General features: G+C 39.4%; 40 protein-coding genes and 1 other annotated feature. Of the genes, 9 read left to right on the forward strand and 31 right to left on the reverse strand.

What is annotated here, in order from left to right:
- Positions 1 to 224 precede the first annotated feature (224 nt).
- The 4 genes from ADH51_RS05400 to pepV form a co-directional block, all read right to left on the reverse strand.
- On the reverse strand, positions 225 to 3,338 hold the full coding sequence (locus ADH51_RS05400) for a GbpC/Spa domain-containing protein (RefSeq protein WP_048675029.1): 3,114 nt from the start codon (positions 3,336 to 3,338) through the stop codon (positions 225 to 227).
- A gap of 461 nt (positions 3,339 to 3,799) precedes the next feature.
- Positions 3,800 to 7,588 carry a YSIRK signal domain/LPXTG anchor domain surface protein gene (locus tag ADH51_RS05405; protein WP_048675032.1) on the reverse strand — a complete coding sequence of 1,263 codons (3,789 nt, stop codon included), beginning with the start codon at positions 7,586 to 7,588 and terminating at the stop codon, positions 3,800 to 3,802.
- Positions 7,589 to 7,961: 373 nt separating this feature from the next.
- Positions 7,962 to 8,546, reverse strand: a complete 585-nt coding sequence (locus tag ADH51_RS05410; protein WP_021144234.1) for a uracil-DNA glycosylase family protein — start codon at positions 8,544 to 8,546, stop codon at positions 7,962 to 7,964.
- A gap of 40 nt (positions 8,547 to 8,586) precedes the next feature.
- On the reverse strand, positions 8,587 to 9,993 hold the full coding sequence (gene pepV, locus ADH51_RS05415) for a dipeptidase PepV (RefSeq protein WP_048675035.1): 1,407 nt from the start codon (positions 9,991 to 9,993) through the stop codon (positions 8,587 to 8,589).
- 361 nt (positions 9,994 to 10,354) lie between these two features.
- On the opposite strand from pepV, the gene ADH51_RS05420 reads away from it, so the two are divergent.
- Positions 10,355 to 10,540, forward strand: a complete 186-nt coding sequence (locus tag ADH51_RS05420; RefSeq protein ID WP_002885057.1) for a 4-oxalocrotonate tautomerase — start codon at positions 10,355 to 10,357, stop codon at positions 10,538 to 10,540.
- A gap of 72 nt (positions 10,541 to 10,612) precedes the next feature.
- Here ADH51_RS05420 and ADH51_RS10055 read toward each other — a convergent pair whose 3' ends face one another.
- From ADH51_RS10055 to ADH51_RS05460, 8 genes are all read right to left on the reverse strand, one after another.
- Entirely contained in the window at positions 10,613 to 10,828 is a 216-nt protein-coding gene (locus ADH51_RS10055) for a hypothetical protein (protein WP_048675085.1), read from the reverse strand.
- Between the two features lie 51 nt (positions 10,829 to 10,879).
- Positions 10,880 to 11,134, reverse strand: coding sequence for a hypothetical protein (locus ADH51_RS10060; RefSeq protein ID WP_048675038.1), 255 nt, complete (start codon positions 11,132 to 11,134; stop codon positions 10,880 to 10,882).
- 85 nt (positions 11,135 to 11,219) lie between these two features.
- Positions 11,220 to 11,693, reverse strand: a complete 474-nt coding sequence (locus ADH51_RS05435; protein WP_048675041.1) for a GNAT family N-acetyltransferase — start codon at positions 11,691 to 11,693, stop codon at positions 11,220 to 11,222.
- 43 nt (positions 11,694 to 11,736) lie between these two features.
- Positions 11,737 to 12,096 (reverse strand): 50S ribosomal protein L20, encoded by a 360-nt coding sequence (gene rplT, locus ADH51_RS05440; protein WP_002885090.1) that lies wholly within the window; start codon positions 12,094 to 12,096, stop codon positions 11,737 to 11,739.
- Between the two features lie 56 nt (positions 12,097 to 12,152).
- Positions 12,153 to 12,353: a 50S ribosomal protein L35 gene (rpmI, locus tag ADH51_RS05445; RefSeq protein WP_002885093.1), complete on the reverse strand. Its 201-nt coding sequence runs from the start codon at positions 12,351 to 12,353 to the stop codon at positions 12,153 to 12,155.
- Positions 12,354 to 12,391: 38 nt separating this feature from the next.
- Positions 12,392 to 12,922 (reverse strand): translation initiation factor IF-3, encoded by a 531-nt coding sequence (infC, locus tag ADH51_RS05450; RefSeq protein WP_002885108.1) that lies wholly within the window; start codon positions 12,920 to 12,922, stop codon positions 12,392 to 12,394.
- Between the two features lie 13 nt (positions 12,923 to 12,935).
- Positions 12,936 to 13,058 (reverse strand) — a sequence feature (ribosomal protein L20 leader region).
- Between the two features lie 23 nt (positions 13,059 to 13,081).
- A complete protein-coding gene (cmk, locus tag ADH51_RS05455; protein WP_002885119.1) occupies positions 13,082 to 13,762 on the reverse strand; it encodes a (d)CMP kinase in 681 nt (226 codons plus the stop codon).
- Between the two features lie 21 nt (positions 13,763 to 13,783).
- Complete coding sequence (locus tag ADH51_RS05460) at positions 13,784 to 14,434, reverse strand: SAG1386/EF1546 family surface-associated protein (protein ID WP_002885112.1); 651 nt, start codon at positions 14,432 to 14,434, stop codon at positions 13,784 to 13,786.
- Between the two features lie 45 nt (positions 14,435 to 14,479).
- Here ADH51_RS05460 and ADH51_RS09850 point away from each other — a divergent pair, with 45 nt between their 5' ends.
- Positions 14,480 to 14,677 carry a ferredoxin gene (locus tag ADH51_RS09850; protein ID WP_002884882.1) on the forward strand — a complete coding sequence of 66 codons (198 nt, stop codon included), beginning with the start codon at positions 14,480 to 14,482 and terminating at the stop codon, positions 14,675 to 14,677.
- Here the strand turns inward: ADH51_RS09850 and ADH51_RS05465 are convergent.
- From ADH51_RS05465 to queG, 11 genes are all read right to left on the reverse strand, one after another.
- Entirely contained in the window at positions 14,661 to 15,161 is a 501-nt protein-coding gene (locus ADH51_RS05465) for an EbsA family protein (protein ID WP_002884906.1), read from the reverse strand. The genes ADH51_RS09850 and ADH51_RS05465 overlap by 17 nt on opposite strands.
- A gap of 56 nt (positions 15,162 to 15,217) precedes the next feature.
- On the reverse strand, positions 15,218 to 16,441 hold the full coding sequence (pepT, locus tag ADH51_RS05470; protein WP_048675043.1) for a peptidase T: 1,224 nt from the start codon (positions 16,439 to 16,441) through the stop codon (positions 15,218 to 15,220).
- A 79-nt stretch (positions 16,442 to 16,520) separates the two neighbouring features.
- Positions 16,521 to 18,647, reverse strand: coding sequence for a GBS Bsp-like repeat-containing protein (locus ADH51_RS05475; protein WP_048675049.1), 2,127 nt, complete (start codon positions 18,645 to 18,647; stop codon positions 16,521 to 16,523).
- Positions 18,648 to 18,804: 157 nt separating this feature from the next.
- Complete coding sequence (gene lepB, locus ADH51_RS05480) at positions 18,805 to 19,362, reverse strand: signal peptidase I (RefSeq protein WP_048675051.1); 558 nt, start codon at positions 19,360 to 19,362, stop codon at positions 18,805 to 18,807.
- A 121-nt stretch (positions 19,363 to 19,483) separates the two neighbouring features.
- Positions 19,484 to 20,713 carry a tetratricopeptide repeat protein gene (locus ADH51_RS05485; protein WP_048675054.1) on the reverse strand — a complete coding sequence of 410 codons (1,230 nt, stop codon included), beginning with the start codon at positions 20,711 to 20,713 and terminating at the stop codon, positions 19,484 to 19,486.
- Positions 20,703 to 21,881, reverse strand: coding sequence for an AI-2E family transporter (locus ADH51_RS05490; RefSeq protein ID WP_048675057.1), 1,179 nt, complete (start codon positions 21,879 to 21,881; stop codon positions 20,703 to 20,705). Before ADH51_RS05490 ends, ADH51_RS05485 begins: the two co-directional genes overlap by 11 nt.
- 9 nt (positions 21,882 to 21,890) lie before the next feature.
- On the reverse strand, positions 21,891 to 22,373 hold the full coding sequence (locus tag ADH51_RS05495) for an NUDIX hydrolase (RefSeq protein WP_037597740.1): 483 nt from the start codon (positions 22,371 to 22,373) through the stop codon (positions 21,891 to 21,893).
- 154 nt (positions 22,374 to 22,527) lie between these two features.
- Complete coding sequence (gene ftsX / locus ADH51_RS05500; RefSeq protein WP_003092823.1) at positions 22,528 to 23,457, reverse strand: permease-like cell division protein FtsX; 930 nt, start codon at positions 23,455 to 23,457, stop codon at positions 22,528 to 22,530.
- A complete protein-coding gene (gene ftsE / locus ADH51_RS05505; RefSeq protein WP_002885005.1) occupies positions 23,450 to 24,142 on the reverse strand; it encodes a cell division ATP-binding protein FtsE in 693 nt (230 codons plus the stop codon). The genes ftsX and ftsE overlap by 8 nt, the downstream gene beginning before the upstream one ends.
- An 87-nt stretch (positions 24,143 to 24,229) precedes the next feature.
- A protein-coding gene (prfB, locus tag ADH51_RS05510; protein ID WP_096833329.1) for a peptide chain release factor 2 occupies positions 24,230 to 25,328 on the reverse strand; the annotation gives its coding sequence in 2 pieces (ribosomal slippage) (positions 24,230 to 25,255 and positions 25,257 to 25,328; 1,098 coding nt in all).
- A 52-nt stretch (positions 25,329 to 25,380) separates the two neighbouring features.
- Complete coding sequence (queG, locus tag ADH51_RS05515) at positions 25,381 to 26,499, reverse strand: tRNA epoxyqueuosine(34) reductase QueG (RefSeq protein ID WP_002885122.1); 1,119 nt, start codon at positions 26,497 to 26,499, stop codon at positions 25,381 to 25,383.
- A 93-nt stretch (positions 26,500 to 26,592) separates the two neighbouring features.
- Between queG and ADH51_RS05520 the strand changes: the two genes are divergently transcribed.
- On the forward strand, positions 26,593 to 27,450 hold the full coding sequence (locus ADH51_RS05520) for a metallophosphoesterase (protein WP_048675060.1): 858 nt from the start codon (positions 26,593 to 26,595) through the stop codon (positions 27,448 to 27,450).
- Between the two features lie 25 nt (positions 27,451 to 27,475).
- Here the strand turns inward: ADH51_RS05520 and ADH51_RS05525 are convergent, their stop codons facing one another.
- The 4 genes from ADH51_RS05525 to ADH51_RS05540 all read right to left on the reverse strand — a co-directional run bounded on the left by ADH51_RS05525 (position 27,476) and on the right by ADH51_RS05540 (position 32,615).
- Positions 27,476 to 28,222, reverse strand: coding sequence for an NADPH-dependent oxidoreductase (locus tag ADH51_RS05525; protein WP_048675063.1), 747 nt, complete (start codon positions 28,220 to 28,222; stop codon positions 27,476 to 27,478).
- A 109-nt stretch (positions 28,223 to 28,331) separates the two neighbouring features.
- Positions 28,332 to 31,016 carry a cation-translocating P-type ATPase gene (locus ADH51_RS05530; protein ID WP_048675066.1) on the reverse strand — a complete coding sequence of 895 codons (2,685 nt, stop codon included), beginning with the start codon at positions 31,014 to 31,016 and terminating at the stop codon, positions 28,332 to 28,334.
- A gap of 264 nt (positions 31,017 to 31,280) precedes the next feature.
- Positions 31,281 to 31,667, reverse strand: a complete 387-nt coding sequence (locus ADH51_RS05535; RefSeq protein ID WP_037600507.1) for a DUF1934 domain-containing protein — start codon at positions 31,665 to 31,667, stop codon at positions 31,281 to 31,283.
- Between the two features lie 81 nt (positions 31,668 to 31,748).
- On the reverse strand, positions 31,749 to 32,615 hold the full coding sequence (locus tag ADH51_RS05540) for a GNAT family N-acetyltransferase (RefSeq protein ID WP_048675068.1): 867 nt from the start codon (positions 32,613 to 32,615) through the stop codon (positions 31,749 to 31,751).
- Positions 32,616 to 32,791: 176 nt separating this feature from the next.
- On the opposite strand from ADH51_RS05540, the gene yidA reads away from it, so the two are divergent.
- Together yidA and ADH51_RS05550 are read left to right on the forward strand one after the other, a co-directional pair.
- Positions 32,792 to 33,601, forward strand: coding sequence for a sugar-phosphatase (gene yidA / locus ADH51_RS05545; RefSeq protein ID WP_048675070.1), 810 nt, complete (start codon positions 32,792 to 32,794; stop codon positions 33,599 to 33,601).
- A 1-nt stretch (position 33,602) separates the two neighbouring features.
- Positions 33,603 to 34,817: an aminoacyltransferase gene (locus ADH51_RS05550; RefSeq protein WP_048675073.1), complete on the forward strand. Its 1,215-nt coding sequence runs from the start codon at positions 33,603 to 33,605 to the stop codon at positions 34,815 to 34,817.
- 51 nt (positions 34,818 to 34,868) lie between these two features.
- On the opposite strand, the gene ADH51_RS05555 is transcribed toward ADH51_RS05550, so the two are convergent.
- Genes ADH51_RS05555 through yycF form a run of 4 tightly spaced genes read right to left on the reverse strand, consistent with a single transcriptional unit; the run spans position 34,869 to position 38,145 of the window.
- Positions 34,869 to 35,228 carry a YbaN family protein gene (locus ADH51_RS05555; RefSeq protein ID WP_037611660.1) on the reverse strand — a complete coding sequence of 120 codons (360 nt, stop codon included), beginning with the start codon at positions 35,226 to 35,228 and terminating at the stop codon, positions 34,869 to 34,871.
- A gap of 58 nt (positions 35,229 to 35,286) precedes the next feature.
- A complete protein-coding gene (locus ADH51_RS05560) occupies positions 35,287 to 36,099 on the reverse strand; it encodes an MBL fold metallo-hydrolase (protein WP_048675076.1) in 813 nt (270 codons plus the stop codon).
- A 2-nt stretch (positions 36,100 to 36,101) separates the two neighbouring features.
- Positions 36,102 to 37,445 (reverse strand): cell wall metabolism sensor histidine kinase VicK, encoded by a 1,344-nt coding sequence (gene vicK / locus ADH51_RS05565; RefSeq protein WP_048675079.1) that lies wholly within the window; start codon positions 37,443 to 37,445, stop codon positions 36,102 to 36,104.
- A complete protein-coding gene (gene yycF, locus ADH51_RS05570) occupies positions 37,438 to 38,145 on the reverse strand; it encodes a response regulator YycF (protein ID WP_002884978.1) in 708 nt (235 codons plus the stop codon). The genes vicK and yycF overlap by 8 nt, the downstream gene beginning before the upstream one ends.
- Before the next feature lie 285 nt (positions 38,146 to 38,430).
- On the opposite strand from yycF, the gene ADH51_RS05575 reads away from it, so the two are divergent.
- The 4 genes from ADH51_RS05575 to ADH51_RS05590 are packed head-to-tail and all read left to right on the forward strand — an operon-like array spanning position 38,431 to position 41,419.
- Positions 38,431 to 39,198, forward strand: a complete 768-nt coding sequence (locus ADH51_RS05575) for an amino acid ABC transporter ATP-binding protein (protein WP_048675082.1) — start codon at positions 38,431 to 38,433, stop codon at positions 39,196 to 39,198.
- Positions 39,199 to 39,207: 9 nt separating this feature from the next.
- On the forward strand, positions 39,208 to 40,041 hold the full coding sequence (locus ADH51_RS05580) for a transporter substrate-binding domain-containing protein (RefSeq protein ID WP_037611665.1): 834 nt from the start codon (positions 39,208 to 39,210) through the stop codon (positions 40,039 to 40,041).
- Between the two features lie 17 nt (positions 40,042 to 40,058).
- Positions 40,059 to 40,757: an amino acid ABC transporter permease gene (locus tag ADH51_RS05585; RefSeq protein WP_048674071.1), complete on the forward strand. Its 699-nt coding sequence runs from the start codon at positions 40,059 to 40,061 to the stop codon at positions 40,755 to 40,757.
- 11 nt (positions 40,758 to 40,768) lie between these two features.
- Positions 40,769 to 41,419 carry an amino acid ABC transporter permease gene (locus tag ADH51_RS05590; protein WP_002886253.1) on the forward strand — a complete coding sequence of 217 codons (651 nt, stop codon included), beginning with the start codon at positions 40,769 to 40,771 and terminating at the stop codon, positions 41,417 to 41,419.
- Positions 41,420 to 41,435 lie beyond the last annotated feature (16 nt).

Raw genomic sequence — 41,435 nt, forward strand, 5'->3', positions numbered from 1 at the left:
TATGTGCTAAACTATTATTATCCTGTCTCATCAGGGGTCCTCCTTTTGTATATTAGTTAGTGGTCGGGAAACCTTATCTAATATAACACTTTAGGGGGACTTTTTTGATACATCGCTAAAAGCTTTTCGGAACCACTAGCACAGCTAGTGGTTTTCGTGAGACAATAAAAACTAGATTCTAAATAGAATCTAGTTTTGATGGGGAACTAATTTAATAGCACCACTTAATCTTCTTTACGACGTTTGAAGAATCCTACAAAGGCTGCAAAAATCATTGAAAGAAGTCCAATAAATCCAGCATTGCTAGTGTGCTCACCAGTTTGTGGCAACTCAGCTTGAGGTACTACAGGAACTTCAGTATCTGGAGTTGGTGTAGTTGGTGGTGTCACTGGAGTTGGAGGAGTAACAGGTGTTGGAGGTGTTTGTGGAGTAGTCGGTGGTGTTGGTGGTACCACGTGAGACTCTCTCTCAACGACATAGTTCTTGTGCCATACAACACTTGGTTTTTCAGGAGTTTTAGGTTCTACTGGTTTAGCAGGAACTTCAACTACTTTTGGTGTTGGTGGCGTTGGTGCCGTTGGACCTGTTGGTGGTGTTGGTTCAACCGGTTTTTCTGGAACTTCAACCACTTTTGGTGTTGGTGGCGTTGGTGCCGTTGGACCTGTTGGTGGTGTTGGTTCTTGAGGTTTACCAGGAACTTCAACTACCTCTGGAGTTGGCGGCGTTGGTGCCACTGGCTCTTTTGGAGGTGTTGGTGGTGTTGGTTCTTGTGGATTGATACCAACTGTTTTAACGACTGGTTTAACCGGTGCTGTTGGTGGTGTTGGTGCCTTAGGTTCTTCAGGTTTTTCACCTGGATTCTTAGGCAAACCAAGGTTAGAGTTGATTGCGAACCAGTAAACTGTTGGTGCGCCATCAGCATTTGCACCTTCAGCAGTAAATACCAAGTGACCATTAGTCATCTTGATACCTGCACCTCCATAGTAGAGGTAAGGTGAATCAGCGTTATCCCAACCTGTCAATTCTGATGTTGTCTCACCATTAAAGACTGCACCATGGTCAATGTATTGGTTATCATTGACAGATGTTACTTCTTTAGTAGCAGCATCATAAGTAACTGATGATTTTGGAATAGCGATGAATTGGTTATCACCAATATTTACATATTCTTGGTGGCGTGTTGATTGGTATTTTTTCTTAGGTGTGAATGTAATCAAACCAGTTTCAGCAGAAACACTGTATGAACCAATAACATCATCTTTATCACCAAACGTATAATCTTGGTTACCAAGAGCGTGTCCATTACCGCTACCTGAAGCATTAAGAGTTGTGACATCAGATGGAATTTCACGTGAGACAACCCATTCTGAACCATTCCAGTCAGTGATAGGAACCACTACCTTAAGTGGGTTCTCATCTGAAATGTTAACTGTAGCTCCACCAAAATCTGCGTAACCAGATTTTGTAACAACTTCACCGTTTTGGATTGCCAAAGTAGAACCATCTGCGTAAGGATTGTAAGTACCGCGAACAGTATTACCATTAACGTCTTTCGCTTCTACTGTAAGTGGACGTGGGCGCTCAGATGTTTCAACATAAGCTGCACCGTTCCAGTGGTTAAGTGAGTTAAGTGCTACGATAGCATTACGCTCACTAAGGTTGAACATTTTACCATCTTTATCGTAAAACTCAACATCTACAGCTACTTTAACTGGTTTATCTTGATCAGTTGATGCTCCAACTGTCATAGTTACTGTTGGATCCTTACTGATTTTCGCGATACCTTTTCCGTCGTTTGATGGAAGGCTAACGATTTCGTAACGGTATACAACACGTTTGATTGCTGATGCTTCATTCTCAACAAGCATGCTTGATTGGTTCAAGCCATCGTAAGTAACAACAAATTTGTCACCTTCTTTAACTTGAATCCACTCGTCTTCAGTGTTTGTCCAAGGACTGTTTGAAACAATGTCAGATGCTTGTAACTTGTTAGAATCATATTGGAAAACATTACTTGTGTTAAGACGCTCTTGTGCTTCTTTTGTCAAGTAGTTGCTTACACCTTCAACTTTGTGTGTCGCATCGTTTTCACGTTGGAAGGTCAATTCTTGAACAACTTCAGCATCTTTAAGGTTACGATATACAGGATCATTCATGTATTTATCGTAAGCTGTTTTAGCATCTTGATATTGTTTAAGTGCTGTTTGGTAGACAGCTAATTTGTTTTGATACTCAAGGTACTCTTGGTCATATTTAGCTTTTTGCTCATTGTAGACAACCAAGGCAGCTTCGTATTTAGCTTTTGCATCTGCATTGTATTTTTCAATAGCTTGTTTTGTTTCAAGATCTGCTTCATAAGCTGTTTTCTTAGCGTTATAAAGTTCAAGATTCTTGTCATATGCTGCTTTTTCTACATCATATTTAGCTTTTGCTTCATTGTATGCTGCTAGCTCAGTTTGATATTTAGCTTCAGCTTCAGCGTTACGTTTTTCAGTAACAACTTTTTCAGCTACTTTATTATCATAGTTAGCTTTTTCAGCATTGTATTTAGCTTTATCGCTATTGTACTGAGCAAGGGCTGCTTCATAATCAGCTTTTGCTTGGTTATATGTTGCCAATTCTGCTTGGTATTTAGCTGCAGAAAGCGCATTTTCTTTATCAGCGGCTTCTTTTTCTGCTACCTTAGCATCATAAGTAACTTTCTTAGTCTTGTACTCTGAAAGAGCTGAGTCATAAGCTTGCTTAGCAATTTGGTATTGCTCTGAAGCTTTATCATAAGCTGTTTTTTCAGTATCATATTTAGCCTGAGCTTCAGCATTTGTTTTATCAGCAAGTGCTTTCTCAGCTAATTTGGCATCATAGTTTGCTTTTGCTTTATCATAGTCAGCTTTATCTGACTTGTATTGTTCTTTAGCCGCTTTATAATCAGAAACGACTGTATTGATTTTCTCTGCTTGTGCTTTATTATCTGCAGCAGCTGCTTCAACAGTTTCTTTGGTTTGAGCAGGTTCTTCCCTAACCTCAACCCCTTCGTTAGTTGCAGCTGTTTTTGCAGCTTCTAAGCTTGTATTTGTTACTTCACTCGTTGTAACAGTTGTGTTGCCTTCTTCAGTAACGTTAACAACTTTCTTTTCAGTTGAATCTGCTACGGCTGAAGTGTTTTCTTCAACAGCATCTGTTGCTTCAACTGCTGGTGTTGCTGAATCTGTAGTTGTTGCTACCTCATCAGCGCTTGCATTTGAAGCTCCTACTGCAAGAACTGCAGTCCCCAAAAGAACAGAAGCCGCACCAAGGCTAGACTTTCTGAGTGAATAACGTTGTAATTCCTTTTTCCCCATTTAAATTACGTCCTTCTATATTTAGTTATGTTCATATTCTAACAAAAGAAAGAACCATGTCAATTTGAGATATCTCATAAAAACACGCATTCCTTTAAATTCGATTAGATTCTTAAATTCAAATACTTTTTAATATCAAAATATTTGATAGACAAAACCCTATTATTAATAGCGTTTTCGATACAAAAAGGAGGTTTAATTTTATAATATCTAGTCCAATTCGCTTTAATGTTTTTTTATTGAAAAGATTATGAAAAACAATCAACTATAAGCTTTCATTTTACTTTTCATAGTGATATTTAGCTTTTGGATAGCTATTTCACCTAAATCATGTCCTCTCGTTTGCCCTATTAGTTTTAACATTCAAACTTATTTATGCCGATAATATGCAAAGAATAAGTAACAAAAAAAAGACTAGACTGTCTTGCACAGCAAAACAAACTAATCTTTCATATTTCCTATTAATGTTTACGTTTGCGAACTGACCATAGACCTGAAAGGGCCATTGAAAGCAGGCCTAGACCTGTTACAGATGCTAATTTTTGGTTAGAGTCACCTGTTTCTGGCAATACGGCGCTATTAGTTCTTTCTGTTTCTTGCTTAGCAACTATAGAAGAAGTTGGTGTAACGCTTGGTCCTGTAGGTGTTCCAGGAGTTTTTGGTTTTTGAGGAGTTGGTGGCGTCGTTGGTACTGGACGTGTTACGCGCTCAACAAGATAATTTTTATGCCATTTTACCTTAGGAGCTACAAGTTCTTTAGGTGAAACAGGTTTATTAGGAACATTAACTGTGACCATAGTTGGTGGTGTTGGAGCTGTTGGCTCTGTTGGTGGAGTTGGTTTTGTTGGCTCACCAGGTACCTCTACAACTACAGGTGTAGGTGGAGTCGGAGCCTTAGGTTCTACTGGAGCCGTAATCTTACGTGGCTTTACTGGCACTTCAACTAAAGCTGGAGTTGGTGGCGTTGGAGCTTTTGGTTCTGTTGGTGCCTTAGGTTCCTCTGCATCAACTGTAACCACAGTGTAGTTAGGTTCTGTCGGTGGTGTTGGCGCTTTAGGTTCTTCTGGTTTGCTTGGTTCCGCAGGAACTTCAACAACTGTCGGAGTTGGTGGCGTTGGTGCTTTTGGTTCTGTTGGTGCCTTAGGTTCCTCTGAATCAACTGTAACAACTGTATAGTTAGGTTCTGTTGGTGCCGTAGGGGCAGTAGGTGGTGTTGGTTCTGTTGGTACCGCTGGAAGAACTTCCAATGTAATCGTTGGTGGTGTTGGAGCCTTTGGTTCTTCAGGAGCTGTTGGCTCTTTTGGCGCTTCACCTGGATTTTTTGGAATACCAACATTTGAGTTAATCGCAAACCAATATACTGTCGGTTGACCAGCAGCATTAGCTCCATTGGCCGTAAATACCAAGTGACCATCAGACATCTTCAAGCCTGCTCCACCATAATAGAGGTATGGAGAAGATGGATTATCCCAACCTTCAAGAGTCGCTGAAGATTCACCATTAAAGATTGAGCCATGTTCAATATATTGGTTGTCTTTAAACGACGTTACTTCTTTAGTAGCGGCATCATAAGAAACACTAGAATTTGGAATTGGAATATATCTATTATTGCCAATATTTACAGACTCTTGGTGCTCCACATTTTCAAATTTCTTCTTAGGAGTAAAGATGATACGTCCTGAAGTTGGATCAATCGTATAAGAACCGATAACATCATCTTTACCATCTAATGTGAACTCATCTGTTCCAATAGAGTGACCGTTCCCAGCACCTGAAACATTGACTGAAGTTGCGTCAATAACAGTTTCTTCACTAACTGTAAATTCACTACCATTCCACGTTGCTTTTTGTGCCACAATCTTGATTGGGTTTTCAGCAGAGATAGTGACATCAGCAGTACCAAAGTCAGCTGTTCCATTTTTAACAACAACCGCATTGTTTTCAATGCTCATTGATGAACCATCTGCATACGGATTCCAAGATCCTCGAACAGTGTTACCATCTTTATCCTTGGCTTCTACTGTAAGGGCACGAGGTTTATCCCCACTATCTACATAAGAAGCACCTGTCCAGTGGTTAAGAGAGTTCAAAGCAACAATCGCATTATGTTGTGTCAAATCAAACTTATTGCCATTACCATCATAGAATTCAACATCTACAGCAACCTTAACGGGTTTATTTTGGTCTGTTGAAGCACCGACTGTTAGTGTTACAGTTGGGTCTGAGCTAACGGCTGCAATTCCTTTACCGTCATTTGATGGAAGACTCAAAATTTCATAGCGATAAATCACGCGCTTGATCGGATGCATATCCGTATTTTCACGCATGCTTGACTGATTCAAGTTATCATAAGTAACAACAAATTTATCGCCTTCCTTAATTTGAATAAATTCAGTTTCATTATTGGCCCAAGGACTAGTTGCTACAATATCTGAAGCTTCCAATTTATTGGAATCATACTGATGTACATTGCTTGTATTCAAACGAGCTTGAGCATCACGAGTGAGATAAGCACTGATGCCATCGATGGTATGAATGGCTCCACCTTCACGTTGGAAGGTCAAATCTTGAACAGTTTCTACATCTTTTAGATCTTGGAAACCATTATCATTCATGTACTTATCATAGGCTGCTTTAGCATCTTTGTACTGTGCCAAAGCTGTATGATATTCAGCAAGTTTTGTTTGGTATGTAGCAAAATCTTTGCCGTATTGCTCTAAATCTACATTGTATTTTGCAAGCTCAACTTCATACTTAGCTTTTGCAGCATCTTCTTCTGCTTTAATAGCAACAAGTTGATCATAGGCTGCTTTATCTTTATCGTATTGCGCTTTCTTAGCTTGGTATTCTTGTAAATCTTTATCGTATTGTGCTTTAGCTGTATTATAAACAGCCATTTCTGCATCATACTTGGCTTTAGCTTCCGCATTTGCCTTATCAGCAGTTGCTTTTTCGGCTACTTTGGCATCGTAGGCTGCTTTAGCAGTCTTGTAGGCAGCTAAATCAGTTTGATATTTTTCGTAAGCCGTATTGTAAGCAGCAAGATCTTTCTCATATTGCTCTTGAGCTGCCTTATCAGTAATTTCTGCTTGTGTTTTCTCAGCTACTTTAGCATCATAGGCAGCTTTTTTCGTATTGTATTCAGCTATAGCGGCATCATACGAAGCCTTATTTGTCTTATATTCAGACAAGGCTGCTTCGTAAGTGACCATTTCTGCGTCATACTTAGCTTTAGCTTCTGCATTAGCTGCATCAGCTGCTGCTTTTTCGGCTACTTTAGCATCGTAGGCGGCTTTGGCAGTCTTGTAGGCAGCTAAATCGGTTTGATATTTTTCGTAAGTGGCATTATAAGTAGCTAAATCTTTCTCATACTGCTCTTGAGCAACCTTGTTTTCGATTTCTGTACGAACTTTTTCAGCTACTTTAGCATCATAAGCTTCTTTCTCAGCATCATATTTTGCCTTGTCTTTGGTATACTGAGCCATAGCAGCTTCATAGTTCTTCTTAGCAGTTTCATAAACAGCCAACTGTACCTTATAATCAGCTTCTGACTTAGCATTAGCTGCATCGGCAGCTGCTTTTTCTGCTACTTTAGAATCATAAGTTAATTTTTGAGCATTATACTCTTTCAATGCTACATCATAGGCTTTATTATCAGCTTGGTATTTAGCTAACCCTTTTTCATAAGCAGCTTGATCAGTATCATACTGTGCTTTAGAAGCAGCGTTTGCTTTATCAGCTGCTGCTTTTTCGGCCACTTTAGCATCGTACTCAGCCTTAGCTTTATCATACTCAGCTACATCTTTTTTGTGGTTTTCTTTTGCTTTCTGATAATCCGAAACAACCGTGTTAATCTCTTTTGATTGAGCTTGATTGTCAGCAATAGCACCCTCTAGGGATGTATGTGTTTGAGGTGCAGTTTCTTCGACTTCTACCCCTTCTTTTACCGCAGAAGTTTTAGCATCCTCAAGACTATCAGTTGTAACAACACTTGTTGTTACAGTGGTATTTCCTTCTTCTTTGACAGAAACAACTTGCTTCTCTGAATGATCAACAGTCGTTGCCGGATCAGCAGCAGTGTCTGTTAGTACAGAAGCACTAAGTGGTGTATCAGTAGCAGCTGAAGTTGAAACCTCATCTGCATGTACACCAGTTGCCCCCATCGCAAGAATGGTTGTACCCAAAAGAACAGAAGCAGCCCCAAAGCTATACTTCCTGATTGAAAAACGTTGTGAATCTTTTCTTCCCATATCACAAATTTCCTTCTAAATTTTCTTAACACCTAAAGTCTATCACTTTTAAACTTTCTGTCAATGGAATTGTCTTAATATTTTTAAAAAATTACACTCATTTTCAATTTGTAAGTATTATTTAATTGATTCTTTAGTTTAAAAGGATAGCTACCTTAATTTTATATGTTACTTCTTCTGAAAATTAGAATTAAATTGCACTGTATAAGCTAAGTATTAAAATTTTGTTAATTATTTTTGCAACTATTTTTGTTATAGCATCAAAAAAAGCCCCAAGGGGCTCAAATTTTTATACCATTTGGACATGTTCTGAATGTTGCTTCATTAATTTGATAACAATACCTAATGACAATCCAAGTTTATATATCAGAAATCATTGACTTAAGATTTTTTTGACCAAGGCCTTCAAATCTGGAACTACTTCTTCCATAAACCATGGATTTTTGGCTTGCCAAATATTATTTCGTGGAGAGGGATGAACGAGAGGGAAAAACTCAGGAAGGTAATCTTTGTAATGCTTAACTGTATCCGTTAATTTTGCCGACGATTTTTGATGTAAATAGTAACGCTGTGCATAGTTACCTACTAAAATCGTCAATTGAATATCAGGAGCTAAAGCAAGAACTTTCTCATGCCACTTATCTGCAAATCCTTTGCGAGGAGGTAAATCACCTGATTTCCCATGACCTGGGAAATAAAAATCCATTGGCACAATAGCAAACATGCCAGATTCATAAAATTCTTCGCGTGAAACACCCATCCAATCCCTGAGATTATCACCGCTAGGATCATTCCAGTAAAGGCCGGACTCTTGGGCACGAATACCAGGAGCTTGTCCTACGATATTAATTCGTGCCGTTTTTGGAATGGTAAACAAGGGTTTTATACCTTTTTCCGTAAAAGCTTTATTTTGTTCATCGGACATGATTGCTTGTGTTAATTCTTCAAGTGTTTCCATATTTTCCTCCTCAAAAAAGAGACAAAACTGTCTCTCTTTTTTATTTGATTAACTCATAGATAGCTTCTGCATAAATGGCAGCAGCACGGTACAAGTCTTCAACCTCAGTAAACTCATTTGCTTGGTGCATCGTGTTGACATAACCAGGGAACATAGCTCCATAGGCAACACCACGTTTGAGGAGACGTCCAAATGTTCCGCCACCAATAATTTGTTCATGACCTTTAAGACCTGTTTGTTTCTCATAGACTGAAAGAAGAGTCTCTACCATAGGATCATCAACTGGTACATAGTGTGGCACATGACCGTGTTCTGAGAGACTAACCGCCTTAGGACCTTCGAGTTTTTCAAGATCAGCCTTAATAGAGTCCGTATCAACCCCTTGAGGATAGCGGAAATTCAGAGCAATCGTATTATCTTCTGATTCCTTAGAGAAGTTAAATACACCTGCATTCATGGTCAATTCACCCATCTTAGGATCTGTAAATGCAAGACCTGTCTTTTCAGCAAAGAAATCTTTATGAAGTGTTTCAGCAATTATATCCAAATACGTTTTAGCATTGCCTTGGAAATCAAATTGACTAAGGAAGAGTGCCAAGTAGGTTGCCCCATTAATACCATTTTGAGGCATCATACCATGAGCTGATTTCCCATGAATAGTCACATGGAAAACACCTGCTTCTTCGGTCACTTGACCAGTTACTTCTTGTTCCGAAACAAAGTCAGCTAATTTGGCCTCAAGTTCTTTCAAAGTGATAGGTCCAGTAAAATCTGCACTTGCTGATTCAGGAACCATATTTTCACGCAAACCACCATTAAAGGACACAAGACTAAAGTCCCCATCATTTTGACCTTCAAAATGGAGATAGGCTGTAATATTACCTTTTTCACCATTGATAATTGGGAATTCTGCATCAGGTGAAAAACCAAAATCAGGATCTTTCAATCCATTATGAGCGAAGTAATATTCCATATCGCCCCAACCAGATTCTTCATCAGTACCAACAATGAAGCGAACACGCTTAGATACTGGAAGCTCGAGTTCTTTAATAATTTTCAAGGCATAGTAACAAGCCATTGTTGGGCCTTTATCATCTGATGACCCACGGGCATAAAGTTTACCGTCTTTGATTACAGGTTCGTAAGGATCTGTATCCCAACCGCTACCAGCTGGAACCACATCCAAGTGGGCAAAGATACCCAAAACTTCATCACCTTGACCAAATTCAAAGTCACCAGCATAATTATCAATATTACGAGTTTTATAGCCATCACGTTCTGCTAAAGCAAGAAAATGTTCCAAAGCTTTTACTGGTCCAGGACCAAATGGGTGCTTATCATCAACCTTACTATCATCACGTTCTGAGTTAATACGCAAAAGACCAAAAAGGTCCTCCATCAAAGCATCTTTGCGCTTATCAACTTCGGCACGAAAATCAATTGTCATAATTTACTCCTTACTGTCTCTAGTTAGCATTATTTTACCATTTTTAGTAAGAGTTTTCATCCTTTATAAATAAAGCCAATAAAAAATGCTATCTCTTACCTATCATCACAAGACGCCTTACTATTTCGAATAGCATGTGAAACATTTCTTAAATCAGTAATGATCGAATCAAAAGTAATACTATTGCTTTCAACTAGTAACACTTTCTCTTAGCTACCGGCCTCTTTTTACTTTAGGCTTTACTATTGAAATCATTCGCATTTTAGCATTACGATAATATCATTACAAGAATTTCCAAAAACTTTAGAATATTCTCTTAATTAATGCTATAATAGGACTATCAAAACTAAGGAGATGCATTATGCCATTTGTAAAAATTGATCTCTTTGAAGGTCGCACTGAAGAACAAAAAATCGAACTTGCTCGTGAAGTTACTGAGGTTGTATCACGTGTTGCGAAAGCACCTAAAGAAGCTATTCATGTTTTCATTAACGATATGCCAGAGGGAACTTACTACCCACATGGTGAAATGAAAAAGAAAAACTAATCATCATTAAGCAGTCACATCCGTGGCTGCTTTTAATATTAAAAGAACTGGAGAGAAACTCCAGTTCTATACTTAGATTATAGTTGGTAATTCTTCATCGTCTTCAAAATTCTCTACGACTTCTTCACCAGGCAATGGTTTTTGCAGTTTTCCCAAGATAAAGCGTGAGATGGGACCAACTACTAGAAAATTAAGTGGTAAGGCCATGATAACATTTGTCAACCAAGCACGGCCATAGGATGAGAGCGTCACCGACTGACCGTTGTACACTAAGCCATAGAGCGACATAAAGGTTACCATGAATAGCGCCATGGTTCCAGAAATCACCAAAATCTTCGCTCATCGTTTATCATGGGCTTTTACTTTATGTAAAATAGCAAATGCAATTGTCTTGGCTAGTGGTCCCACCAAAAGCATATCCAGTAAGAAAGCAACTACAAATCCAGGAAGATAACCTTGGAAAAAGTGACCCCAAGCAAAGGGAACTACTCCAGTCCAATCAAGGATGAGAAGATTCCAGAGACTCATCCCACAGACCATCATTCCACACATTAAAATCGTAAAAAGCAAAGCTTCTTTAAAATTACGAGGCATTAAAATTCTCCATTTCTAAAAGTTCTCTTTCAGCATATCAAAATTTTTTATTCCTAGTAAGTTAAATTTCTCTCATGAAAACGTATTATTTTAGGATAGTTTCCATTTCTGTATATCTCGGTTTCATACCTAAACGTTCGTAAAAACGTAGAGCACCCGCATTATCATTCCATACGTGAAGTGTCAGATTATAACAATCTAGCTCCTTAGCATAGTCCAAGGCAAATTGATAAAGCTTCTCCCCCAATTTTTGACCTCGAGCCTCCTTATCAACGCATAAATCATCAATAAAAAGAGTCTTAACAGCCTTTAGTGGACCATTATTATCAGATACTTCTTTAATCATTAAGAATAGATGACCTAAGATACGGCCTTCTTCATCCTCATATACAAAAATAGGTTTATTTGGATCATTAATCACTGCTTCTAAGTCTGCATCTGTAAATTTACTGCCCTCTGACTTAAAAACATCAGGACGTGCATAATGATGCACTAGAAGAATCTGCCCCAATAACTCCTGTAATCTTGGAATATCTTCTGCTCTTGCTAAACGAATCATTATTACCTCCATAAAAAAAGATGGGTAAAACCCATCTTAATTCTTATTTACCAAGTTTTGCTTTAGCTGCATCTGCAAGAGCTGTGAAAGCTGCTGCATCGTTAACTGCCAAATCAGCAAGCATTTTACGGTTAACTTCGATTTCAGCCAATTTCAAACCGTGCATCAATTGTGAGTATGACAAACCGTTCAAACGAGCTGCCGCATTGATACGTGTGATCCAAAGTTTACGGAAATCACGTTTCTTTTGACGACGGTCACGGTATGCATAGTAGTAAGAGTTCATTACTTGTTCTTTTGCAGTACGGAACAAGATGTGTTTTGCACCATAGTAACCTTTAGCAAGTTTCAATACACGTTTACGACGTTTGCGTGATACAACGCCACCTTTAACACGAGCCATTTATATATTCCTCCGAATTAATTCTAGTTTAGTTAATTTGTAATGCTTGTAGCGAATTAACGCATTTGTGAAAGCATTGATTTGATACGTTTAAAGTCACCTGAATGTACCATTGACGCTTTACGAAGGTGACGACGTTGTTTTTTAGTTTTACCATGGAAACGGTGAGATGTGAAGGCACGGAAGCGTTTCAATCCACCTGAACCTGTACGTTTGAAACGTTTAGCTGATGCGCGGTGTGTTTTTTGTTTTGGCATTTTAAAATTCTCCTCTTAAAATAGTGTTAGTTTGACAATTATTTTTTGTCAGGAATTGGTGCAAGTTGCATGAACATTTGACGTCCATCCATCTTCGCTCTTTGCTCAATAATCGCAATATCTTGCGTTTTTTCAGCAAATTCCGCCAAGACCTTAGCTCCGATTTCTTTGTGAGTAATCATACGACCTTTGAATCGGATAGAAACTTTAACCTTGTTTCCTTTTTCAAGGAACTTACGGCCGTTACGAAGTTTAGTTTCAAAGTCACCTTTATCAATAACTGGACTCAAGCGAACTTCCTTAACGGTAACAACGCTTTGTTTCTTACGTTGTTCTTTTTGTTTCTTTTGATACTCAAATTTGAACTTACCATAGTCCATAATCTTCGCAACAGGTGGCGTAGCTTGTGGTTGGATGAGAACCAAGTCAACATTTGCATCATCTGCAATAGCTTGCGCTTCTGACAATGGTTTAATTCCCAATTGTTCACCATCAAGACCAACAAGACGAACTTCACGAACGCGAATTTCATCGTTAATGAATAGATCTTTCTTAGCTATGATCTTCACCTCTTTATTTTTTTAGAGAAAAACAAAGCGGACTTGATATACAAGCCCGCACACATAATACCCCTATAGGGATTTGACATGTTGGGCCAGACAACCTAAGTCGCAAGGCGAGAAGTTCTCACTTCTGCTTTTCTCATTGTTAATAGTATAACAAGTGAGTCATCCTTTGTCAATAATTTTTTTTGCTTTTTCTTGAATAAATTCCACAACACCATCAATAGATACACCTGTAGTGTCAAAAGTGATGGCATCTTCCGCTGGTTTAAGAGGTGAAACTTTACGATGACTATCTTTATAGTCACGTTCAGCAATTTCTTTTTTTAGAGTCTCAAGGTCAGCAGGAATACCTTTTTCGATATTTTCCTTATAACGGCGTTCCGCACGTTCATCAACTGAAGCAATCAAGAAGATTTTGAGTTCTGCATCAGGCAAAACCACGGTCCCAATATCACGACCATCCATGATAATAGCACCATCTTGAGCAATACGTTGTTGTTGGGCAACGAGTTCTTGTCGCACTTCAGGAATGGCTGCTACCCAAGAAACATTATTTGTGACTTGGTTATCACGAATTGGGTGTGTAATATCAACATCACCTACATAAACTTGCTGACTACCATCTGCAGCTTTTCCGAATGAAATCGGATGTTGAGATAGTTGCTCCAAAATTTCTGGTACATTTTCCTCAGTCAAACCATTCTGCAAGGCCAAATAAGTTGCAGATCGGTACATAGCACCTGTGTCAAGATAAGTATAGCCAAGATTTTTTGCAATAATCTTGGCTACTGTACTTTTTCCACTTGACGCAGGACCATCAATAGCAATTCTAATATCTTTCATGATGTTCCTTTGCTTTTAAAATTATTGAACGTTAACGACGTCACCTGGGTTAGCATACCAGTAACCACTTGTCATGTGATCAGGGTTAAGACGTTCCAACTCATCTACAGAGATACCTGCACGTGCAGCGATAGAACCAGCACCTTCACCAGATTGAACAACAATTGATGAACCATCTGCTGCTGCCGTAGCACTTGATGGTGCTGTCTCAGCTGACTCAGTTGCATCTTCTTTTTCTACATGTTTAGAAGAGCTTGATGCTTTAGTTGAAGATGATTTCTCTTTTGAAGATTTTTCTGTAGTAGATTTCTCACTTTCCTCATCTTTGTTTGAGTCTTTCTTGCTAGATGAAGATTTAACAACTTTGCTAGTTGAAGATGAGTAGAATCCAGATGATTCCTTAGATTCCGCAGTTTTGTTTCCACCAACATTTGAAGTATAGAAAACAAAGAACAAAATACATACAACAATAACAAAGAATAATCCAAGCAAGACTGTCAAGAATGATGAATTAATGAATCCGCCACCTTTTTCGCGTTTTTCATCTGAAGGAGTGACATCCTCTTCTTCTTCATAATCCTCAAACTCATCTTCATCATCTAGAAAATCAGCGTCAACTACTTCTTCCAACTCTTCGTCAGAAACCTTATCTTCCCATGGTTTTTTACTCATGATATTCTCCTTGTAAAAACAATAAATCTATTTTAAAATAATACTATGAAAGTATCATTAATTCCAGAAAAATGTATCGCTTGTGGTTTGTGCCAAACCTACTCTCCCGTCTTTGATTATGATGACGAAGGTATTGTTAGGTTCAGAGACAGCGACCAACTCAATCAAATTATTGAAAATAGCCCTGAGACTTTGACTGCCGTCAAGTCTTGTCCCACTAAAGCCCTTATTTGCGAAGTTTAAGCTTCAGGGCTTTTTTTGATTCCTCATAAAAGGCAAAGTAATCAAAGTTTGTCATATGATCCAATAACTCTACCTCACCTTTGAAATCAGGGTGAAGGGCTAATGCATCTAAGAAATATTTCTTAGGCCACTTTCTCATATAAAACTGACGTTTTTTACCATTTTTAAAAATAAGGCACAAGCCAGTTTTAATCACTTCGACTTTTTCAATATCACTAATTTTCACTTTGCGTGGTCTAAAAATATTGAAAGAAACAATACGCAGAATCCCATGATCTTCAATAATAAAGTATCGATGGAAACCTAAACCAAATAAGGCAACGAAAATAGTGAAGAGCATCAAAATATGTGAGGGCACCGAGTACAACTCGAATAGAAGGGCCGCCGCAATAAAGATTGGCGTAATGGCTAAAGACCAGTAGATAATCAGCCAAGATAATTCGGGTTGCCAATGGTAACGATACTTGCCGAAAATTTTAATCATCTCAGCACCTCCATTACTTCTAATTTTACCATAAAATCAGTATTTAGCAAGCTCAATTAAGGTTTACTGACAATTCCAAGAATAACATCTACGGCTTTTCCCATTGTCTGCAAGGAAACGAACTCATATCGACCGTGCATATTTTCGCCACCAGCAAATAAGTTTGGAGTTGGAATGCCCATGAATGAAATTTTAGACCCGTCAGTTCCACCACGAATTGGTTCGATGACTGGCGTAATATCTAAGTCTTCCATGACTTCTTTTGCTAACTCTACAGGTGTCATGTCTTTTTCAATAACCTGACGCATGTTATAGTATTGATCTTTAAGTACTAAATCAACGCGTGTCAGACCATAAGCTTGATTCATTTGATCAGCAATCTCTTGGAAGGTTGCTTTACGATTTTCAAAAGACTCTGTTTCAAAATCACGGATGATATAAGAAGATTTTGCTTCCTCAACAGTACCTGTCATGGTTTGAAGATGGTTGAAACCCTGATAGCCATCTGTCAACTCAGGGCGTTCTTCTGCTGGCAACTGATTATGAAAATCAATTGCCAACTGCAGGGCATTAACCATTTGGTCTTTTGCTGTTCCAGGGTGGACATTGCGTCCGTGGAAGGTAAGTTCTGCTCCTGCAGCCGAGAAGGTTTCATACTGCAATTCACCCAAAGGTCCACCGTCAACTGTGTAGGCAAAATCGACATCAAAATCTTCGACATCAAATTTATCTGCACCGATTCCAATTTCTTCATCAGGACCAAAGCCTACACGAATTTCACAATGTTTGATTTCAGGATGAGCCTTCAAATAAGCCAAAACCGTCATAATCTCAGCAATACCAGACTTATCATCAGCCCCAAGAAGAGTGGTACCATCAGTTGTAATAAGTGTTTGACCAAGATAATTATTGAGATTAGGGAAATCGGTTGGATCTAGGTTATAACCTGAACTTCCAAGAGGAATGACCCCTCCATCATAAGAGTCAATAACTTGTGGTGAAACTCCTTCTGCATTAAAATCAGCAGTATCCATATGAGAGATGAAACCAATCTTACGTGTTAACTTGTCATCGTTAGCCGGAAGGGTTGCCACTAGGTAACCATTACTTTCCAAATAATGGATATTGGACAAACCTAGTTCTTCTAATTCTGGTTTTAAAACCTTCAAGGCAAAATCCACCTGGCTTTGTGTCGTTGGCGTTCTTGTTGCATTTTCATCACTACGTGTATTGATTTTGACGTAACGTAAAAAACGCTCTAAGAGTAAATCGTAGGCCATAAGCACTCCTTTTGTTGTATTTAGTATTTACCTCAATTATAGCATAAAAACCCATCATAATGATGGGTTAACATATAACTTAAACTTTAGATTCTTTTTCATAGTAAGACTTAATCCCTGCCACAATTGCGTTAGCTAAAGTCTCCTGATAAGCAGATGTATTCAAACGGGCTGCTTCTTGAGGATTTGACAAGAAACCTAGTTCAAGAAGGACTGCCGGAGCTGTCGTCTCACGCAAGACCGCAAAGGTTTGACGCTTCACGCCCTGATTCTGTGCTCCAGTCGCATTAATCAGGCTAGACTGGATAGCATTGGCCAAGGTTTCACTCATGCTCAATCGAGTTGGATTAGCATGGTAGGTTGCATTAATACGTGATGGGTATTCTGCGTAAGGTTGGTAATAATAAGTCTCAATTCCCTGTGCTGCAGAACTTCCTGAAGCATTGATGTGAATACTTACGAAGATATCTGATTCAGAAGCATTAGCTGCACGTGAACGATCCGTCAAGTCGACATAGGTATCACTTGTGCGTGTGGTTACAACTTGATAACCTTCTGCTTCTAGTTTAGCTTTCACGCGGCTTTGGATAGCCAAGGTCAAGCTCTTTTCAGAAATACCAAAGTAAGAAGCTCCTGGATCATAGCCACCATGACCAGCATCGAGATAAACAATCTTATTTAAAACATCGTAGTTTCCTCTTGATGCTGAACCGATTTTCTTAGGTGCTACCACATCAGCTGAAGTTGCCCCAAAGCCGATATTCTTACCTGAAGCATCAACAATATAGCCATGAACGATGTACTTACCTGAATTCCACTTGTGCTGGCTGGCTGAAATAGTCACTCTGTAGGAACCATCATCCTGTTTTGTGGCATTATGCCAAACAAGATCATCCTGGCCATTTTGCTCAGACCAGACGGGGATTAGGACACCTGAAATACCACTTGGATTTGTCAGATTGGTGATAAGAACATCAAAGGTTCCACGATTTTTATCATTATTGGCAATAGTTAAGGTTCCTTGAGTCTTAGTAATATCAAGTGTCACTTGTTTGCCACCTAGGCCAATATATTTACCATCATTGTCAACCAGATAGACATGAGAATTATACAGACCACTATCACCCTTATGGTTGCTTGAACGAACGGTCACCTTATAGTCTCCATTAGCTTGCTTAGTTGCCTTGTACCAGATGATATCATCTTGACCGTTCTTTTCAGACCAGGTTGGAACTAAGACTTCTTTGAAGCCTCGTGGCGCAACCAAATTTGAGATAACAAGATCATAGCTACCAGTAGCATTGTTGAGACCAGTAATAGCAAGGTCGGCTTTGGGATTTTGGCTCTCTACTCCTTCATTTTCTAGGACGGAGTTGGTCGTATTGCTCACTGCATCCCATTCATAAAGTTTATAGGCTTCAATCAAACGGATAAGTTTTCCAGCGTAACTTGGATCTGTCGCATATCCTGCATTCTTCAGTTCCTGAGCCGCAACGCGATAATCTGTTTCATTCACAACTTTTCGGTAATTGTTTTTTCGCCACTCGGTACTCGTAAAAAATTTTGCATGGTCTACTACGCTATCATTCCATGAGGCATATTTTCGAAAAGCAGCATTGACTGTGATATAGTCACTATTAAGATATTCCTGGGTAGGCACAGTCACGATTTCTCCATTCCAGTCCTCTGAATATTTAATGCCAAAAAGATTATTATTCGGAGCCTTAGCAAGTTTAGAGCTCCCCCAACCACTTTCTAGGATAGCTTGTGCTGCCGTAATAGAGGGAAGGACTCCTTCCTTAGCTCCATCCATAGCTCCTTGCTTAATGGCACTAAGAAAATGACTTTGATTTTGATCAATTTCGCTAAGTTCATCTGCCTCTTGATAAGAGCTTGTGGTCACAGAACTATTGGTTAAGACAGCTATTTTTGAAGAATCTGCCAGACTTGTTTGCTCCTCCTCTAATACCTTTTCACTTTGTAGATTCATTTGACTCGTTGAATTATCGTGTACTCCTACTTCAGAATAACTCGCCTCGTGATTCTCTGTACTTTCTTTCAAAGTTGAAGATGTGTCAGTTGGTGATAACATTTCATCTGCTTTAGCCGAGTGACCAGACATGCCTAAAAATAAGATTGCTAGCATAACACCGCACAGTCCATAAGCTTTGCTTTTCTTAAATCCAAAATGAAATCCTAATTGCATCTTAATTTCCTTTTCTACTTACAATTTCTGCTAATTCATTTTAAGACGATGAAACTATCAGCATCATAAAGTCTTAAAATAAACCTTCACCAATTTATTCGCAAAAAAAGCTAGAAACTTGTCAAAAGTTCCTAGCTTTTTTAGTAGTATTGAAATATTAATCGACATCAACGAAACCAAAACGTGATAGAGGATACAATCTGAAAGAGATAACACCTTTAATTTGGTCTTTTTCAATGAGACCAAACTTACGACTATCATCTGTATTACGACGGTTATCGTTCAGTACAAGATATTGACCCTTTTCAATCTTAGTTTGTTTATTATCTGTCAATGTTGCAATGGAAAAATCATCAGTGAAGAAGTTTCCAGGTGAAACTGTCGCCAAATAAGCTGATTTATCCTTGCTAATATAGGCTTCGTCAACTGACTTATCATTGACATAAAGGAAATCATCCATAGCTGTCACGCTCTTGCCCTCATCAGCAATAACACGACCAATATATTCCTTGCCATTAACTGTATAAAGAATAAAATCTTTTTTCTGAGGCTCAACATTTTTATTGAAAGTAACATAATCACCAGCATGAATATAGTCATTCGCCTGACCTTCAGTCACACGGTGTGTTGAAAAGACAAAAGCTCTCAACAATAAAATCACTACAATGACAAGAACTGCTATGATAATATTTCGAATTAAATCTCTCTTAACCATACTTACTCCTTATGGGTTCTAATAAAATCATAACATAAATAGAGAAATAAAAAAAGAGGGAGTGAGCAAGCCCAATGTATCTCTCCCTCTCTTTAAACCAATGATTAAAGCCTTTCGCAGCTTAATAATCCTCAAGAAATGTTTGCATATTGACATCATCTGGAACTAAGGCAAGGTATTTTTCTGCTGTTGCACGCGCCTGATCTCTGTAACCAAATTCCCTCTGGATATATGCATAATCATGGAGGAATTCAGGATTTTCAGATAAATCTGTAGCCAAATCTTGATAGATTTGAAAGGCTTCTTCTTCATCATCAAGTGCTTGGTAGGCCTTGGCAATGTTCCAACGAGCCAAAACAGAATCAACTTCGTAATCGGCTAAAGCTACTAGATCCTCGTAACGTTCTTCTTCTAAATAGAGAGTACTTAAACGTAGAACAATCTCATCTTGGTCCTCAGCGAGTGGTAAGCCTTGCTTCAGATAAGATTCAGCAGATTGAGTGTCATGCAACTCATAGGATAACTGTGATGCTAACAAAAGTAATTGAACATCAAAAGCATTTTTTGAAATCCCTTGTTGTGCCATACGTAATGCTTCTTCAGTTTTATGTTCTGCATGTAAGGACAAGGCGTAAAAATACTCATAACCCTCGAAGTCAGCAGACATGGTTTCTATCTGCTTAAAGTAAAAATTAGCTTTTTGATACTCTTCTTGATCATAGAGCAAAGTGGCTAACTCAAAAGCAATGGTATCATCGTATTCAATTTCAATAGCTTTTTCCAAAAATTCACGAGCAGCTTCAAACTTACCAAGACTGGCATAAGCCTTACCAATGCGTTCATAAGTAGAAACGCCAGTCATTGCCAGGAGGTCACGATTATCCAATTTAGCATAGTATTGAATAGCTTGTTCAAAATTTCCAAGTTCAAATTCCATCTCAGCCAAACCAAAAAAAATCAATGAGTCATCTGATAGTTGACTTGCCTCCAACAACTTATCACGTGCCACATCAGTTAAGCCCTCCATTTGATAGAGGTCTGCCTTTACAATTAAAGCAGACAAATAGTCGTCAGAGTCTTCAGGTATGGCATCCAAATAAAGAAAGGCCTCTTCAATATCGCCATCTTCGGCTGCAATTTGTGCTAGATTGACATTAACCTCTGGAAAATCAAAACGAACTTTTTCGTAAATTTCCTGTGCCTGTTGTAAGAAACCAATAGACTCTAGGTAGTGGCCCAACTCAACAAGAATCTCTGCAGGATCTTCTCGTAAAGCTTTTTTAAAATATTTGTCTGCGTGGTCTAAATCTTGGTTTCCAATAGAGGCAACCATTTTTTCACTATTTAACATCGTCTTTTTGTCCTTCATTTTCTAAATCATCTTGATAAAGATTACTTACAGAACGGTACCAATCAAAAATCTCTCTAACAACAACCTTGACAGAGGCATAGATTGGAATCCCCAATAAGACACCCCAAACACCGTAAAGAGAACCTGCTGTCAAGAGAATGAACATAATGGTAATCGGGTGAATACTTAGTTTATTTCCCAAAACAAGTGGAGAAACAAAACGCCCTTCAATAGTTTGCTCAATGACAAAAATGATGAGGACCTTGATCAGCATAGCAGGTCCTTGCACCAGCCCCATGATTACAACTGGTACCATAGCAAGAAAACTTCCTAGATAAGGAACCATGTTTAGAAAACCTGCCATAATACCAAAAGTCACACCATATCGAAGTCCTACAATCTTAAACATAATACAGAACATGATAGCAACGACAATAGCGACTGTAACCTGCCCTTGAACATAGCCTTCGAGCTGACTATTAATATCTGAAAGCATACGAACAGTTGTTTCACGAAAGCGAGTTGGTAAGGCTGAGACAAAGCTATGTTTCATCTTTTGGCTATCTCTTAAAAGGTAGAAGAGAATGAAAGGTGCCAAAATAATAGCTACTGTCACCCTTGCTACTGTGCTCGCAAAAGTTCCAACCCACGTCAAAGCAGATGAAGAAAAGTTCTCAGCATAGTTGACCATTCTCGCTGAAAAATCACTAAGCATGGACTCTAAATCTCCGTGGAAGTTAGAAAGAATAGGAAGATTAATCCAACGTTCCGTCTCACTATTGGCACGTGCAATATATGATGGTGCATTTCTTATTAAGATCAAAATTTGATTTTGTAAGCTTGGAATGGCTGTTGAAATCCCCCAAACCAAGAGCAAGCCAAGAATAGCGTAGATGACCAAGATAGACATGGTTCGACTCAATCCCGTTCTTTCTACAAGTAGTACCAAAGGTTTTATTAAATAATAAAGGAGCATGGAAATAACCAATGGCAACATAATAATGGTCATAAACTGGATGACGGGTGAAAAAATGGGACTAATCTTGGTAAAAATCAAAACCGTCAAACCAATCAAAAGTAAGATGAAAAAAGCTACGACAGCCTGATTATTCAATATCCACTTAAAAAACCATGTTTCTGAAAAATTTTCTGTTTTTTTACGCTTCATAGTTCCTCCCTATTTATCATAAAATGTTACAGTTTTATCTACCAAGTTCTGGTTACGATCGTAGCTAAATTTTGCAGAGAAGAAAGGTCTATCTTCAAGAATCCACTTGAAAATCTCATAGTCACCTTCCCAAGTTGGTTTAGATAAGACCTCATCATATGGTACCCATTCAAGCGTTCCTTCACGAGACTCTTCATCTGAGATGAGTTCTCCTTCAAAACCAGTTACCTTAAAGACATAGGTGTACCAATCATGACCGGGGGTAAATTCTGGGAAGGTAATCATACCTTTAAAATCCATCTCAGTCACTGTAAAATGGGTTTCCTCGAGAATTTCACGACGAGCACATTCATCTGGTGTCTCTCCAGCTTCTAGTTTTCCCCCGACAGAAATCCACTTTCCTTCATGAACATCATTAGGCTTTTTATTACGATGTAGGAGCAAAAGCTCCTTTCCATTGTCAATATAACAAATGGTAGCTAACTTTGTCATAATGCATCTCTTTTCCAATGTTTTTTAAATATTATACCAAATATGGGATTGGATTTGGGCTTTGAGCAGACGATTTTGAGATATAGTTGAAAATCTGCTTTTCTGAATCTCCGGACAAACAAAAAGAGAACCAAAATAGTTCTCCTTTAATCTCTTAGTATTTCAAATAACGGCGCATTGCCATACGTGACCCAATCGAACCGATAATAATACCGACTGCGAAGAGGGTTCCGATAACCGCATAGACAAACCACTCTGGATCATACATCGAAATACCACCTTTAACGAAATCAGGGTTCAAAGATGAGTATACCATGTGATACAAAAGATAAATGAGGCCAGAAGGAATGATAGCACCAAGTGCACCAATCCAAGCACCCTCCATCAAGTAGGGACGACGAATATATGAATTCTTAGCACCTACCAAACGCATGATTTGAATTTCAGTCGCACGTGACATAATGGTAATACGGATGGTATTTGAAATCAATAGGACAGCCACAATCGTTAAAAGAGCTGTGGCAATGATTCCCCAAAATTGAACACGTTTCATAGTAGACATCAGAATTTCGGTATCTGACCCACCAAAGTTAGCATTATCAACGCCCTGAATGGCTTTAGCTTCCTTAGCAACTCGACTGACATCATCTGGTGATTTCGTTTGAACGATGTAAACATCAGATAGTGGGTTAGCATCCCCAGTCGCTGTCTCGAAACTTGACCCCATTGTTTCAATGAGTTGTTTCTTTTGTTCTTCTTTGCTAGAGAAGGTAACCTTATCTACACCTTTGATTTTGGTCAAAGCATCATAAATCTTATGGTAGTCTTTATTAGCTACAATCTGTCCAGAAAGTTCCTTGACTGTTTTCGAGGCATCTGATGAATCTGGATCCAAATAGACATTGACCTGAATGTTCTTTTCAATATCTGAAGCCAATTTCTGTGTATTTAAGATAACAGAGCCAAAGACACCTAAAAGTGAAAGAACAATCATTACCGAAAATACTGCCGTAAGTGTCGACAACAAATTACGTTTGAGATTCTTAATCGATTCTCCTAAATGGCGGAAAAAGCGTCTAATCATGGTAACCGTACTCTCCTTCCTCTTCATCGCGAACAATACGTCCTTCCTCAATCGCTACGACACGATGACGAAGGTTATTAACGATAGTTGAGTTATGCGTTGCCATTATAATGGTAGTCCCTTGCAAGTTGATACGTTCAAGGACCTGCATAATTTCCCAAGAAATCTCTGGGTCCAAGTTCCCTGTTGGTTCATCCGCAATCAACACTTTTGGATTATTTACAATAGCACGCGCAATAGCAACACGCTGTTGCTCACCACCAGACAATTGATTTGGGAACGAACGCATTTTGTGTTTAAGACCAACCAACTCGAGTACTTCTGCCACTCGTTTCTTGATATGACGAGGTTTCTCTCCAATAACTTCCATAGCATAAGCAACATTTTCAAAAGCTGTTTTCTTTGGAAGGAGTTTATAATCCTGGAAAACAACTCCAATGGAACGTCTCAAGAGTGGAACATCTTTCTTACGAAGTCGGGTTAAATCAAACTCTCCAACTTTCATAGAACCACTCGTTAATTTTTCTTCTTGGTAGAACAAGCGAATTAAACTTGATTTACCAGCACCAGAAGGGCCGACTAAGTAAACAAACTCCCCAGAGTTAACAGACAAATCAATGTGTCTAAGGGCTGTTGTTGACTTATCATACTTCTTAGTAACATCTTTTAATTCAATAAGAGCCATAATGTCAGTATTCAACTACTAAAGTAGCTGAACGCCTTCCTTTCATTGAGATAGAGTATATTAATACTTGAAATAAGTATGTTATTACTATTCTTCCATACGCCACTTGAGGTAGGCATCGATGAAGCCTTCAATATCCCCATCCATTACCTTATCAACCTGGGCAACTTCATAGCCTGTACGGTGATCTTTAACCATGGTATATGGCGTGAAAACATATGAGCGAATTTGACTTCCCCAAGTGATTTCTTTCTTATCACCTTTCAAAGCATTCACTTCTTCTGCTTTCTTTTCTTGCTCCATTTGATAGAGTTTAGCTTGAAGCATCTTCATCGCACGGTCGCGGTTCCCATATTGTGTACGGTCAACCGTTGAAGCAACAACAATACCAGTTGGAATATGGGTCAAACGCACACCTGTAGAAACCTTGTTGACGTTCTGACCACCAGCACCACCTGAACGAAATGTATCCATCTTGATATCATCATCACGAATTTCAACTTCAATGGTATCATCCAATTCAGGCATAACTTCCACAGATGTAAATGAGGTATGACGACGTTTGGCAGAGTCAAATGGTGAAATACGAACCAAACGGTGGACACCCATTTCTGATTTGAGGAAACCATAAGCATTAGGTCCTTCAAAAGCAAGGGTTACAGATTTAATTCCAGCTTCATCACCAGCCTGATAATCCAAAGTCTCAACCTTGAAACCTTTGGCATTTCCATAACGTTGGTACATACGGAGCAACATATCAGCCCAGTCCTGAGCTTCTGTACCACCAGATCCTGGGTGAATTTCCAGAATGGCATTGTTATGGTCATATGGTTCAGACAAGAGCAGTGTCATCTCGTAACTTGTCATAATCTTATCAAGTTTTTCGAGTGTTTCTTCGAGCTCTTCTTGAACACTATCATCTTCTTCCAACATTTCTAAATAAAGCTCTGTTTCATCAGAGAGTTCTTGCATATTGTTGAAAGTTTCGTATTTCATTTTGAGCTCATTTAACTCTTGTGAAGTTTTTTGAGCTGCAATATTATCATTCCAAAAATCTGGCTCAGTCATTCGGTTTTCAAGGAGCGCAATGTCCTCTTCCAAACGATCTAAGTCAAAGAGACCTCCCGAAGCTCACGAGCTTCTCTTGATTTTCAGAGATTTTTTGGCGAATTTCTGCCACTTCCATGGATAGGTTTCCTCCATTTTATAGTATTATGCTTAATTCTAGCATAAATCACTTAAATTTGCCATTTTGCACACACAAGCTCCCATTCGGCTTGGGATTCTTCATCCTTAGGTGACAGTTCCCGCATATAGTCTAACATAGCCTCGTCAGGCTTTTTAACGATTTCCCCAAGTGCCCAGATGGCAGTTGCCGTATGAATGGGATTATTATTCTTATCAATTATCTCCATCAGTTTGACAATGGCATTTCGATCATGAAGGTTAGCCAAGGCAATAATGGCATTGCGCTGAAGAATATTCTTTCCTCGCCAAGAACCGGCAATCATTCCAAATTTCTCCTTGAATGATTTGTTGGTCAGTTCAAGAAATGGAAGCAATTCAGGCATGGCAAGCTCAGGATCAATCTCTGAAGCCAAGGGATTGTCAATACCTCTATTGTATGGGCAAGAAATCTGACAAATATCACACCCATAGATAACAGTCTTGATTTTCTTTCGAAACTCCATATCCATCATGCCCTTGTCCTGGGTTTGGAAGGATAGGCAGCGACGAGCATTCATAGTCCCATCACCAATAAGGCAAGATGTCGGACAGGCATCCAAACAACGACGACAATCCCCACAACCATAATCAACTTCTTGGTCTGGCTCTATCTCTAAATTAGTGATGAGCTCACCAAGATACATGTAGGAGCCGTATTCTTTTGAAATCACTAGTCCATTCTTTCCGATAAAGCCAATACCAGCTCGCTTGGCAACTGCTGTATCGACCAAGGCCCCAGTGTCCACCATACCTTTATATTCGAAGTTTTCCGTCAGTTTTTCAATACCTTCTGCTAGGCGTTTTAGTTTGTCCTGCAAAACATAGTGATAATCTAGGCCCCACGAATTAGGAGTGATTTTGCCCCGCTTAAATTCTGTTTTTGGGGGCTGTTGTGGCAACTTATGCGGATAGGCAACTGCAATGGAAATGATGGTTTTAGCTGATTCCAAAGTCAACTTAGGATAAATACGCTCTTCAATATTTTTATGTTCAAACCCTGTCGTTCTCCCTTCTTCAACGCCAAGTCGAAGGGATTTTTCCAGATAGGCAAAATCATCAGCGGTTGTAAAACCAATTTTTGAGATGCCAATTTCCTTGGCCATCTTTTGTATTTCTAACTTGATATCCATATTCTTATCATAATGAAAATGTAGTCCAAGGGCAAGTATTTTCCACCATCTTCATTTACAGACAAGCCTTAACCTTTTTGTTACAATGTTCCTATGACAAGACTTGCAGTAATGAGTGATTTACATATTGATTTAAATCACTTTGAAACATATGAAATCGATACTCTAATAAAGTGCCTAAAAGATCAAGAAGTTAGCCATCTCCATATTGCTGGTGATATTTCTAACCATTATTATATCGACACGAAACCTTTCCTACGAAAACTGTCTAAGGCGGTCGAGGTCACCTATAATTTAGGCAATCATGATATGCTTGATTTAGAAGATGAGCTTATTGATAATCTTGATTTTCGGGTAATTGATTTAGGAAGTAAGACATTATTGGCTTTTCATGGGTGGTATGATTATTCCTATTCTGATGAAAAATTGGATAAAATTCTTAAACGTAAGAAACAACTCTGGTTCGACCGACGACTTAAACGATTGGGTACAGATCCCGAAATCTGTCAAACTAGTCTCAAGAAGCTAGACAATATCTTAAGTGAATTAGATACTAGTAACCTTATAGTTGCCATGCACTTCGTTCCTCACAGTCGTTTCACCATGACGCACGAACGTTTTAAACCTTTTAACGCTTATTTAGGATCTGAACAATTCCATCAGATTTTCGTCAAACATGGCGTTAAAGACGTTATTTTTGGTCATGCCCACCGCAGTTATGGGACGGTAACTATTGACGGTGTAACCTATCACTCGCGTCCTCTTGGATACCGACGAGAATGGGACTTAACCATTAACTTTGTTTCCAATCACCCTGAACTCAATCCTACTGGAACATGGAACCTCTCTAAACGGTACAACCTAGTCAAGAAACGGCCGGAGTTTTTAGAATATGAAAAAAAGGAACTAGCAAATGAGTTCCTTTCCTCTATGACACTATTCGATTTGTAGAACGACTCTTATGGGAGTCGTTTTTTTAGTCGATGAAAAATCCCTGCTTTTGAAGATCCTTCAAGGTATTAGCACGATTGGCAACGGATTTATCCATGGTCTTAGCAATCTGAGTCGTAAATTCATCAACCCTATTATTGAGATCGCGGAGATCATAATACTCATGGACTTCAGCGTCGTAATCTTTTAGCTCCTCCAAGGGATTTTCTAAATCCTGATAATAATTTTCCATATGGATAACGTGACGTGGCAAACGAGGTTTTAGCTGTGGTTCCTGATCTGGCCAACCAACTGCTAGGCCTACTGCAGGATATACATACTTTGGAAGTTTGAGAAGCTCCGAAAGCTTGGCATTATCATTCAAGATACTACCCAAATAAACTGTTCCCATACCTAAACTCTCAGCAGCTACTACCACATTTTGAGCAGCAATCATTGCATCTGAAAAGGCCGAGATAAAGCGTTCGGGACTACCTTGCACCAAGGCTTCAGCACCCTTTGCCTCTGCAATCAAAGTATTACGTCTTTGGTCTACAACAAATACAAAAAGATGACCAGCATTTGGAATATAAGGCTGATTCGCAATTTCAGCAATTTCTTCCTTCAATTTTTGATCAGTAATACTGATAATCGAATAGGATTGTCTAAAATTACTAGTTGCCGTATGTCTGGCAACATCAACCAGAAGGTCAACTTCTTCCTGTGTCAAAGCTAGAGGTTTAAATTGACGGATGCTGCGGTGATTGAGTTGTGTCTTAATGGTCTCGTTCATGGCCTTCTCCTTAACTTGTAATCATTTCTCTTCAATTATAAACAAGACTCCTCCTGAATTCAAGATGTGATAAGAAAAAGCCAGAGACCATTATCTCTGACTTTATGTTTTAAATAGCGTCTTTATCCTTACCAAGGGCACGTTGAATAGCTTTGACTAATTCAACCAATACCACAATCAAGAAGGAACCTACAATAACCGCAAGCCATTGTGTCAGACTAAGGTGTGACACATGGAAAAGGTTATTAAATCCAGGAACTACGATAGTTGCCATCAAAAGAACGAAGGCTACTGGAATTGCCCAGTTGAAAGTCTTATTTCTAAAGAGACCAACTTTAAAGACTGATTGATAAACTGATTTAACGTTAAAGGCATGGAGCAACTGGATTAGTCCAAGTGTTGCAAAGGCCATTGTAAGGGCATCCGCATGAATTTCTGCTTGCGTATGGTGCTCTGGGAAGGCAAGGCCCCAACCATATACTGCAAGAACAAGGATAGTTTGGAAAACACCTTGATACATAATCGCTCCGAAGACACCACCATCAAAGAAGTTTGATTGGCGACCACGAGGTTTGTGAGTCATAATACCTGGTTCAGCTGGCTCAACCCCAAGTGCGATAGCTGGAAGTGTATCAGTGACTAGGTTAATCCATAGAAGGTGTACTGGTTGAAGCACATCCCAACCAAACAGTGTAGCAAAGAAGATAATGAAGACTTCGGCCATGTTGGCTGACAAGAGGTATTGGATTGATTTTTGAATATTTGAGAAGACCTTACGTCCTTCTTCTACGGCAACGATAATTGTCGCAAAGTTATCATCGGCAAGAACCATATCTGAAGCACCCTTAGAAACCTCTGTACCTGTAATTCCCATACCGATACCAATATCAGCTGTTTTAAGTGAAGGCGCATCATTAACCCCATCACCTGTCATGGCAACAACCTTGCCATCATTTTGCCAAGCCTTAACGATACGAACCTTGTGTTCAGGAGACACACGCGCATAGACAGAGTACTGTTTGAAGACTTTTTGGAATTCTTCATCAGAAAGCTCATTAAGCTCAGCGCCAGTAAAGACATGATCTTCCGTATCATTTGGATCGATGATACCAAGACGCTTAGCGATTGCTTCCGCTGTATCTTGGTGGTCACCTGTAATCATGATTGGACGAATCCCCGCTTCTTTAGCGACACGGACAGCTTCTGCTGCTTCTGGACGTTCTGGGTCAATCATACCTACCAAACCTGAGAAAATCAAATCAGACTCAACAACTGCAGATTCCAAGGTAGGAATGTCATTCGTTGTCTTATAAGCCATCATCAAGACACGAAGGGCTTGTTTTGCCAAGTCCTTATTAGTCGCAAGGATAGCTTGTTTGTCTTCATCCGTGATAGGACGGACCTCACCATTGATTTCAATACGAGTCACACGTTTGAGCAATTGGTCAGGCGCACCTTTAACAGCTACAAAGTATGTGCCATCCGCTTCTTTATGGATAGTAGACATGAGCTTACGGTCGGAGTCAAATGGCAATTCTGCCACACGAGGCTCTGATTTCAAGACGTCACGCACATCAAAATTGTGGTCCAAACCAAATTGAACAAGAGCTGTTTCCGTTGGGTCCCCGATTAGTTTACCGTCTGGATCTACCTTAGTATCATTGGCAAAGTTCATAATACGAAGGGTCGTATTATCAGCACCAAGTTCCGTAGAAGCATTTTGCAATTGACCGTTAGTATAGACCTTTTCAACAGTCATTTGGTTCATGGTTAAGGTACCAGTCTTATCAGATGCGATAATTTCAGTTGAACCGAGGGTTTCAACTGCTGGCAATTTACGAACAATCGAATTGCGTTTAGCAAGGGTCGTTGTCCCAAGTGACAGGAGAATGGTTACAATGGCAGGCAAACCTTCAGGAATGGCTGCAACGGCTAGAGCAACGGCAACCATCAAGCCTTCAAGAGGCTGTTCGCCACGAATGAAGACACTAACCAAGAATGTCACCAAGGCAATAGCGACAATAAGATAAGTCAAGGTCTTAGACAATTGCTCCAAGCTTTGTTTCAATGGCGTTTGTGATTCGTCCGCATTAGCCAGCATATCGGCAATCTTACCGACCTCAGTATACATACCAGTATTGGTTACAACTCCAGTACCACGACCATAAGTAACGTTAGAGTTTTGGTAACCCATATTCACACGGTCACCGATACCCGCCTCTGCTTCAACTGTCTCGGTAACGTCCTTTTCAACTGGAACGGATTCACCGGTAAGGGCTGCTTCTTCAATCTTAAGTGAGGCAGCTTCGAGCAAGCGCATATCCGCAGGAACAACATCACCTGCTTCAAGCAAGACGATATCTCCAGGAACCAATTCGCGTGAATCAATTTCAACGACATGGCCATCACGGTGCACACGAGCCATAGGGCTAGACATGTTTTTGAGGGCTTCAATAGCCGCTTCTGCTTGTCCTTCTTGATAAACACCAAAGGCTGCATTCAAAACAACAACGGCTAAAATAATGCAGGCATCCGTCAAACCATGCATACCTTCTGTAATAACAGAAAGGGCGGCAGCGACAAGCAAGATGATAATCATCAAATCTTTAAACTGATCGATGAATTTTGACAAGAGGCTACGTTTTTCACCTTCATCCAACTCGTTATAGCCATAGGCATCTAAACGTTCCTTGGCTTGTGCAGTAGACAAACCATCAACAGAAGTGTCCAAGTTTTTTAGGACTTCTTCCTCTCCTTGTGTGTAAAACAAGGTTTTACTTTGTTCTTTAGACAAAATAATCTCCTCCTTCTATATAGGGAAAAATGGCTAACAAGACTCTTTTTATATAAAAAATCATACAAAAAGAGACTTGTTTAATAAAAAACAAGTCTCGCTGTTTAAGAATATGCCGGAAATATAAAATTTCGTAATGACGACATAATCGCAACTGTTAATCAAATCTCATGATTACAGTCACCTGCTACTCCCTTATTTGTACTAAACATTTTATCATAAATTATTCTTTATTCAAGCAAAATGATTCTATTTTTTCAAAAATTAAAACCAAGAAACTTCTAATTCATAATCAGCAAAAACATCTTCTGTTTCTGGATGTTTCAATTGATAATGAATATCAACTGTCTGTCCATTAGAGTCATGGGCAAATAAACTAGTGTCTGTCAGAAAATGCTGGGTACCAAGCGGTGTCGGAATGTGGACCAAGGCAGGTACTTTAGCAGAAAAACGCATAATGGATTTAGGATTAGAAAAGCGTGTCATCACTAGCTCATCCTGATTCAACTTAATAACCACTTTTTCTTTCTCGGAATTATGATGAACAAGATAGGTATAATCCCCTTTTTCCATAACCTCACAAGTGTGGATTTCTTCGATAATTTCCGTTTGGTCGCCTACTTTAATTTTGTTTTTGATTTTAATTTCCATTTATACTCCATTCTGTTCTAAAACTACTTTTTACTTAAGACGATAGCAACTCTAACCTCAAAGAGAGTTTCAACATTGCGTTTACCCTTTCTGCTTCAAGTAAACCACCTGGGTTTGTTTGACAAAGCCAATCTTTTCATACAAGCGTTTGGCACCTACATTGCTATCTTCCACTGCAATTTGGAAGGACTTGTCATTTTGCGCAATAAGTTGGTTGACGACTGATTTTGCCAGATAGCTTCCATAGCCTTGGCCACGATAAGCTTCTGCTACGGCAAGTCCATAAAGGTAGTTGCTATTCCCAGATAAATCAACCGTACAAACTCCAATCACTTGACCTTCTTTGAGTAGGATGTAAAGCAGGCTATCGGAATCCTCCAAGGCCTCTGTAATGTATCTGCGACTTACTTCAAGTGTTTCCTCTGCATCAGAAAAGGCTTGGTGCTGGAGTTGGGCAATTTCATCTAGGTAAGAAGGTTCAGCTAAGAGCACCTTGACATCTGAACGGGAATCCAGAGCATATGGTGTTCTATCTCGCCCTAGCCAGGTTTCCGTCTCTTCATCCTCAACCAAACCCCAATGACTTGCCAAATCAGGATGACCATCTAGAAAAACACGCTCCGTCTGAAAGGTCACTGAGCGAATAGGATAAGATGCCATTTCTTTTTCAAAGCTTCTATACATCGCACGCGCAATCCCCTCACGACGATGACTAGGGTCCACTAGGATGCTCACTTCAACGTCTTCATCATCCGCATAAACCGTTAATAAGCCAAGCAACTCTCCCTCTTGATAATAAAGGAAAAAGGCCGGCATATTGGGATTAAAATTAAGCATATTGGAGAGATAGGGTTCTCGAAAGGTTTGATCATGGGCTTGGCAGCTAGCAATCAATACTTTTGCCGCCTTCCGTTCTTGCTCCGTCAATTGGTTAGTTGCTCGAATCACTTTACCTCTCCTTTATTGTCTGACCTTATTTTACCAATTAAAAAGCATTTGGGCAATTCTTACCTAATCTACTTCTTTAAAGAGACAATAATACTTTTCTCAGGAAGAACTATGACAAAGCGCCTAAATTTTAGTAAAATAGAAGGGAAACTAACTAAACGAAACAGGTAATTATTATGTCTATTAAACTTATTGCTGTTGATATTGATGGAACGCTTTTAAATAGCCAACGTCAAGTTACACCGGAGGTCTTTCAAGCGATTCAAGATGCTAAAGCTGCTGGTGTAAAGGTTGTTATTGCGACTGGTCGCCCTATTCCAGGAGTATTTCCACTTCTTGAAGAGCTCAATCTCAACCAAGACGGAGACTATGTTATCACTTTTAATGGTGGTCTTGTCCAAGAAACTTCTACTGGTAATGAATTGATTCGTGAGACACTTTCATACGAAGACTACCTTGACATTGAGGTTTTGGCTAACAAACTTGGTGTTCATTCTCACGCCATTACTAAAGATGGTATCTACACAAGTAATCGCAACATTGGACGCTATACAGTTCATGAGTCTACACTTGTCCATATGCCGATTTATTATCGTACACCTGAGGAGGTAGCTGACAAGGAATTTGTTAAGGCCATGTATATCGATGAGCCTGAAATTCTTGATGCAGCCATTGCCAAACTTCCACAGGAATTTTATGACCGCTTTACCATTGTAAAATCAACACCATTTTATCTAGAAATTCTCAAGAAAACAGCCAACAAAGGGATTGCTGTAACCCATCTTGCTGAGAAACTCGGTCTTTCTAAAGAAGAAACAATGGCTATCGGTGATGAAGAAAATGACCGTGCTATGCTTGAAGTCGTTGGCTCTCCTGTTGTTATGGAAAATGGTAATCCAGAAATGAAGAAAATTGCGAAACACATCACAAAATCAAATGATGAATCTGGTGTCGCTTACGCTATTAGAAAGTGGGTTCTAGAATAATATGTATACCTATAAAACTGGACTCAGTACTTCTGAGCATGACCGCTTTGTTATAGATAGTCCTCAAACGAATTTATTACAGAGTAGTTCATGGGCTAAAATCAAGGATAGTTGGGGAAATGACCGCCTAGGTTTCTATCAAGATGGTAATCTCGTTGCTGTCGCTAGTGTCCTTATTCAGCCACTCCCTCTTGGCTTTTCTATGATTTATATCCCTCGTGGACCTATTATGGACTATCAAGATAAAGAGTTGCTCGCCTTTGTTATGGCTTCGCTTAAAAAATATGCCAAAACAAAGCGTGCCCTCTTTGTGAAATTTGACCCAAGTCTCTTTGTGACAAAAAACTTGATCTCACAAGAAGCTGAAATCCGTGAAGAGACTATGGCAATTGCCAAGTCCATCCAAGCTCTTGGCGTTGAATGGACTGGCCTCACTGAAGATATGGCTGAAAATATTCAACCACGCTTCCAGGCTAATATCCATAAGGAAGATTTCACTGAGGAACAACTCTCTAAGAGTACCAAGCAGGCTGTTCGTACTGCTCGAAATAAGGGGATTTCAGTCCAATTTGGTGGCACTGAGCTTCTTGAACAATTCGCATCTTTGATGAAGAAGACTGAGGCCCGTAAGAACATCCACCTTCGTGGCATTGATTATTATGAAAAGTTGTTGACTACCTACCCAGAATCTTCTTACATTACACTCTCAACTCTTGATTTACCAGCTCGTCTCAAAGACCTCAATAAGCAACTCGAAAAGAACATTGCTGATGCAGCCAAGTTCACTGAAAAAACTAAACCAGGAAAAATCGAGAACAATAAACAAGAGCACAAGAGACTTAAAGAGGAAATTGACTTTCTTCAAGAAAAAGTTGATGCTGGAAATAAGACGGTCCCACTCTCTGGTACACTCGTTCTCGAATTTGGCAAGACGTCTGAGAATATCTATGCAGGAATGGATGAAGATTACCGCCGTTATCAACCGGCTATCCTGACATGGTATGAAACAGCTAATCACGCTTTTGAGCGTGGTGCTGAGTGGCAAAACATGGGAGGAATTGAAAATTCACTAGATGGTGGCTTGTATAATTTCAAGTCCAAATTTAACCCACGTATTGAACAATTCATTGGAGAATTCAACCTTCCAGTTAGCCCTCTTTACGGACTAGCCAATTTTGCCTATAAACTCCGTAAGAAATTACGTAGCAAACATTAATAAAATATAAAATGAGACTCCATCTTGGAAGTCTCATTTTTTGATGATAGCTTAGTCTTTATCAGGAATAACCTTAAAGAGATAATAAGTGATGAAGACCGTCAGGCAAAAGAGTCCGATTTTCACCCATAGTATAGGGGCAAAAAAGATTGAAATTGCCATCAAAACATAGATTTGGATGATAATCTTTTTCTTTCGTTCTTTGGCAATTGATTTGGTTTCTCGAAAATCGGCTACATAACTTTGATACAGCTTAGTATGATATAACCATTTCTCAAAACGTTTGGAACTTCTAGCAAAGCAAGCAATGGCTAAAAGTAGAAAAGGTGTTGTGGGTAAGATAGGGAGGGGAATCCCAAGAATTCCCAAACCGAGCGAGACAAACCCTAACGAGAGATAAATTACTTTCATAAATACATTCCTTTTAAAAAGCTGCACTAAACGTATTAGTGCAGCTCTTCTGCTATTTTTAAATGTCTGTCAGTGGAGTCGCTGTGTCTGGTGAGGTATCATAAACTTTAAAGTCAGTTCCAACACCAAAGTCAGCACGTGCCAACTGATTTTCCATCGTCATGTGGGCCAACTCCTTGATATTATTTTCTTTGGAAAGGTGACCCAAGTAGATCTTTTTAGTTTTATTACCGATGGTGCGAATCATAGCATCCGCTCCATCTTCATTACACAAGTGACCTTGATCAGAGAGGATACGTTGCTTGGTTGACCAAGGATATGAACCTGCTCTAAGGATTTCAACATCATGATTGGACTCAATCAGATAGCCGTCGGCATTCTCAATAATACCTGCCATACGATCAGAAACATAACCCGTATCCGTCAACATAACGAAACTCTTTCCATCTTTCATAAAGCGATAGAACTGTGGATCAATAGCATCGTGACTAACTCCAAAAGACTCAATATCAATGTCTCCAAAGGTCAGAAGCTTATCACGAGAAAAAACATGTTTCTGGCTATTATCAATCTTACCAAGCATATTTTTACTATCCATAATTTGCCAGGTTTTCTCATTTGCGTAGATATCCATGCCATATTTACGAGCTAAAACGCCTACACCATGGATGTGATCCTTGTGTTCATGCGTTACTAAGATTGCATCCAAATCACTCGGTTCACGATCAATCTCAGCTAGCAAACTTGTGATTTTCTTACCAGACAAACCAGCATCTACAAGAATCTTCTTCTCTGGAGTTTCCAAGTAAAAGGAATTACCAGTTGACCCTGAAGCCAAAATACTATATTTAAACCCTAAATCTGAGGTCATTTCTACTCCATCTCCCATTCATCAACCATCATGGCATCCTTGTCATATGGAAGCACAATTGTAAAAATTGAACCCTTACCATACTCACTCTTAGCCCAAATAAAGCCCTTATGTTGTTTAATAATTTCTTTTGCAATGGACAAGCCTAGACCAGTTCCACCTTGGGCACGACTTCTGGCCTTATCAACACGGTAAAAACGGTCGAAAATCAAAGGCAAATCTTTCTTAGGAATACCCAAACCTTGGTCAGAAATAGAAACAATCAACTGTGAGTCAGTTGTCTTCATAGACACTGTAATCTCACCACCATCAGGCGAATACTTGATGGCATTGTTAAGAATATTATCCACGACCTGGGTCATCTTATCTGTATCAATCTCTACCCAAATTGAGTTTACTGGGTAATCTCGAATGATTTCGTAAGTTTTACCTGTATTGGTTTCTTGACTTTTAATCTGATCAAAACGATTCAATATATAGGTCATGAAGGCCGTGAAATTGGTCATCTCAACGTCAAGTTGGGTACTCTTATTGTCAATACGAGACAGTGCCAAGAGGTCAGAAATCATTCGCATCATACGATTGGTCTCATCCAAAGAAACTTTGATAAAGTTAGGAGCAATCTCTTCGTCGAGAGCACCATCATCAAGTGCCTCCAGATAGGATTTTACAGAAGTCAAAGGTGTACGCAACTCATGACTAACGTTTGAGACGAAGAGTCGACGTTCACGCTCTTCTTTTTCTTGCTCAGTAGCATCGTGAAGAACGGCAACCAGACCTGAGATAAAACCTGATTCTTTACGAATAAGGGCAAAATTAACACGTAGGGTCACAAACTCATCATTGGCATCTCGACGTGACAAATGAATTTCAGGAGTCTTAGACAGCAATTCACTATAAGTATAGGGATTTTCGCCATCTAATAAATCTAAAATGGACATCTGTGTCGCTGTTTCAAAATCTAGATTCAACAAACGCTGAGCTGTGCTATTAATCATGGTAATTTGACCACGACGATTTGTCGCAATAACCCCATCACTCATGTAAGAAAGAACTGATGATAAGCGGTTTTTTTCCTGGGCTAGATTTTCATGCGTCAGACGAAAGACATCCGATAAATCATTCAAGCTGTCAGCTAGCTCTAAAAGCTCTGGATCACCCTTTAAGCGTAACTCCTCGTTATAGTTACCTGCCATTAAGGACTTGACCCTCTTGGTCAACTTTCGAATATTTTTGACTCGTCGATAATCACGATATGCAAGAAAAATAAAGTAGAAAGCCACAAAGAGGAGCGTAAAGAGTAAGGCTAGTTCAAAGCTTGTGATGTTTAAGCCAATACTAGTCATAATTCTTCATATAATAACCAACACCACGTCGAGTCAAAATATATTCAGGACGACTAGGTGTATCTTCAATTTTTTCACGGAGACGACGAATGGTTACGTCAACCGTACGAACATCACCAAAATAGTCATAGCCCCAAACAGTTTCAAGCAAATGCTCACGCGTCATCACTTGTCCCATATGAGTTGCCAAATGGAAAAGCAACTCAAATTCACGGTGTGTGAGCTCAACTTCATTTCCACGTTTTTTAGCAACAAACGCATCTGGAACAATAATCAACTCACCAATTGAAATCTCCTGCTTGCCAGAGTTAGAGCTTTCTTCTGCTGCTGTTTCAATAGTCTCTGTACGACGCAGGTGAGCTTTGATACGTGCCAACAATTCACGATTAGAAAATGGTTTCGTCACATAGTCGTCTGCCCCAATTTCTAGTCCGATAACCTTATCAAACTCGCTATCCTTAGCGGAGAGCATGATAATTGGTGTATGACTTGTCTTTCGAATTTCCTTAGCAACTTCTAAGCCATCTAGTTCAGGCAACATCAAGTCCAGGATGACCAAGTCTGGTTTTTCAGCTTCAAACTGCTCTAAAGCTTCACGACCATCAAAAGCCGTAACAACTTCATAACCCTCTTTAGTCAGATTAAACTTGATGATATCCGAGATTGGTCTTTCATCATCAACTACTAGAATTTTTTTCATATAAACACCTCATCGGTTTTCTTAAGTCATTCAATTTTGTAAAGTAGAAAACTTTACGTATCAAACATATTATACCAAAAAATAGGTTAAGGACCAAGTTTCTACTATAGATATTGAGCTGATATACAAGCTTTTCTTGTTTTTTAAGATAGCTTTGCTATGTGTAATCGGTTAAAAGACAAACATTATGATTGAATTTTCAAACATTTTTGACATTTTACTATATCTATAGTAAAATACACTCTTGTTGTTACATATATTAATGTAAAATTTTAGGAGGCACTTATGGCACTTATCGAATTTAAAAATGTCAATAAATATTACGGAGATTATCATGCACTTCGTGACATCAATCTAGAAATTGAAAAAGGACAAGTTGTGGTTCTCTTGGGACCTTCTGGGTCTGGGAAATCCACTCTCATCCGTACTATCAACGCCTTAGAATCAATCGATAACGGTACGCTTATCGTTAACGGACATAATGTTACGGAAGCTTCTGCCAAAGACTTGGTAGAATTGCGTAAAGAAGCGGGGATGGTATTCCAACACTTTAACCTCTACCCTCACAAAACCGTTCTTGAAAATGTTACCTTGGCACCTATCAAGGTTCTTGGAATCAGTAAGGCAGAGGCTGAAAAGACTGCTGAAAAATTCCTTCGCTACGTTAACATGTGGGACAAGAAGGATTCATACCCTGGTATGCTTTCTGGTGGGCAAAAACAACGTATCGCTATTGCCCGTGGTCTTGCCATGAATCCTGAGCTCTTGCTCTTTGACGAACCAACGTCAGCCCTTGACCCAGAGACTATTGGTGACGTGCTTGCGGTTATGCAAAAACTTGCCAAAGGTGGCATGAACATGGTTGTCGTAACCCACGAAATGGGCTTTGCCCGCAGTGTGGCTGACCGTATCATTTTCATGGCTGAAGGTCAGGTTCTTGTAGACACTACGGATGTGGATGGTTTCTTCGACAATCCAACTGAACCTCGTGCAGTTCAATTCCTTTCTAAGATTATCGACCACAACTCTGATCGTGTCCAAGTGGACGCCTAAGGAGGGCTTATGTTAATCAAGAAACTTAGTCGCATTTTAGCTATCTCTGTTATAGCTTTTCTAGCAGTTCTCCTCTGGAACACTAAAAGTAGTCAGGCAGATGAAAGCAGTAAGCTACTCAATAGTGCTGCAATTCAAAAAATTGTCAAAAAAGGGACTCTAAACGTTGGTGTCAAACAAGATGTCCCAAACTTTGGTTACTACTCAGCCAAAACCAATACCTATCAAGGGATGGAAATTGATCTTGCTAAGAAAATCGCCAAAGAACTTAAGGTTAAGGTGAATTTTACAGCGGTTACCCCACAAACTCGTGAAGCCCTTATGGACAATGGAACTATTGACATGCTTATCGCTACTTATACCATTACAGATGAGCGTAAGGCTTCATATGCTATGTCAAACCCTTATTACTACGACCAAATCGGTTTCCTCGTTCAAACCAAATCTGGCTACAAGAAACTTTCTGATCTTAACGGTAAAACTATCGGGGTTTCTCAGGGATCATCTGCTAAAGCTGCTGTTGAAGAGTACGCTTCAGCTAACAATCTTAAGTTTGACTACGTCCAACTCGGATCTTATCCTGAGTTAGCCGTATCACTCTATGCTTACCGTATTGACGCCTTTGCTGGGGATAAATCAATCTTGTCAGGTTATGAAAGTGATAAAACCAAGATTCTGGATGAAGGTTTCAAAACGCAAGAATACGGTATCGCTTCAAGTAAGTCTAATCAAGAGTTGATTGACTATACCAACGATTTGATTGCTAAATGGCAAAAAGATGGTAGCCTTCAAAAACTCTACGATAAGTATCACTTGAAACCAGCTAAGGCTGAAGATAAATAGAAAGGAGTCCTGAATTTATGTATCTTTTAACTGAAACGGCTAGTCCTTTCGCTCTTGAACGTTGGACTGCTTTCTTCGCTAACTTTGGGCAGTTTGCCAAAGGTTTCTTTTACACCCTTGGCATTTCAATTGGTGCCTTGATTGTTGCCCTTCTTCTTGGGCTTATCTTTGGGGCTATGAGCTCTACTCACAACAAAGTCCTTCGTGGCATTTCACGTGTTTATGTCGAAATCTTCCAAAATACACCCTTGCTTGTGCAATTCGTGGTTGTCTTCTATGGGATTTCAATCTTGACTGATGGTCATGTCATGATTCCAATTTCATTGACAGCTATCCTTTGTGTGGGTGTCTACACAGGAGCCTATATCTCTGAAATTATTCGTACAGGTATCGAGGCAGTTCCTAAAGGTCAAACCGAAGCCGCTTTGTCTCAAGGATTCACCTACGCTGATACCATGCGTATCATCATCTTGCCTCAAGCAGTCCGTACTATCTTGCCACCATTGACCAACCAAGTGGTTAACTTGATTAAGAATACTTCTACAGTTGCCATTATCTCTGGGGCAGATATCATGTTCACTGCTAAGGCTTGGGCTTATGATACCACTAACTATGTGCCGGCCTTTGCTGGGGCTGCCTTCCTCTACTTTATCATGTGTTTCCCTCTAGCTACTTGGGCACGTCGTAAAGAAGAAGAGAATAAGAAAGCTTACTAAGGAGGTCCACTATGTCAGAAGTTTTATCAGCTACTAACCTTAAATTCTTGGCACAAGGGATGTGGACGACTCTTTACTTGTCTTTCTTCATCATCGTGCTATCTACCCTGTTCGGAACTATTCTGGCGGTGATGCGTAACGGAAAGAATCCTATTCTGCGTTGGATTGCTTCTATCTACGTTGAGTTCGTCCGTAATGTTCCTAACTTGCTTTGGATTTTCATTATCTTCCTGGTCTTCCAACTCAAGTCAACCGCTGCAGGGATTACCTCTTTCACGGTCTTTACTTCAGCTGCCTTGGCGGAAATCATTCGTGGGGGACTGAACTCTATTGACCATGGCCAAACGGAAGCCGGCTTGTCTCAAGGATTTAACAACAAACAAATCTTTATTTACATCATCTTCCCACAAGCTATTCGTAAGATGTTGCCATCTATCATCTCTCAATTCGTAACAGTTATCAAGGATACTTCTTTCCTTTACTCTGTTATCGCCTTACAAGAATTGTTTGGTAAGAGTCAGATTTTGATGGGTGGTTACTACGAACCTAGTCAAATCTTTACCTTATACGGTATTGTGGCTTTAGCTTATTTCGTGGTTAACTTTGCCATCTCTAGCTACTCTCGCTACCTCTCTAAACAATGGGAGCAAGCTAGTGAATAAAACAAAAAACTCACCT

Source organism: Streptococcus sp. 449_SSPC, from assembly GCF_001073005.1.
Taxonomy (GTDB): Bacteria; Bacillota; Bacilli; order Lactobacillales; family Streptococcaceae; genus Streptococcus; species Streptococcus salivarius_F.

Bases quoted from the DNA above. Each gene is read 5' to 3' on its own strand.
- ADH51_RS05460 (WP_002885112.1), bottom strand. From the start codon at position 14,434: ATGAGTAAAAAACCATGGGAAGATAAGGTTTCTGACGAAGAGTTGGAA.
- ftsE (WP_002885005.1), bottom strand. From the start codon at position 24,142: ATGGCTCTTATTGAATTAAAAGATGTTACTAAGAAGTATGATAAGTCA.
- ADH51_RS05400 (WP_048675029.1), bottom strand. From the start codon at position 3,338: ATGGGGAAAAAGGAATTACAACGTTATTCACTCAGAAAGTCTAGCCTT.
- ADH51_RS05575 (WP_048675082.1), top strand. From the start codon at position 38,431: ATGGCACTTATCGAATTTAAAAATGTCAATAAATATTACGGAGATTAT.
- ADH51_RS05465 (WP_002884906.1), bottom strand. From the start codon at position 15,161: ATGATTAAAATTTTCGGCAAGTATCGTTACCATTGGCAACCCGAATTA.
- ftsX (WP_003092823.1), bottom strand. From the start codon at position 23,457: ATGATTAGACGCTTTTTCCGCCATTTAGGAGAATCGATTAAGAATCTC.
- ADH51_RS05535 (WP_037600507.1), bottom strand. From the start codon at position 31,667: ATGGAAATTAAAATCAAAAACAAAATTAAAGTAGGCGACCAAACGGAA.
- cmk (WP_002885119.1), bottom strand. From the start codon at position 13,762: ATGAAAGATATTAGAATTGCTATTGATGGTCCTGCGTCAAGTGGAAAA.
- ADH51_RS05495 (WP_037597740.1), bottom strand. From the start codon at position 22,373: ATGACAAAGTTAGCTACCATTTGTTATATTGACAATGGAAAGGAGCTT.
- rplT (WP_002885090.1), bottom strand. From the start codon at position 12,096: ATGGCTCGTGTTAAAGGTGGCGTTGTATCACGCAAACGTCGTAAACGT.
- ADH51_RS05420 (WP_002885057.1), top strand. From the start codon at position 10,355: ATGCCATTTGTAAAAATTGATCTCTTTGAAGGTCGCACTGAAGAACAA.
- rpmI (WP_002885093.1), bottom strand. From the start codon at position 12,353: ATGCCAAAACAAAAAACACACCGCGCATCAGCTAAACGTTTCAAACGT.
- ADH51_RS05560 (WP_048675076.1), bottom strand. From the start codon at position 36,099: ATGACCTCAGATTTAGGGTTTAAATATAGTATTTTGGCTTCAGGGTCA.
- ADH51_RS05405 (WP_048675032.1), bottom strand. From the start codon at position 7,588: ATGGGAAGAAAAGATTCACAACGTTTTTCAATCAGGAAGTATAGCTTT.
- pepT (WP_048675043.1), bottom strand. From the start codon at position 16,441: ATGGCCTACGATTTACTCTTAGAGCGTTTTTTACGTTACGTCAAAATC.
- ADH51_RS05585 (WP_048674071.1), top strand. From the start codon at position 40,059: ATGTATCTTTTAACTGAAACGGCTAGTCCTTTCGCTCTTGAACGTTGG.
- vicK (WP_048675079.1), bottom strand. From the start codon at position 37,445: ATGACTAGTATTGGCTTAAACATCACAAGCTTTGAACTAGCCTTACTC.
- ADH51_RS05555 (WP_037611660.1), bottom strand. From the start codon at position 35,228: ATGAAAGTAATTTATCTCTCGTTAGGGTTTGTCTCGCTCGGTTTGGGA.
- yycF (WP_002884978.1), bottom strand. From the start codon at position 38,145: ATGAAAAAAATTCTAGTAGTTGATGATGAAAGACCAATCTCGGATATC.
- ADH51_RS09850 (WP_002884882.1), top strand. From the start codon at position 14,480: ATGAAAGTATCATTAATTCCAGAAAAATGTATCGCTTGTGGTTTGTGC.
- queG (WP_002885122.1), bottom strand. From the start codon at position 26,499: ATGGATATCAAGTTAGAAATACAAAAGATGGCCAAGGAAATTGGCATC.
- ADH51_RS05580 (WP_037611665.1), top strand. From the start codon at position 39,208: ATGTTAATCAAGAAACTTAGTCGCATTTTAGCTATCTCTGTTATAGCT.
- ADH51_RS05590 (WP_002886253.1), top strand. From the start codon at position 40,769: ATGTCAGAAGTTTTATCAGCTACTAACCTTAAATTCTTGGCACAAGGG.
- ADH51_RS05525 (WP_048675063.1), bottom strand. From the start codon at position 28,222: ATGAACGAGACCATTAAGACACAACTCAATCACCGCAGCATCCGTCAA.
- lepB (WP_048675051.1), bottom strand. From the start codon at position 19,362: ATGGTTAAGAGAGATTTAATTCGAAATATTATCATAGCAGTTCTTGTC.
- yidA (WP_048675070.1), top strand. From the start codon at position 32,792: ATGTCTATTAAACTTATTGCTGTTGATATTGATGGAACGCTTTTAAAT.
- ADH51_RS05410 (WP_021144234.1), bottom strand. From the start codon at position 8,546: ATGGAAACACTTGAAGAATTAACACAAGCAATCATGTCCGATGAACAA.
- ADH51_RS05435 (WP_048675041.1), bottom strand. From the start codon at position 11,693: ATGATTCGTTTAGCAAGAGCAGAAGATATTCCAAGATTACAGGAGTTA.
- ADH51_RS05490 (WP_048675057.1), bottom strand. From the start codon at position 21,881: ATGAAGCGTAAAAAAACAGAAAATTTTTCAGAAACATGGTTTTTTAAG.
- ADH51_RS10060 (WP_048675038.1), bottom strand. From the start codon at position 11,134: ATGCCTCGTAATTTTAAAGAAGCTTTGCTTTTTACGATTTTAATGTGT.
- ADH51_RS05475 (WP_048675049.1), bottom strand. From the start codon at position 18,647: ATGCAATTAGGATTTCATTTTGGATTTAAGAAAAGCAAAGCTTATGGA.
- ADH51_RS05520 (WP_048675060.1), top strand. From the start codon at position 26,593: ATGACAAGACTTGCAGTAATGAGTGATTTACATATTGATTTAAATCAC.
- pepV (WP_048675035.1), bottom strand. From the start codon at position 9,993: ATGACAATTGATTTTCGTGCCGAAGTTGATAAGCGCAAAGATGCTTTG.
- ADH51_RS05550 (WP_048675073.1), top strand. From the start codon at position 33,603: ATGTATACCTATAAAACTGGACTCAGTACTTCTGAGCATGACCGCTTT.
- ADH51_RS05485 (WP_048675054.1), bottom strand. From the start codon at position 20,713: ATGTTAAATAGTGAAAAAATGGTTGCCTCTATTGGAAACCAAGATTTA.
- ADH51_RS10055 (WP_048675085.1), bottom strand. From the start codon at position 10,828: ATGTCGCTCTATGGCTTAGTGTACAACGGTCAGTCGGTGACGCTCTCA.